The organism is Rhizobium changzhiense (assembly GCF_013087625.1).
Lineage (GTDB): Bacteria > Pseudomonadota > Alphaproteobacteria > Rhizobiales > Rhizobiaceae > Rhizobium > Rhizobium sophorae.
Genome location: NZ_JABFCQ010000001.1, coordinates 1,009,160 through 1,056,137 on the forward strand (window position 1 = coordinate 1,009,160; position 46,978 = coordinate 1,056,137).

General features: G+C 58.1%; 48 protein-coding genes and 1 tRNA gene. 14 read left to right on the top strand and 35 right to left on the bottom strand.

Translation table 11 applies throughout. The features are described from left to right. Window positions 1-160: 160 nt before the first annotated feature. The 7 genes from G9X68_RS05065 to G9X68_RS05095 all read left to right on the top strand — a co-directional run bounded on the left by G9X68_RS05065 (window position 161) and on the right by G9X68_RS05095 (window position 6,474). The gene (locus G9X68_RS05065; protein ID WP_171601516.1) at window positions 161-1,111 is read left to right on the top strand and encodes a sugar ABC transporter substrate-binding protein; all 951 of its coding nucleotides are present in this window, start codon (window positions 161-163) and stop codon (window positions 1,109-1,111) included. A gap of 105 nt (window positions 1,112-1,216) precedes the next feature. After that, window positions 1,217-2,338: an ABC transporter permease gene (locus G9X68_RS05070; protein WP_171601517.1), complete on the top strand. Its 1,122-nt coding sequence runs from the start codon at window positions 1,217-1,219 to the stop codon at window positions 2,336-2,338. Then, on the top strand, window positions 2,338-3,126 hold the full coding sequence (locus G9X68_RS05075; protein WP_171601518.1) for an ATP-binding cassette domain-containing protein: 789 nt from the start codon (window positions 2,338-2,340) through the stop codon (window positions 3,124-3,126). Before G9X68_RS05070 ends, G9X68_RS05075 begins: the two co-directional genes overlap by 1 nt. A gap of 77 nt (window positions 3,127-3,203) precedes the next feature. Continuing rightward, complete coding sequence (locus G9X68_RS05080; protein WP_171601519.1) at window positions 3,204-3,998, top strand: TIM barrel protein; 795 nt, start codon at window positions 3,204-3,206, stop codon at window positions 3,996-3,998. 29 nt (window positions 3,999-4,027) lie between these two features. Next, entirely contained in the window at window positions 4,028-5,047 is a 1,020-nt protein-coding gene (locus G9X68_RS05085; RefSeq protein ID WP_171601520.1) for a Gfo/Idh/MocA family oxidoreductase, read from the top strand. Window positions 5,048-5,103: 56 nt separating this feature from the next. Beyond that, window positions 5,104-5,433 (top strand): MurR/RpiR family transcriptional regulator, encoded by a 330-nt coding sequence (locus G9X68_RS05090; RefSeq protein WP_129418033.1) that lies wholly within the window; start codon window positions 5,104-5,106, stop codon window positions 5,431-5,433. Window positions 5,434-5,607: 174 nt separating this feature from the next. Beyond that, a complete protein-coding gene (locus tag G9X68_RS05095; RefSeq protein WP_171601521.1) occupies window positions 5,608-6,474 on the top strand; it encodes a DUF937 domain-containing protein in 867 nt (288 codons plus the stop codon). Between the two features lie 154 nt (window positions 6,475-6,628). Here G9X68_RS05095 and G9X68_RS05100 read toward each other — a convergent pair whose 3' ends face one another. Next, a complete protein-coding gene (locus tag G9X68_RS05100; protein ID WP_171601522.1) occupies window positions 6,629-6,928 on the bottom strand; it encodes a DUF1127 domain-containing protein in 300 nt (99 codons plus the stop codon). Between the two features lie 215 nt (window positions 6,929-7,143). On the opposite strand from G9X68_RS05100, the gene G9X68_RS05105 reads away from it, so the two are divergent. After that, a complete protein-coding gene (locus G9X68_RS05105) occupies window positions 7,144-8,100 on the top strand; it encodes a LysR substrate-binding domain-containing protein (protein ID WP_206679624.1) in 957 nt (318 codons plus the stop codon). A gap of 4 nt (window positions 8,101-8,104) precedes the next feature. Here G9X68_RS05105 and G9X68_RS05110 read toward each other — a convergent pair whose 3' ends face one another. From G9X68_RS05110 to G9X68_RS05120, 3 genes are all read right to left on the bottom strand, one after another. Further along, window positions 8,105-8,746 (bottom strand): TetR family transcriptional regulator, encoded by a 642-nt coding sequence (locus G9X68_RS05110; protein ID WP_244956110.1) that lies wholly within the window; start codon window positions 8,744-8,746, stop codon window positions 8,105-8,107. Window positions 8,747-9,024: 278 nt separating this feature from the next. After that, the gene (locus G9X68_RS05115) at window positions 9,025-9,441 is read right to left on the bottom strand and encodes an MAPEG family protein (RefSeq protein WP_168311473.1); all 417 of its coding nucleotides are present in this window, start codon (window positions 9,439-9,441) and stop codon (window positions 9,025-9,027) included. A gap of 108 nt (window positions 9,442-9,549) precedes the next feature. After that, window positions 9,550-10,305 (bottom strand): SDR family oxidoreductase, encoded by a 756-nt coding sequence (locus tag G9X68_RS05120; RefSeq protein ID WP_168311474.1) that lies wholly within the window; start codon window positions 10,303-10,305, stop codon window positions 9,550-9,552. Between the two features lie 91 nt (window positions 10,306-10,396). On the opposite strand from G9X68_RS05120, the gene G9X68_RS05125 reads away from it, so the two are divergent. Then, window positions 10,397-11,314, top strand: a complete 918-nt coding sequence (locus G9X68_RS05125) for a LysR family transcriptional regulator (RefSeq protein ID WP_171602161.1) — start codon at window positions 10,397-10,399, stop codon at window positions 11,312-11,314. 8 nt (window positions 11,315-11,322) lie between these two features. Here the strand turns inward: G9X68_RS05125 and G9X68_RS05130 are convergent, their stop codons facing one another. The 3 genes from G9X68_RS05130 to G9X68_RS05140 form a co-directional block, all read right to left on the bottom strand. Continuing rightward, complete coding sequence (locus tag G9X68_RS05130; RefSeq protein ID WP_168311475.1) at window positions 11,323-11,877, bottom strand: hypothetical protein; 555 nt, start codon at window positions 11,875-11,877, stop codon at window positions 11,323-11,325. A 2-nt stretch (window positions 11,878-11,879) separates the two neighbouring features. Continuing rightward, a complete protein-coding gene (gene guaB / locus G9X68_RS05135; protein WP_171601524.1) occupies window positions 11,880-13,364 on the bottom strand; it encodes an IMP dehydrogenase in 1,485 nt (494 codons plus the stop codon). A 178-nt stretch (window positions 13,365-13,542) separates the two neighbouring features. After that, window positions 13,543-14,535, bottom strand: a complete 993-nt coding sequence (locus G9X68_RS05140; RefSeq protein WP_171601525.1) for an MBL fold metallo-hydrolase — start codon at window positions 14,533-14,535, stop codon at window positions 13,543-13,545. Between the two features lie 261 nt (window positions 14,536-14,796). On the opposite strand from G9X68_RS05140, the gene G9X68_RS05145 reads away from it, so the two are divergent. Next, window positions 14,797-16,221, top strand: coding sequence for a DHA2 family efflux MFS transporter permease subunit (locus G9X68_RS05145; protein WP_171601526.1), 1,425 nt, complete (start codon window positions 14,797-14,799; stop codon window positions 16,219-16,221). Window positions 16,222-16,228: 7 nt separating this feature from the next. On the opposite strand, the gene G9X68_RS05150 is transcribed toward G9X68_RS05145, so the two are convergent. The 3 genes from G9X68_RS05150 to G9X68_RS05160 all read right to left on the bottom strand — a co-directional run bounded on the left by G9X68_RS05150 (window position 16,229) and on the right by G9X68_RS05160 (window position 19,073). Then, window positions 16,229-16,612: a VOC family protein gene (locus G9X68_RS05150; RefSeq protein WP_171601527.1), complete on the bottom strand. Its 384-nt coding sequence runs from the start codon at window positions 16,610-16,612 to the stop codon at window positions 16,229-16,231. A 158-nt stretch (window positions 16,613-16,770) separates the two neighbouring features. Continuing rightward, window positions 16,771-17,490, bottom strand: coding sequence for an RlmE family RNA methyltransferase (locus G9X68_RS05155; RefSeq protein ID WP_018497452.1), 720 nt, complete (start codon window positions 17,488-17,490; stop codon window positions 16,771-16,773). 14 nt (window positions 17,491-17,504) lie between these two features. Further along, complete coding sequence (locus tag G9X68_RS05160; RefSeq protein ID WP_171601528.1) at window positions 17,505-19,073, bottom strand: Ppx/GppA phosphatase family protein; 1,569 nt, start codon at window positions 19,071-19,073, stop codon at window positions 17,505-17,507. A gap of 243 nt (window positions 19,074-19,316) precedes the next feature. Between G9X68_RS05160 and G9X68_RS05165 the strand changes: the two genes are divergently transcribed. Next, window positions 19,317-19,390, top strand: a tRNA-Gln gene (locus tag G9X68_RS05165). A gap of 124 nt (window positions 19,391-19,514) precedes the next feature. Here the strand turns inward: G9X68_RS05165 and G9X68_RS05170 are convergent. After that, a complete protein-coding gene (locus G9X68_RS05170; RefSeq protein ID WP_171601529.1) occupies window positions 19,515-19,850 on the bottom strand; it encodes a hypothetical protein in 336 nt (111 codons plus the stop codon). On the opposite strand from G9X68_RS05170, the gene G9X68_RS05175 reads away from it, so the two are divergent. After that, window positions 19,850-21,826 (top strand): acyltransferase family protein, encoded by a 1,977-nt coding sequence (locus G9X68_RS05175; RefSeq protein ID WP_171601530.1) that lies wholly within the window; start codon window positions 19,850-19,852, stop codon window positions 21,824-21,826. The two genes, G9X68_RS05170 and G9X68_RS05175, sit on opposite strands and share 1 nt — an antisense overlap. A gap of 163 nt (window positions 21,827-21,989) precedes the next feature. Here G9X68_RS05175 and fcl read toward each other — a convergent pair whose 3' ends face one another. After that, window positions 21,990-22,943: a GDP-L-fucose synthase gene (gene fcl / locus G9X68_RS05180; RefSeq protein ID WP_168317440.1), complete on the bottom strand. Its 954-nt coding sequence runs from the start codon at window positions 22,941-22,943 to the stop codon at window positions 21,990-21,992. Beyond that, complete coding sequence (gene gmd, locus G9X68_RS05185; protein WP_171601531.1) at window positions 22,944-24,005, bottom strand: GDP-mannose 4,6-dehydratase; 1,062 nt, start codon at window positions 24,003-24,005, stop codon at window positions 22,944-22,946. Window positions 24,006-24,186: 181 nt separating this feature from the next. On the opposite strand from gmd, the gene rfbB reads away from it, so the two are divergent. Next, complete coding sequence (gene rfbB / locus G9X68_RS05190) at window positions 24,187-25,242, top strand: dTDP-glucose 4,6-dehydratase (RefSeq protein WP_171601532.1); 1,056 nt, start codon at window positions 24,187-24,189, stop codon at window positions 25,240-25,242. 37 nt (window positions 25,243-25,279) lie between these two features. On the opposite strand, the gene G9X68_RS05195 is transcribed toward rfbB, so the two are convergent. From G9X68_RS05195 to rfbA, 21 genes are all read right to left on the bottom strand, one after another. Then, complete coding sequence (locus tag G9X68_RS05195; RefSeq protein WP_171601533.1) at window positions 25,280-26,251, bottom strand: hypothetical protein; 972 nt, start codon at window positions 26,249-26,251, stop codon at window positions 25,280-25,282. Continuing rightward, complete coding sequence (locus G9X68_RS05200) at window positions 26,248-27,060, bottom strand: class I SAM-dependent methyltransferase (RefSeq protein WP_171601534.1); 813 nt, start codon at window positions 27,058-27,060, stop codon at window positions 26,248-26,250. The genes G9X68_RS05195 and G9X68_RS05200 overlap by 4 nt, the downstream gene beginning before the upstream one ends. After that, a complete protein-coding gene (locus tag G9X68_RS05205) occupies window positions 27,060-28,193 on the bottom strand; it encodes a CgeB family protein (protein WP_171601535.1) in 1,134 nt (377 codons plus the stop codon). Before G9X68_RS05205 ends, G9X68_RS05200 begins: the two co-directional genes overlap by 1 nt. An 11-nt stretch (window positions 28,194-28,204) precedes the next feature. After that, on the bottom strand, window positions 28,205-29,212 hold the full coding sequence (locus tag G9X68_RS05210) for a class I SAM-dependent methyltransferase (protein ID WP_171601536.1): 1,008 nt from the start codon (window positions 29,210-29,212) through the stop codon (window positions 28,205-28,207). Beyond that, window positions 29,209-30,087: a glycosyltransferase family 2 protein gene (locus tag G9X68_RS05215; protein WP_171601537.1), complete on the bottom strand. Its 879-nt coding sequence runs from the start codon at window positions 30,085-30,087 to the stop codon at window positions 29,209-29,211. The genes G9X68_RS05210 and G9X68_RS05215 overlap by 4 nt, the downstream gene beginning before the upstream one ends. 3 nt (window positions 30,088-30,090) lie before the next feature. Then, on the bottom strand, window positions 30,091-31,005 hold the full coding sequence (locus G9X68_RS05220; RefSeq protein WP_171601538.1) for a TIGR04325 family methyltransferase: 915 nt from the start codon (window positions 31,003-31,005) through the stop codon (window positions 30,091-30,093). Then, on the bottom strand, window positions 31,002-31,868 hold the full coding sequence (locus tag G9X68_RS05225) for a motility associated factor glycosyltransferase family protein (RefSeq protein ID WP_168317432.1): 867 nt from the start codon (window positions 31,866-31,868) through the stop codon (window positions 31,002-31,004). Before G9X68_RS05225 ends, G9X68_RS05220 begins: the two co-directional genes overlap by 4 nt. Then, window positions 31,853-32,485, bottom strand: coding sequence for a PIG-L deacetylase family protein (locus G9X68_RS05230; RefSeq protein ID WP_003545689.1), 633 nt, complete (start codon window positions 32,483-32,485; stop codon window positions 31,853-31,855). Before G9X68_RS05230 ends, G9X68_RS05225 begins: the two co-directional genes overlap by 16 nt. Continuing rightward, the gene (locus G9X68_RS05235) at window positions 32,482-33,183 is read right to left on the bottom strand and encodes a WbqC family protein (protein ID WP_168317431.1); all 702 of its coding nucleotides are present in this window, start codon (window positions 33,181-33,183) and stop codon (window positions 32,482-32,484) included. The genes G9X68_RS05230 and G9X68_RS05235 overlap by 4 nt, the downstream gene beginning before the upstream one ends. After that, on the bottom strand, window positions 33,180-34,145 hold the full coding sequence (locus G9X68_RS05240; RefSeq protein WP_168317430.1) for a PseG/SpsG family protein: 966 nt from the start codon (window positions 34,143-34,145) through the stop codon (window positions 33,180-33,182). The genes G9X68_RS05235 and G9X68_RS05240 overlap by 4 nt, the downstream gene beginning before the upstream one ends. After that, window positions 34,127-34,804 (bottom strand): cytidylyltransferase domain-containing protein, encoded by a 678-nt coding sequence (locus tag G9X68_RS05245; RefSeq protein ID WP_171601539.1) that lies wholly within the window; start codon window positions 34,802-34,804, stop codon window positions 34,127-34,129. Before G9X68_RS05245 ends, G9X68_RS05240 begins: the two co-directional genes overlap by 19 nt. Continuing rightward, a complete protein-coding gene (locus G9X68_RS05250) occupies window positions 34,801-35,817 on the bottom strand; it encodes an N-acetylneuraminate synthase family protein (protein ID WP_168317428.1) in 1,017 nt (338 codons plus the stop codon). Before G9X68_RS05250 ends, G9X68_RS05245 begins: the two co-directional genes overlap by 4 nt. A 98-nt stretch (window positions 35,818-35,915) precedes the next feature. After that, the gene (locus G9X68_RS05255) at window positions 35,916-36,986 is read right to left on the bottom strand and encodes a radical SAM/SPASM domain-containing protein (RefSeq protein ID WP_168317427.1); all 1,071 of its coding nucleotides are present in this window, start codon (window positions 36,984-36,986) and stop codon (window positions 35,916-35,918) included. A gap of 1 nt (window position 36,987) precedes the next feature. Then, on the bottom strand, window positions 36,988-37,833 hold the full coding sequence (locus tag G9X68_RS05260) for an NAD-dependent epimerase/dehydratase family protein (RefSeq protein WP_168317426.1): 846 nt from the start codon (window positions 37,831-37,833) through the stop codon (window positions 36,988-36,990). Continuing rightward, complete coding sequence (locus G9X68_RS05265; RefSeq protein WP_168317425.1) at window positions 37,826-38,539, bottom strand: nucleotidyltransferase family protein; 714 nt, start codon at window positions 38,537-38,539, stop codon at window positions 37,826-37,828. The genes G9X68_RS05260 and G9X68_RS05265 overlap by 8 nt, the downstream gene beginning before the upstream one ends. After that, the gene (locus tag G9X68_RS05270; RefSeq protein WP_171601540.1) at window positions 38,532-39,512 is read right to left on the bottom strand and encodes an NAD-dependent 4,6-dehydratase LegB; all 981 of its coding nucleotides are present in this window, start codon (window positions 39,510-39,512) and stop codon (window positions 38,532-38,534) included. Before G9X68_RS05270 ends, G9X68_RS05265 begins: the two co-directional genes overlap by 8 nt. Continuing rightward, the gene (locus G9X68_RS05275; protein ID WP_171601541.1) at window positions 39,509-40,828 is read right to left on the bottom strand and encodes an ABC transporter ATP-binding protein; all 1,320 of its coding nucleotides are present in this window, start codon (window positions 40,826-40,828) and stop codon (window positions 39,509-39,511) included. Before G9X68_RS05275 ends, G9X68_RS05270 begins: the two co-directional genes overlap by 4 nt. After that, a complete protein-coding gene (locus G9X68_RS05280; RefSeq protein ID WP_171601542.1) occupies window positions 40,828-41,706 on the bottom strand; it encodes an ABC transporter permease in 879 nt (292 codons plus the stop codon). The genes G9X68_RS05275 and G9X68_RS05280 overlap by 1 nt, the downstream gene beginning before the upstream one ends. Beyond that, window positions 41,703-42,809 (bottom strand): DegT/DnrJ/EryC1/StrS family aminotransferase, encoded by a 1,107-nt coding sequence (locus tag G9X68_RS05285; protein ID WP_171601543.1) that lies wholly within the window; start codon window positions 42,807-42,809, stop codon window positions 41,703-41,705. Before G9X68_RS05285 ends, G9X68_RS05280 begins: the two co-directional genes overlap by 4 nt. Window position 42,810: 1 nt before the next feature. Next, window positions 42,811-43,185, bottom strand: coding sequence for a sugar 3,4-ketoisomerase (locus G9X68_RS05290; RefSeq protein WP_171601544.1), 375 nt, complete (start codon window positions 43,183-43,185; stop codon window positions 42,811-42,813). A 23-nt stretch (window positions 43,186-43,208) separates the two neighbouring features. Next, window positions 43,209-44,120: a glucose-1-phosphate thymidylyltransferase RfbA gene (gene rfbA / locus G9X68_RS05295; protein WP_171601545.1), complete on the bottom strand. Its 912-nt coding sequence runs from the start codon at window positions 44,118-44,120 to the stop codon at window positions 43,209-43,211. A 252-nt stretch (window positions 44,121-44,372) separates the two neighbouring features. Between rfbA and G9X68_RS05300 the strand changes: the two genes are divergently transcribed. Continuing rightward, window positions 44,373-45,179, top strand: a complete 807-nt coding sequence (locus tag G9X68_RS05300) for a glycosyltransferase family 2 protein (RefSeq protein ID WP_171601546.1) — start codon at window positions 44,373-44,375, stop codon at window positions 45,177-45,179. A gap of 126 nt (window positions 45,180-45,305) precedes the next feature. Here the strand turns inward: G9X68_RS05300 and G9X68_RS31785 are convergent. Then, window positions 45,306-46,978: beta strand repeat-containing protein (locus G9X68_RS31785; protein ID WP_280526505.1), on the bottom strand; the 1,673-nt coding region annotated here is incomplete at its 5' end.

The following is a 46,978-nucleotide window of genomic DNA, read 5'->3' on the forward strand; positions in this document are numbered from 1 at the left end:
AAACAAACATTCCATTTTATGATTCTGATGAAATGAATGCTTGATTTTAGCGCATCCGTGAATAAGATGCACCCGTTTGCACCCGGTAGCAAGCACCTTTGCACCCGGTAGCAATCGTTTTTCGCCATCCTGAGGAGTGGATGGTCTAGAGGAGGAAGACATGACATCTATTTTGAAGAAGCTCGCATTCGGCGCCCTCGCCCTTGGCGTTGCGACCACGGCGGCTGTCGGAGCCAAGGCCCAGGAGCCGACGATCATCGCCGTCACCCACGGCCAGGCGTCCGATCCGTTCTGGTCGATCGTCAAGAACGGCATGATGCAGGCGGCCAAGGACAGCAACGTCAAAGTCGACTATCGCGCACCGGAGACCTTCGACATGGTGGCGATGGGGCAGTTGATCGAAGCCGCCGTCAACCAGAACCCTGCCGGCATCGTCATCTCGAACCCCGATCCCGATGCGCTCGGTTCGGCGATCGAAAAGGCCGTTGCCGCCGGCATCCCGGTCATCTCGATGAACTCCGGCATTTCCGCTGCCGAAAAACTCGGCATCAAGCTGCATGTCGGCCAGGACGAACTGCCGGCAGGCGTCAAGGTCGGCGCCAAGCTCAAATCTCTCGGCCTGAAGCACGTCCTCTGCGTCAACCAGGAAGTTGGCAACGCGGCGCTCGATCAGCGTTGCGCCGGCACCGAGAAGGGCTTTGAGGGCGGCACGGTCACCGTTCTGCCGACCACGGCCGATCCGGCAGAAATTGAATCGAAAATCCAGGCTGCTCTGACCTCCGATCCGTCCATCGATGTCGTTCTCGGCCTTTCGGCGCCGCTCGTCGGCGAGCGTGCGGTCGCCGTCGTCGAGAAGATGGGCACTGGCGACAAGGTCAAGGTTGCATCCTACGATCTTTCGGCCGGCTTCCTGCAGGCTGTCGCCGACGGCAAGGCGTTGTTCGCGGTGGACCAGCAGCCCTACCTCCAGGGCTATCTCCCCGTGACCTTCCTGGCGCTCAACGCCCGCTACGGCACGATCCCGGCAGGCAACGTCGCCTCCGGCCCGAGCTTCGTCGAGAAGGATGCGGCCGCATCGGTCATCGAGAAATCCTCCCAGGGCATCCGCTGAGGCGGAACCGCGGCAGCTCTCGCCGGGGCGGGGGCTGCCTCCAACGCCGCGCCTCCACGCGTGAAGGCGCGCGCACGGCAACGACCAATCCTTGAGGAATGAACCATGACGCTCGCCAATGAACAGAATGGGGCTGCCAATCGATCCGATGAGCGGCTGAAAAAGGTTTCGGGTTTGACTGCGTTGCTGCGGCGGCCGGAACTCGGCGCCGTCGCCGGTCTGGTGCTCGTCACCATCTTCTTTTTCTTCACCGCCAATCCCGCCATGTTCACACTGGCAGGCGTGATTAACTTCATGGCGCCGGCCGCTCAGCTCGGCATTCTGGCGATCGGCGCGGCATTGTTGATGATCGGCGGCGAATTCGATCTGTCGATCGGCTCGATGGTGGCCTTTGCCGGATTGGTCTTCGGCACCGCCCTCGTCGTTCTGCACCTGCCGCTCAGCGTGGCAATCCTCGTTGCGCTGGCCTTCGCAGCCGTGATCGGCGTGACCAACGCCCAGATCACCATGCGTACCGGCCTTCCCTCCTTCATCGTCACGCTTGCCTTCCTGTTCATCCTGCGCGGCCTGACGCTCGTCGGCCTGAAATGGGCAAGCGGCGGCGCCACGCAGCTGCGTGGCATGAAGGAAGCCGCAGCCGGCAGCCCGCTCGCGCCATTCTTCTCGGGCGACGCCTTCATCGGGTTGTTCTCATGGCTCGCCAGGCACGGCATCATCGAGACCTTCCCGAACGGCACGCCGAAAGTGCCGGGAATTCCGGTCGAGATCCTGTGGTTCTTCGGCATCGCCATTCTTGCTACCTGGGTCCTGCTCAGAACCCGCTTCGGAAACTGGATCTTCGCAGCTGGCGGCGATCCGCGCGCTGCCAGAAAATCGGGCGTCCCGGTTGCCCGCGTCAAGACCACGCTTTTCGTGATCACTGCCCTCTGCGCCACGCTGGTCGCCATCCTGACCGTGCTTGACGCAGGCTCGACGGATGCGCGCCGCGGCTTCCAGAAGGAATTCGAAGCCATCATCGCCGCCGTCATCGGCGGATGCCTGCTGACAGGCGGCTACGGCTCGGCCATCGGCGCATTCTTCGGTTCGATCGTCTTCGGCATGGTGCTGATCGGCCTGACCTACACCTCGATCGACCAGGATTGGTACCTCGTCTTCCTCGGCGGCATGCTGCTGATCGCGGTGATCTTCAACAATGTCATTCGCAAACGCGTCACGGGAGAACGCTGATGAGCATGTCTCAGACGCCCCTCGTCGAGGTGAAGAACCTCGTCAAACACTTCGGCTCCATCATCGCGCTGAACGGCGTGTCGCTCACCGTCAATGCCAACGAAGTGCTCTGCCTTCTCGGCGATAACGGCGCCGGCAAGTCGACGCTGATCAATACGCTCGCCGGCGTCTTCAAGCCGACATCGGGAGAATTCCTGGTCGAAGGGCAGCCGCGCGCCTTTGCCGGTCCGCGCGACGCGCTCGATGCCGGTATCGCCACCGTGTATCAGGATCTCGCGATGATCCCGCTGATGTCGGTGACCCGGAACTTTTTCATGGGACGCGAACCGCTCAAAGGCTTCGGCCCCCTCAAGCGCATGGACATGGAACACGCAAACAACGTGACGCGCGACGAAATGCACAGGATCGGCATCGATGTGCGCGATCCCGAGCAGGCCGTCGGCACGCTTTCCGGCGGAGAGCGCCAATGCGTGGCGATCGCGCGCGCGGTCTATTTCGGCGCCAAGGTGTTGATCCTCGATGAACCGACATCGGCACTCGGCGTGGCGCAAACATCGATGGTACTGAAATACATCAACCAGGTCCGCGGCAAGGGCCTCGGCGTGATCTTCATCACCCACAATGTTCGCCACGCCTATGCTGTCGGCAACCGCTTCACCGCGCTCAACCGCGGCCGCACGCTCGGCACCTATTCGAAGAGCGAGATCGGCATCGAGGACCTTCAAAACCTGATGGCCGGCGGCAAGGAGCTGCAGACCCTGTCGGAAGAACTCGGCGGAACGATCTGACCGACCTTCACCCCGAACTACGATGCGGCGCTCGCGCCGCTCTCACCACCTCAGACCCTTGATATGGAAACCCTGCCATGAGTGCTGCCAAGACTTCCCCCTTCCAGCTTGCCGCCTGCGCCGAAATGCTCTGGCGCGACAAGCCGATCGAATGGCGCGCCGTGCGCCTGAAGGAAATGGGCTTCGGCGTCGGTCTCTGGAACTGGCCGGAGCACGACCTCGCCAAACTGGAGGCAACAGGCGCGACCTTCACGATCATGAACGGCTATCTCACCGGCCGCCTGACCGACGACGAGGGCGCCGCCGAACTTTTAAGGACGGCGCGCCGAACCGCTGAGATCGGCAAGCGGCTCGGTGTGCAGCGGCTGAACCTGCACGGCACCGGCCTCGGAGATGGGGGCCTACCCGTCCAGCCGGTCGAAGTGGTCACCGGCGCGATGTGGCTGAAAGCGCGCGACACGCTCCTCCGGATCGTCGACATGGCCGAAGAGGAAAACGTCACCTTCACGCTCGAAAACCTCAATCTGCCGGTCGATCATCCGGGCGTGCCCTTCGGACGCGCGGAAGACACGCTGGCGCTGGTCTCGAGCGTCGATCACCCCCGGCTTCGCCTCAATCTCGACCTCTACCATGCCCAGATCGGCGAAGGGAACCTGATCGAGCTCTGCCGCAAATGCCTGCCCTGGATCGGCGAAATCCAGGTGGCCGACGTGCCGGGCCGCTGCGAGCCGGGGACCGGCGAAATCAACTGGCGCGGCATCGCCCGCGCGCTGAACGCGATGGGCTATTCCGGCCCAATCGGCATGGAAGCCTGGTCGGCCGGCGATCCCGAAGCCGCGCTTGAAGCCTTCCGCACTGTTTTCACCCTCTGATCCATCTCGATACGCACAGGATTGCTGCCATGCCAGCCAACAAACCCGTCAATCTCGGCCTCATCGGCGCCGGCCGCATCGGTTCCTTTCATGGGGAGACCGTGTCCCACCGCCTCGTCAACGCCAATCTCGTCGCCATCGCCGATCCCGCACCGGGCGCTGCCGCCAAGCTCGGCGAGACGCTCGACGTCGAGACCGCTTATACCGGCGTTGCGGAGCTTCTTTCCCATCCCGGGCTCGATGCCGTGATCATCGCCACACCTGCCCGCTTCCACACCAATATCCTCGTCCAGGCCGCCGAAGCCGGCAAGGCGATCTTCTGCGAAAAGCCGATGGCGCTGACGCTGGAGGATGCCGATCGCGCCATTGCAGCGGCACGCGCGGCCAACGTTCCCCTTCAGGTCGGTTTCAACCGGCGTTGGGATCAGGCCTTTGCCGAAGGCCGTGCCGCGATCGACGAGGGAAAGATCGGCGCGCCGCAGCTGATCCGCTCGCTGACGCGCGATCCCGGCCCGTTCGGCGCCGATCCCGATCGCATTCCGCTCTGGACGATTTTCTACGAAACCCTCATTCACGACTTCGACACGCTGCTTTGGCTCAATCCCGGAGCAAAGCCCGTCGAGGTCCATGCAATGGCCGACGCCCTCATCCGGCCGGACGCCCGGGAGAAAGGCTTCCTCGATACGGCTGTAGTGACCATCCGGTTCGACAATGGCTCGATCGCGGTCGCCGAGGCAAACTTCTCCGCCCTCTACGGCTACGACATTCGCGGCGAAGTATTCGGCTCCGGCGGGATGGTCACGATGGGCGACGTGCGCCGTTCCAGCATGACACTCTTCGACGGCAATGGCGTCTCGAGCGACACATGGCGCCGCGACACAGAGCACTTCGTTCATGGCTACACGGCCCAGCTCGCCTCTTTCGTCCGCTCCGTTCGTAATCGTGAACTAACCAAAGGGCCGACGGGTACGGATGCTCGCAATGCCCTCGCAATCGCGCTTGCCTGCATCGCATCGGTTTCGAAAAAGCAGGCAATCCCGCTGAACTGAAGGCCAACCGCGGTGGGCCCGGAGCCGGCGCACCGCATCTCGAAGGAACCACGGTCATGAATTCTGAGGAAAATCTCAAGCGGCCGAACGATCTGACCGAACTCAAGGCCATGATCGTCAAGACAGGCCTGACGCTGCCCGAACAGCAGGAACGCGCTGCCCGCATGGCGCTCACAAATCCGGAACTGATCGCGTTCGGGACCGTCGCTTCAGTCGCGCTCAAGTGCTCCGTCTCCCCCTCCACCGTCGTTCGCGTTGCCACCGCTCTCGGATTTGCGAGCTTTCGCGACTTCAAGACATTTTTCCGGCAGCATCTGAAAACATCCCGCCTTGCCGAGCAGAGCATAAACACTGCCCGACACGCGCCTCCCATCCCGAACCGATGATGTCCTGAAGCGAGAGGGCCGGCGGCGGTGTTCCACTGATCTGCCGCTGAGGCTCGACCGCATGCTCCAGCAAAAAATTCCTCCCTAAGTTCTTATGGCAAAAAGCCGTTTGCGCATTAGCATTTCAGGTTATAGTGACGTGACACGCGTCACGACTCGGGGAAAGGGACTTCCATGCTGCCACTCTTCGACATGATGATGCAGGCGCAAAACGGCGCGGCGATGGAAGCGATCGCCCGGCAGTTCAACCTTGCGCAGGAACAGGCGACGAAGGCGATGGCGGCGCTGATGCCGGCCTTTTCCGCCGGCCTGAAACGCAGCACCAGCAATCCTTATGATTTCGTCGGGCTGATGCAGGCGGTCTCCTCCGGCAACTATGCGCGATATTTCGAAGATATGAGCCGGGCCTTCACGCCGGAAGGCATTTCCGACGGCAACAACATCCTCGCCCAGCTCTTCGGCTCGAAGGAGGTTTCGCGCGCGGTCGCCGCTCAGGCGGCGCAGATGACCGGGATCGGCCAGGACATTTACAAGCGGATGCTGCCGGTGCTCGCCGATACGCTGATGGGCGGGCTCTTCAAGCAGACGACCGGCCAGATGGCCTCGCCGGTCAACCCCTTCGTCAACACGGCGATGGGCGAGACCATGCAGAAATGGCTTGAGAGTACCGGCTTCGCGCCGAAGCCGGCCCCCGAGCCCAGCATCTTCGACAATCCCTTCACGCAGGCGATGCAGCAGATGTTTTCGGTGCCGAAGCCCGCGCCAACGCAGACGCCGAACCCCTTCCTCGACAATCCCTTCGCCAAGGCCTTCCAGGAGATGATGGGCGGGCTCGGCCAGCAGCCAGCGGCCCAGGCCCAAGCTAATACCAAGACGTCGGAGGCGCCCAAGGAGGAGGCGAAGGTCAATGCCGACAGCTATACCGAGATGCTGAACGCCATGTTCGACAGCGGACTGGAAGTGCAGAAGAGCTACCAGAAGAACCTGGAAGCGATCTTCGAAACCTATCGGCCAAAGCCCTCCGCCGAGACGAACGAATAAGCGCATCAGAGCGCCGTACGTCCTTTCGGAAGCACAAAGGACGCCTAACTCTTTCAATCCTCGCATAAAAAAACCCGGAGATGGCTTGGGAAGCCGATCACCGGGTCAAGCGGCAGGGCTATTGGCTATCACCCTGCGGGGAAACTCGACGCTCCTACTCTTCGTGGGAGCGGAAGAACGACAGGCGCCAGCGATTGCGGGCTGAGCGCGTCAGATGTTCCGACGGGTCCTCGAAGAAGGTCGACGCCAGGAACGCGGAGGTCAGGTCGTCCCGGGTAAGGCCGATATCCCTCAGCTGCGTGTCGTTCAGATCGTGCAGCGCGTTGATTTCCATGCGATTGCGGAGCCCGCGAAAGAGGGAGGTCAACGGTGCGAGGCCTGCTGCCAGACGCTGGGAAAACGTCGGGGTGAGCTTGCCGCAGTCGAGTTCTATTGTTCTGTCTGTCATCCGCATGGGACTCTCCTTTCTTTCGATTTTCTTTTAGGCGCACAACAACCCACCCCTCACGCGATGTCGTGCGAGAAGGAGCAAGGCTGTATTGGGCTCGGACAGGCAGGGCGTCTGTCCTTCACTTTGCTTGATTTGCATCCCGAAGATGCCAAAGACCTATTGATCAGTCCAACGAATGTTTCTAATGATTATCATCAGCTATCTTTATGGGTGACAACATGTCCGCGCCTCTTGATCTCGACCAATTGCAGACTTTCATCGCCATCGTCGATTCCGGCAGCTTCACCAAGGCCGCCGACAGGGTCTACAAGACCCAATCGGCCGTCTCCATGCAGATGCGCCGCCTCGAGGAGCGCATCGGCAAGCAGCTGTTCATCAAGGATGGGCGCGGCAACCGGCTGACGGTCGAGGGCGAAAAGCTGCTCAACTATGCCCGGCGCATCATCCGCCTGAACAATGAGGCGATCGCGGCCTTCGACGACAACAGGCTGGAGGGGACGCTGCGGATCGGCACGCCGGACGATTATGCCGACCGCTATATGCCGGAAATCATCGGCCGCTTCGCCAAGACGCATCCGAATGTCGAGCTCTATATCGTCTGCGAGCCCTCGGTGGATCTTGCCGAACGCATGCATAAGGGCGAGCTCGACATCGCTCTCGTCACCCACAATCCGCGCGAGCGCATGTCCGATGTGGTGAGAACCGAGCCGCTCTGCTGGGTGGGCTCGGCCAACCATCCGATCCGCGACGACGCGCCGGTACCGCTTGCCGTCGGCCGGCGCGACTGCCAGTGGCGCCAGCTCGCCTGCTCGGCGCTCGATGCTGTGGGACGCGAACACCAAATCCTGTTCACCAGCTGGTCCTGCACCGTCGTTGCCGCCGCCGTGCTTGCCGGGATGGCGGTTTCGGTGATGCCGGAATCGGCGCTGCGGACGGGCATGAAAGTGCTGAGCCAGGCGGACGGCTTTCCGACGCTGCCGCCGGTGCAGATCGGCATCATGAAGCGTCCGGGCGTTTCGCTCTCGCTGATGAATGCGATCACGGCGCATATCACCGCCTGCCTCGACAATATCACGCCCGCTGACGTCGACGACAGCCTCGAAGCGGATGTCAAATCCGCCCAGGCGCGCCTTTATCCGCGGCTGAAGGCCGCCAATATGGTACCAAGCTGGTAAGAGCTCAGGCGGCGCGCGGCACGGTGGCGGCGAAAAGCGAGGCGCGGATGACGCGCTTCCATTCGTCGAGCATGCGCCGCGCCAAGGCCTCCTCGCTGACGGCGGCAAGCCGGATGACGGCGCCGATCAGGTGGCTGAATAGGTAAGTGCGCGCGTACATTTCTTCGTCGCAAAGGTCGGGAGCCAGCTGACGCACGGCGTCATGGAAGATGCCGGCGACGCGGCCGCTATGCTCGATATTCAGCCGCAGCAGATCCTGATCGGTTTCCGTTCCCATCCAGACGCCGAGATAGACGGGATCGTTGTGATAGGAATCGTAATACCAGTCGATGGTGGCGCAGACGCGGTCCAGCGCCTGGTCGAGCGACCTGACATCAGCCAACATCGCCGCCGTCTTCGCCTGGATAGCCGAGGCGTGCTGGTCGAACAGGGCTTTGACGATCGCCGCCTTCTCCGGGAAATACTGGTAGACCGAACCGATCGGCACCTTGGCGGCGATTGCGAGTTCCGTCATCCGCATGGCGCTGACGCCCTTTTCAGCGATGATCTTGGCGGCGGCGGCGAGAATGAGGTCCAGCCTCTGGATGCTGCGCTCCTGCTTCGGCTTCCTGCGCAAGCCGATCCGATCCATGCTTTCCGCGCCCATGTCGTTCCCATTCTTATTGTTCACGGCGGAAGGCATGTGCCGAACCACCGCGTCGGGCGGGTATGACATGCAAGCCTTCACCTGCCGTAAATGGAAACATTCAGATTTTAACGGTCGTCAAAAGCCTGTGAAATCAAGGTCTCACAACATATCGCGGCAATTGATGGAGCATCGAAAAGACCTCGACAGGTTGTGCCACGCTCCCGCAGAGAAGAGACAGTCATCGCGTTGTCGAGGATATAGAGCACGCCGTCCGATTGGCTGCGATCGACGCAGGTTCAGCCCATTGCCATCCAAACGGCGAGCCAGATCCACATGGCAGCGAGTACGACATAGCCTGCCGCAAAAAGCGGGCTGCGATAGCGCAATTCGTTGCTGCTGACGTGGACAGCGGCGTGAGCATAACGCAGGGCGACGAAGATCCAGGCAAGCCCGAGTGTGACGATATTGTCGGCGTCCGTGATATAAAGAAGAATGCAGCAGACATGGAAGAGCACAGGCAGTTCGAACTGGTTGGCGAGGCAGTTCTTGACGGCAAGGCTTTCGGCCGGTTCGCCGCGGTTTTCCCGATATTCCGATTTGTTGATCTTTCCGGCGCGGACCATTTTCGCGCGCCGAAGCCCAAGAAGCGCATAAAGACCGTAAACCAGGGCCACATGGGCGAAGAGTGGCCAGAAGATTTGATAGCCGGTCATATGGCTGTTTCCTTTCCGCTTTCGCATTCGTTGCGAGCAGTAGCCGAAAGGAGAAAAGGATACCAGCGTCGGCAGCCCGCCATCAGAATAGCGGGCCGCCCGGTATCATCAGACCTGGGCGCTGCCGCCATCGACGAAGAGTTCGGCACCGGTGACGAAGCTGGAATCATCCGAGGCAAGGAAGAGTGCGGCTGCGGCAACTTCCTCGGCACGGCCGACCCTGCCCATTGGCACCTGGGCCGCAAGATAATCAAGCAGGCCCTGCTGTTGAGCTCGGTCCTTACCTGCCAATTCGACCAGCCCAGTCGTTTCCGTCGGACCGGGACTGAGCGTATTGATCCGAATGCCGCGATCCTTCAAGTCAAGGATCCAGTTGCGCGCAAAGCTGCGCAAAGCAGCTTTCGATGCGGCATACACACTGAAGGCGGGCGTGCCGGTCGAGCCTGCTGTCGATCCCGTCAATATGATCGATGATCCTCGGGCAAGCAGTGGCAGGGCCTTCTGCACCGTAAAGAGAACCCCCCTCACGTTCCGATCGAAAGTATCGTCATACTGCTCTTCGGTAATTTCGCCGAGGGGCAGCATGGACCCTCCACCCGCGTTGACGAAGAGCACGTCAATTCGCCCGGCCTCTGCCTTTACCCGTTCATAGAGTTGATCGAGGTCGGCAAGATTGGCCGAATCAGCCTGAATGCCGACAACCCCTCCGCCGATCTCAGCGATGGCTGCATCGAGAACAGCCTTGCGACGGCCGGTAATGAAAACCCGAGCGCCCTCAGCCACGAAGCGCTTGGCTGTTGCAAGACCAATGCCTGAGGTGGCGCCGGTGATGACCGCAATCTTTGCATCCAGTCTTTGTGTCATTCTCGTCTCCTTTGTTCGACTGGAGCTGAGATATGGACGGCGGCACCGTTTCGAAATAGAAAGAACTGAAAGCTATCGTTTCAGGAATGACATGACTAAATTTCCGGATTTCGAAGGCCTGGCGATGTTTGCAAAAGTCGCCGAAGAACGTTCTTTCGCGCGGGCTGCTCAAACGCTTGGGGTGTCCGTGCCGACCGTTTCGCGTGCCGTCAGCCGGCTTGAGCACAGGCTGGGCGCAAGGCTTTTCAACCGTACTTCGCGGCAGCTCGCGTTGACGGATTTTGGCCTGCGACTGATCGACAGCGCCGCACGGATCTATGCTGAGGCCGAGGCAGCAGAAGACACAGCCCGGGAGCTTGCTACCCGGCCGAGAGGCCTCATCAGGCTAGCCGCGCCGATGGCCTTCGGCACACGCTGGCTGGCGCCCATCCTACCCGATTTTTTCGAGCTCTATCCGGACATTTCCATCGACCTGCATATGAGCGATGCCGTCGTCGATATCGTGGGAGACGGCTTTGATGCGGCGCTCCGAATTGCGGTATTGCCGGATTCATCACTGGTCGCGCGCAGGCTCACACCGGTGGATCGCTTCATTCTCGCTGCATCCGCCTACATCGATCGACATGGCGCGCCGGAACACCCTCGCGACCTGGCTGCTCACCATTGCCTCGGATACGCCTACAGACCGCGCCAAGACGTCTGGCGCTTGCGTAACAGTGAAGGTAAGGAGGAGGTCATAGTGCCAAGTGGTGCGCTCAGGGCCACCAATTCGCAAGCCTTGGTACCGATGGCGCTACGCGGCCTCGGGATCATCGAACTACCGGAATTTCTCGCGCATGACTATCTCATTGACGGCCGGCTGAAGCCAATCCTTTCCGGCTGGACGCTGCCTGCCGGCGCACTGTATTTCGTCACCCCTTCTGCTCGGAGCCGACCTGCGAAGGTCGAGGTCCTTTCCGATTTCATGGTGACAAGACTTTCAAATCCCGCCTGGCGGTGGAGGAGCTGACAGCCGCTTCAGGGTTCACGCGAAGAGAGCCAGCGGGCGATGGCAAGCCGGGCGATGAGGATGAAGCAGATGGCGAGGCTTGCGAATTTCAGCCGTGTCATCCACGGCAGCAGCTGCGTCGCAAGCGTTGAGGGCGCACCGTCGCCGAACGCGACCAGGCTCGAGATGTTCTCGCCGTAATCGGCTATGCCGTAGATGAACGGCAGCAGGTAGATCGCCTTGCCGACGAGCGGATGCACCGATTGGCCGAACCACGAACCGACGGGACCGAGCTTGAGGAAGGCAAGGAACAGTAGCGCCGTCAGCAATGCCGGAAAGATCAGCTCCGGCCCGAAATACATGGCGCGCAGCAGCCTGGTCGCCGTCTCGTTCTCATCGAGCAGCTTCTGCATGTGGAATACCGCCGACTCGTCGTAACCGGCGAAATAGGTATCGAGCACTGCCTGGCCGGTTTCGTGCTTGAAGGGAACGACGAACCCGAATGTCGTCCAGGCGAGCACGGCGAGGCAGAGGGCTGCGAGCAGCGCGACGACCCAAAGAGGAATCCCGCTGCCCGCCTTCATGATCAGAGGCCGGCGCCTGGATAGTTCGGGCTCTCGCGGGTGATCGTCACGTCATGGGCGTGGCTTTCGCGAAGACCGGCACCGGAGATGCGCACGAAAGTGGCCCGCTCCTGGAAATCCTTCAGATCCTTGCCGCCGACATAACCCATGGCCGCCTTGAGACCGCCGGCGAGCTGGTGGATGACGCCCGAAACCGGCCCCTTGTACGGCACCTGACCTTCGATGCCCTCGGGCACGAGCTTCAGCGTGTCTCGCACCTCGGCCTGGAAGTAACGGTCGGCCGAGCCGCGGGCCATGGCGCCGACGGAGCCCATGCCGCGATAGGCCTTGAAGGAACGACCCTGGTAGAGATAGACCTCGCCGGGGCTTTCATCGGTACCGGCAAGCAGCGAGCCGATCATGACGGCGGAAGCGCCGGCGGCGATCGCCTTGGCAAGATCACCGGAGAACTTGATGCCGCCATCGGCTATGACGGGCACGTCCTGATCATTCGCGGCCTGCACCGCCGACATGATGGCGGCGAGCTGGGGAACGCCGACGCCGGCGACGATGCGCGTCGTGCAGATTGAACCCGGACCGATACCGACCTTGACGGCATCCGCGCCAGCATCGATCAGCGCCCTGGTGCCGTCATAGGTGGCGACGTTGCCGGCCATGATGCGCACCGAGTTGGAAAGCTTCTTGACGCGGGTGACGGCATCGAGGACGCGCTGCGAATGACCGTGGGCGGTGTCGACGACCAGAAGGTCGACGCCGGCCTCGATCAGCCGTTCGGCGCGCTCGAAGCCGTCATCGCCGACGCTGATGGCGGCGGCGGCGCGAAGCCTGCCCTGCGCATCCTTGGAAGCATTCGGGTTCAGCTGCGACTTCTCGATATCCTTGACGGTGATGAGGCCGACGCAGCGGCCCTCGGTATCGACCACCAGCAGCTTCTCGATACGATGCGAATGCAGCAGGCGCTTGGCCTCCTGCTGGTCGACGTTTTCCTTGACGGTGACCAGATTGTCCTTGGTCATCAGCTCATGGATCTTCTGTTCCTGATCGGAAGCGAAGCGGACGTCGCGGTTGGTCAGGATGCCGACGAGGCGGCCGGACTTCTCGACGACAGGGATGCCGGAAATGCTGTAGGATTTCATGAGCCCGAGCGCATCGGCAAGCGTCGCACCGGGGCCGATCGTCACCGGATTGACGACCATCCCGCTTTCAAACTTCTTCACTTGCCGGACCTGCTCGGCCTGCTCGATCGGCGTCAGGTTGCGATGAATGACGCCGAGGCCGCCGGCCTGGGCCATGGCGATCGCCAGACGGCTCTCGGTGACGGTATCCATGGCTGAAGAGATGATCGGGATGTTGAGTTCGAAATCCCGGGCGATGCGGGTGGAGATGTTCGTCTGGCCGGGCATGACCTCGGAATGTCCCGGCTGCAGCAGCACGTCGTCGAAGGTAAGCGCGTCTGCGCCGGTTGCCGTTTCAATGATGCGTGCCATGGCCAAATTCCTTCATTTAATAAAAATGCGACCCTGCCCGGAAACGAATCGTCCGCCCCGGCGGTCTGCATGGGTTGCTTGGAAGTTGGCGAGGGCTGGTAACACGTCTATGACAGGAAGGAAATAGCAAAAAGCCCGGCATGGCCGCCGGGCTCGTCATGGCAGCCATGCATCTCGCTCAGATGTCGAATTGATAGGTCTTCGGCACGAAGCGATAACCGCCATCCTGCCTCTCGACGAAGCCGACCGCCGGGAACGGCATGTGGTAGCCGAGGAAGGCGATCTTATCGGTCGCGATCATCTCGAAAACCTTGCGGCGGCTGGCCGCCGCCTGCGCCTTGTCCATGTCGAAGCGCACCTCCCAATCCGGGCGCAGCAGCGACAGGATATAATGGTTGGCCGTGTCGCCAGCAAGCACCAGGCGCTTACCCTCGGATTCGACGTGGAACACCATATGCCCCGGGCTGTGGCCCGCTGCCAGCACCGCCGTCATGCCCGGCGCGACGCTGTCACCGTCTTTGATGAAGGTGGCTTTTTCGACAAGCGGCGTCACGTTGGCGAGTACGGCCTTATGGCCTCCTTCGGCGGGCGTGCCTTCACGGGCCTTGTTCGACCAGAAATCATACTCTGCCTGGCCGACGACATAGCGGGCATTCTTGAAAGCAGCCGCGCCGTCTTCCATCAAGCCGCCGATATGATCGCTGTGCAGATGGGTCAGCGCCACGATGGTGACATCCTCGGCCGAATACCCCGCCGCCTTCAGGCCTTCGGCAAGCTGGCCGGCGCCGCGTGCTCGGGCGGCCGCACCGAAGCCGGTATCGATGAGGATGACATCGGAACCGGTATCGATGAGAGCCGGCGTATAGCCGTTCAGGAACTTGTCAGCCGGCAGGAAATTTGCGGTGAGCAACGCCTTGACCGTTTCGGGATCCTGATTGGTGCCGAAGGTTTCGTAGGGCTTTTCTGAGATGTTGATGCCGTCGCGGACGACGGTGAACTTATAGGAACCGAGCTTAAATTGATCGATTTCGGGCAAAGGCGTTCCATCCATATTTCTGTTTTCTCCAGTCGCAGCCGCTTCGGCCTTATCTCTAAAAATTGCCGGCGCCGCAGCCAAGCCAAGGCCTGCGGCAAGAAGCGTGCGCCGCTTCATTCGCGTCGAAATTGTCATATATCCATTCTCCCATGACGTGCGGTGTGCCGCCGCTCGGCCCCAATGACGTTTCCGGCCGGATTTCTTGCCCCAGCTGGGTAAACATATGTCAATGTTGATAGCCGAGGTTGTCGGGCAAGCCGTCTCACGCAGACGTGAAGCAAACGTGTCATCGACCCGAATTGGGACCCGGATTTGGGGATTGGCAGAACCCGCAGCTGGGACTAAACAGCACCGGCCTTCCCCCGCTCCATTCCGCGCCCATCAAGGCCCCCGCCTATGAATCGCATCGTCCCGCTGATCCTTGCCGTCGCCCTCTTCATGGAACAGATGGATTCGACCGTCATTGCGACGGCGCTGCCGGCGATCGCGGCGGACCTCAATGTCGGGCCGATCACCCTGAAGCTGGCGCTGACTTCCTACATGGTGGCGCTGGCGGTATTCATCCCGGTGAGCGGCTGGATGGCCGACAGGTTCGGCGCCAAAAAAATCTTCCGCCTTGCCATCGCCGTCTTCGTCATCGGCTCGATCTTCTGCGCCATCTCGTCCAACCTTGTCGAATTCGTCTTCGCCCGCTTCCTGCAGGGCATGGGCGGCGCGATGATGACACCGGTCGGCCGCCTCGTGCTGGTGCGCACGACGCAGCGCAGCGATCTGGTCTCGGCCATGGCGCTGCTCACCATCCCCGCACTTGTCGGTCCGCTCACAGGACCGCCGCTCGGCGGCTTCATCACCACCTATTTCAGCTGGCACTGGATCTTCCTGATCAATGTGCCGGTTGGCATCGTCGGCATCTGGCTGGCGACGATCTTCCTGCCGGAGGTGGAGGCGACGGCGCCGCCGAAGCTCGATTTCACCGGTTTCGTGCTGACCTCGCTTTCGGCCGCGGGTGTCGTCTTCGGGCTGTCGGTGGTCAGTCTGCCGGCCCTGCCCCCGATCATCGGCGTCACCGCCACCTTGATCGGCCTCATCTGCGGCGTCCTCTACGTGCGCCATGCCAAGCGGCATCCGGCGCCGATCCTCAATCTCAACCTGTTCAAGAACCCGACGTTCCGGGCCTCCACCTTGGGCGGCATGCTGTTTCGCATTTGCGTCGGCGCCATGCCCTTCCTGACGCCGCTGATGCTGCAGCTCGGCTTCGGGCTGACGCCGTTTCAATCCGGCCTCATCACCTTTGCCGGCGCGATCGGGGCGATCACCACCAAGTTCATGGCGAAGCGCGTCTTCGCCGCCGCCGGCTTCCGCACCACACTTCTCGGCGCCGCCATGGTGACGACGCTCGTGACTGTCGTCACCGGCCTATTCACGCCGTCGACGCCGCACCTCGTCATCATCGGCGTGCTGCTGCTCGGCGGCTTCTCCCGCTCCTTCATGTTCACCGGCGTCAATGCGCTTGCCTTCGCCGATATCGATGATGCCGAAGCCAGCCAGGCGACATCGATGAGTTCGGTGATGCAGCAGGTCAGCCTGGCGCTCGGCGTCGCGGTCGCCGCCGCGATCCTGGAGAGCTCGATCTATTTCCGCGGCGAAGCGCTGCAGGTGGCCGATTTCCACCTCGCCTTCTACATCATCGCCGGACTGACGGTCATTGCGACCATTCCCTTCATCCGGATGGACCGCAATGCCGGCGCACTCGTCTCCGGCCACCGCTCCAAGGCAATATCGGCAGCAACTGTTGAAGCCGAACAGCATGCGGTGAAATAGGCAGCCGCTACTCCGGGTTTTCACAGACGGCGGAGAGCTTGTTGCCGTCGAGATCGCGCACATAGGCGGCGTAGAAATGGGCATGGTAGGAGCGCAGGCCAGGCCCGCCCTCATCCACGGCGCCTGCCGCGATTGCCGCCGCATGGAAGGCATCGACAGCTGCTCGCGTTTCGGCTGCAAGCGCCACCATGGCGCCATTGCCTGAGGTCGCCCGACGGCGATTGAAGGGCGTCACTACCCAGAAGCGGCAGCGCGTATCGCCCTCGGCGGAATAGCCGATTTCCTCTTCGGAAGAGCGCTGGCGGCGATAACCGAGGGGAGACAGCACGGCATCATAAAAATGCCCTGCACGATAGAGGTCGTTGGTTCCGAGCGTGACGTAAAGAAGCATGGGATCAGCGGTTCAAATCCTGACAGCGCCGCGCGTCCTTTTGGACACGCAAAGGACGCGGCAACGCTTTCCATTGCTGCCTATTTTATCCTTAAATCGATCCCGATTTAAGGAATTATGCAGTCGATCGCCATCATCCGTCAGGACCGGCCCGAAGATCAAGCTTCTTCTGCTTCGCCTTCGGCCTTGCGCCCCTTGAACCCCTTGGCCAGCAGGAACATCTCGACCGATTCGGCGCGCGACGAGTTCGGCTTGACATGGACGACCTGGCGGAAGTTCTGCTTCAGCATGGCGAGCAGCTCACGCTCGGTGCCACCCTGGAAGGTTTTGGTGAGGAAATGCCCGCCTTCCTGGAGCACTTCGACGGCGAAATGTGCCGCGACTTCGCAGAGATGCATGGTGCGCAAATGGTCGGTGCGGTGGTGGCCGGTGGTTGGTGCAGCCATGTCCGATATGACAAGATCGGGCGTGCCGCCGACCGCCTCCAACAGCTTTTCCGGCGCCGTCGGATCGAGGAAATCGAGCTGCAGGATCTTGACCCCCGGCAGCTGGGTCATTTCAAGGAAATCGATCGCAGCCACACGAATATCATCATCCGTCGAGCCAGTGACCTTGGCTGCGATCTGCGACCAACTGCCGGGGGCAGCGCCGAGATCGATGATGCGCCTGGCGCCGCGCAGGATGTGGTGTTTCTCATCGATCTCCAGCAGCTTGAAGGCGGCACGAGCGCGATATCCCTCAAGCTGGGCGCGCTGCACATAGGGATCGTTGATGTGGCGCTCCAGCCATTGGCGGGAGGAGGCCTTCATCTTCTTGTTCTTGACGCGCTGGCCGAGCTTGCGGCCGGTGCGGTTTCCCGCGATCGGTGCCTTGGTCATGCCTACCCCTTATCTCACGATCTCACGCGCTGGCCGCGGCGGTTGCGGTTGCGCCGCCACACGCCGTCATCGGCCATCATGTCGGTGAGCAAGCCTTCCCTCAAGCCGCGATCGGCAACGCGCATGCGCGGGCTCGGCCAGCGGCGGCGGATTGCCTCGAGAATGGCGCAGCCGGCGAGCACCAGATCGGCCCGATCGGGCCCGATGCAGGGATTGGCGGCGCGGCTTGCGAAATCCCAGGAGAGAAGCTTTGCCTGCATGGCGGAGACCTCATCGTCGGACAGCCAGATGCCATCGACCTTGCGCCGGTCATAACGCGGCAGGTCGAGATGCACGCCGGCAAGCGTCGTCACCGTGCCTGATGTGCCGATGAGATGAAAGTCGCCGGTCTGGGCGACCTCGATCTCCGGGCAATCGAAGCGTCCAAGCATGCCTTCGACTTCACGCACCATGTCTTCGAAGGCCTCCGGCGTGACGTCGTGCCCGCCATGGCGCTCCGACAGCGTCACGACGCCGACCGGCAGCGAGGTCCAGTGGGTGATGTGATTGGCAAGGCGGCTGAAGCGATTGTCGCCGATGCGGATGACGGCGATCTCCGACGAGCCGCCGCCGATATCGAAGAGCACGACGGAGCGCGTCTCGCGACCGACCAGCGAGGAGCAGCCGGAGACGGCAAGCCGCGCCTCTGTCTCGCGATCGATGATCTCGAGCGCGAGGCCGGTTTCGGCAACGACCCGGCTGAGGAATTCCTCGCCATTGACGGCCTGGCGGCAGGCTTCGGTGGCGATCAGCCGCATGCGGCGGATCTCCCGGTTCCTGAGTTTGGAGGCGCAGATCCTCAGCGCCTCGATCGCCCGCTCCATCGCTTCGTCGGACAGACGGCCGCTGGCCGCAAGGCCTTCGCCGAGGCGCACGATGCGGGAAAAGGCGTCGACGACGCGAAATTGTCCCGGACGGGTCGGCTGGGCAATGAGGAGACGGCAATTGTTGGTGCCGAGATCGAGGGCGGCGTAGAGTTCCTCGGGCCAAGCATGCTCGCCGGTCTGACGATCCCCCTGATGCCCGGGAGGGGCATGGCTTTCCTGGCGGCCCCTGCGGTTGGCGCTTGCGCCATTCAGTGTTTCACGCAGTTCGGCCCTGAGCACCGTTTCTTCTGCGCGGCGTTCCTGCTGCGGGGCACCTGATGGTTTTGCCGATGTCAGCGGCCGGCCCTGCAGACCGCGCTTGCCGCGGTGTTTGCGGCGATTGCGACGGCTCGGCGCTGAATCGCTATCGGAGCGGACAGCATTGCCCGCCGCTGCCGTCTGTTCCATTGCCTGGGGGTGAGGTGAACCATCCTGCACGGCGCCATGGCCACCACGACGGCGACGCTTGCGCTTGCGGGCCGGATTCCCGGCTGCATCTTCTATCGGGCGCGCAGGCTGTCCGGCACCGCCGGAAGGCTCATGCGAAGCGGGATGAGCCGCGTTGCGGGATTGCCCGCCACGTTTGCCCTTGCGGCGCCTGGACTTCTTGCCGTCCTTGCGCCCTGCCGCCGACGCCCCGTCAAATTGCAGCTTTGCGCCGCCTTCGGGGTCTTCCACGTTGTTTTTCCACCGCGCCGCGCAAGTCTTAAGATATGCAGCAGGCGCTCATTCGATTTTTGCGTTGCGGCAAGAATATCAGCGCCCGCCAAAATCACCAAATTCTTTTTTAGCCAGGGGATTTGAGGATGGTTTCACGTCTTCCGCACAGCACCGAATTTTTTCAAATCGGCTATTTGCAATCCGCCCGCTTTTGGTTATAAGCGCCGCACAGCAGCCAAGCCATGCTTCGGCGGCAACTGCTGGGGAATAGTTCAATGGTAGAACGACGGACTCTGACTCCGTTAATCTTGGTTCGAATCCAGGTTCCCCAGCCAATATTTCACGGTCCCCTCCAATGCCTGCTTACTTTTCGCTGCCCTGATCATTTCGATCGACGGGCGCAGGATGTCGGCGAATCCGACATCGTGGCTTGGGCGAGCATCTTGCAGCATCTACGCATTACACGCGCCCATTTCGATTTTTGTTGATTTCGGCGCGCCGTGGTGGGCGGCGATGGTAGGCGCTATTTGGCGTCGGCCTGACGTCTTCTCGCTTCTGGAACGGCCCGTAGACAAAATTGGTCAGCGACTGGGAAAACAAATGCAAACTAATGAGGATTCCGGAATGCTGATTTACAACAGCGCAGAAAATAAAGATTGAAATCGGCCCCGCCCGCAAATCTTTTATCAGGCCATGCTGTTCTCCCTCCAAGATCTCTGTGTTAGGCAGCCCAAAAGCGCCAATCTTGCGCGCGACCAAAGTGACGCTCTCGATATCGAAGGCAGGCGCTAGCATTGAAGGTTTACAGACCAGAGATTGATGGCTTAAGGGCCATATCGGTGATCGCGGTTATCCTTTATCACGCCGAGTTCACGGTTGCCGGCCACACGTTGCTTTCTGGTGGATACATTGGCGTCGATGTATTTTTTGTGATTAGCGGCTTCCTGATTTCCCAAATTTTGCTGACGGAAATCGAAGCAACGGGGCGTATCGATTTCCTTAAATTCTACGCTCGGCGCGCGCGGAGAATTTTGCCGGCGTTGTTCGCAGTGATTTTCGCGACAATGCCCTTCGCCTACTATTTTTTATTGCCATCGGAACTCATAGACTACGCGAACTCCATAGGCTCGTCGCTCCTATTCGGATCGAATATCTATTTTTATTTTACTGCGGCTCAGTACGGGGAGCCCAATACCCTTCTCAAGCCTTTTCTTCACACCTGGTCGTTGAGTGTCGAAGAGCAGTTTTATATTGGGTTTCCGGTCTTATTGCTGATCGTGCGCCGATACTTGAAATCAAGGTTTTTGCCATGCGTGTTGCTCGCGGCATCCGTCAGCTTCGTATTGTGTGCGGTAACGGTAGGGCATGATCAGCAACAGGCTTTCTACTCGCCACTCACCCGGGCCTGGGAACTTCTGGCCGGAACACTTCTCGCCTATCACGAGGTGAGGCGTGGACGAACTCGCCCTCAGCCGTTCCTCGCGGCGGCCGGGCTTTTGCTCGTTCTTGGTTCCCTCATCTTGTTTGGAAAGGACACGGTTCATCCTGGCCTGGTAACTGTAGTCCCAGTCATTGGGACCTGTCTGGTGCTCGCATTCGCCGGTCAGCAGAACGCAGCCGGGCGCCTGTTGGCTTCTCGGCCTGCGGCGCTCACCGGATTAGTATCCTACTCCTTATATTTGTGGCACTATCCGGTCTTCGCCTTCTGGCGGTTGACAAGCTTGAATTTCGACAATGGTGACAAGCTTCTCGCCATCGCAGTGACGGTCCTGGTCGCGGTCGTCAGCTTTGTCGTCATCGAAAAGCCCTTTCGCCACACCAGGAGAAGCCGCGCTCTCTGGATCACCCTGAGCTCATCAGTTGCAACCATCGCGGCTGCTGTCCTGTCAGCAATCTCTATGGCCGGTTTTCCTCACAGGCTGGATGAAGTCTATTCACCTCTCGCACAGGCGAACGAAGCACGGCTCGAAAGCACTTTTCTAAGCCTGAACGACAACATTCAAGCTGCGAAACCCATTATCTTCATCATCGGGGACTCGCACGCCAGAAACTGGTCAATCGCGCTGAAAAATTACATCGATACCGACCGATATCAAATCGTGGCAGTCAGCTACTTGAACTGCATGGTAGAGATCAAGAACGATATTGTTAAGGCCCCCTCTCGCGCCAGCATTTACGATAAATACTGCATTCCCTTTGAAAAATATATCAACGACAAGTCATTGCTCAGCCGAACGAAAGCGATATTCCTCACGAGCCTTCGCCCGTTCGAGTACACCGTCAACCCCTTCAGGTTTGAGCTTCTTTCCTGGATGAAAAGCCACTCGGATGACGCGCGAATTTTCGTTTTCGGAAATTATTTCCAGCTCGAGGAATCGCAATCGTGCCTGGGGCTCATGTTTCAGAGAAAATCCGATGCCTCTATATGCCTGCGGGAAGCGACCTATCCGCCGGCCAACCAGCATTTGGATCAACTGCCATTTTTCCCATCTCATCTTGCTTTCACCTACGTCGATATCGTCAAGCTTCACTGTGATTACGACAAGGAGAAATGCCTCACCAGCAGCAGGGGTGTTCCGTTCATCACAGACTGGAACCATCTGACAGCCGAATTTCTGACGACCCTGATCGGTGACATTCTGGAAAAGAGAACCGCCGACCTACGGGGCGAGGGTCTCCTCGATTTCCTGGTACCGCCACACGCCAGACAATCCGAACGAACTGCAAGTTCTCAGCCGAACGCCGGCCCAACGTCTTCCGCTTCTCCATGAGATTGAGCGGACAGACGCCGGGAACGACGGTGAACCTGGTGTTCAAGTCCGGACTTTCGGCATACCCCATCGTCTCGATCAAGGGCAGCAGCCACGTCGCCTAAAGCTGACGGCTCACACGTCACGCCAATCGCCGCCCTTTGGAGTTCTGGATGCCCGACAGCTATTGTTGCGCCACGGCGGCGTTACCTTCGAACTGCAGAAACCAATCATACACTGCGCGGATACCTTCCTCCAGCGAGATGCGTGGCTTCCAGCCCATGTTCTTCAGCTTGTCGGTGCTCATGAGCTTACGCGGCGTCCCGTCAGGCTTGGAGAGGTCGTGGGCAATTTTTCCTTCGTAACCGACAACACGGCAAACCAACCGCGCGAGCTCGATGATTTCAATGTCCTCTCCCGAACCGACATTGATGTGCTGCGCGTCCGAATAGTTCTTCAACAGGAAAACCAGCGCATCCGCGCAATCGTCAACGTGGAGGAATTCCCGTCGTGGCTTTCCGGTTCCCCAGATGGCAATTTCGGATGCCCCCGTCACCTTTGCGAGGTGCGCTTTGTGAATTAGCGCCGGCAGAACGTGACTGGATTGCAGATCGAAATTATCGCCCGGACCATAGAGGTTGGTGGGCATGGCAGAAATATAATCGCGTCCGTGCTGCTTGCGGTAGGATTCGGCCAGCTTGATCCCGGCAATCTTGGCGACAGCATACCACTCGTTGGTCGGCTCAAGCGGTCCGGTCAGAAGCGCATCTTCAGAAATCGGCTGCGGCGCGAATTTAGGATAAATGCAGCTTGAGCCCAGAAACAGAAGCCTGTCGATGCCGTTACGATGTGCGGCTTCGAAGATATTGGCCTCAATAATCAGGTTATCGTAGAGGAAATCGGCCGGGAAGGCATCGTTCGCAAGAATACCGCCAACCTTTGCAGCAGCGAGGATGATCGCATCCGGTCTGTTCGTCTGGACGAATCTCTCGACCTCGTCCTGCCGTTTGAGATCAAGCTCCTGTCGCGTTGCCGTGATGACAGTGCAATTTTCTGAGTGAAGCCTGCGCACAAGCGCGCTGCCCACCATGCCGCGATGGCCGGCGACCCAGATTTTCCTGTTGGACAAGTCGGACACTCAGCTGCCTTTCCTGCTGTTCAGGGCCTTCCAGTGCTTGATATCTTCACGCACCATTTCGGCGGCGAGTTCGCGAACCGGGGTCTTGTGGTGCCAGCCCAATTTCTGACGTGCCTTGGTCGGGTCGCCAAGCAAAAGGTCGACTTCCGTCGGGCGGAAATACCGCGGGTCGATTTCCACAAGGCAGGCGCCGGACACGGAGTCATAACCCTTTTCGTCGACGCCGGACCCCTTCCATTCCAAAGCAATGCCCACGTCGGCAAAAGCCCACTCCACAAACTGGCGGACACTCGTCGTCTCACCGGTCGCCAAGACGTAGTCATCCGGCTTGTCCTGCTGCAGCATGCGCCACATGCCCTCGACATATTCACGCGCGTGGCCCCAGTCACGCTTGGCGTCGAGATTGCCGAGGAAAAGCTTATCCTGCCGCCCCAGATGGATGGCAGCCACCGCCATCGTGATCTTGCGCGTGACGAAGGTTTCGCCGCGAAGCGGGCTTTCGTGATTGAAAAGAATGCCGTTCGACGCATGCATGCCGTAGGCCTCGCGATAATTCACGACGATCCAGTAGGCATAGAGCTTGGCTGCGGCATAGGGAGAACGCGGGTAAAAGGGCGTCTTCTCGTTCTGCGGCACTTCCTGCACAAGACCGTAGAGTTCCGAGGTCGATGCCTGGTAGAATCGAGTCTTTTCCTCAAGCCCCAGGATACGGATCGCTTCGAGCAACCTCAACGTCCCGATGCCATCGGCATCCGCCGTATATTCAGGCGTTTCGAAGCTGACACCCACATGGCTTTGTGCGGCAAGATTGTAGATTTCATCGGGCTGCGTCTGCTGCACGATCCGCAGCAGGTTGGTCGAGTCGATCATATCGCCATAGTGGAGAATGAAGCGAGGATGTGCCTCATGCGGATCCTGATAGATATGTTCGATGCGGCCGGTATTAAAAGACGAGGACCGCCGCTTGATACCGTGCACCGTATAGCCCTTGCTCAGAAGCAATTCGGCCAAATAGGCACCATCCTGACCAGTCACCCCAGTAATAAGCGCGGTTTTTGTCATTTTCTACGCCGTCTTTCGATGCAATCTTCGGGATGTGTTTATGGAAACGGCCGAACTAGCGCAACCCCCATGTAACCGAGCAAGGCAATCGAAATGGCCATCGCGGATCTCTGCGGTTGACGTGGGACTGGCACAATGAGACTAGAGTTTTCCAAATTATCAGATCTCCAAGGGGGAAAATATGATCCTGGTGACGGGAGGGGCAGGTTTCATCGGTGCGAATTTCGTACTCGATTGGCTTGCGCTTCATGATGAGCCGATCGTCAACCTCGATGTGCTGACCTATGCCGGCAACCTGGAGAACCTCGCCTCCGTCTGGGAGGACCCGCGCCATCTGTTCGTCAAAGGCAGCATCTCGGACTATGATCTTATCGAAGAATTGCTCCGCTCCCATCGTCCTCGCGCAATCCTGAATTTCGCTGCCGAAAGTCACGTCGATCGATCGATCCACGGGCCTGAGGAATTTATCCAGACGAATATTGTCGGTACTTTTCGCCTGTTGGAGGCTATCCGCGGATTTCTTGCCTCACAGGATGAAGCCTTCCAAGAGAGCTTCCGTTTTCTTCACGTGTCGACGGACGAAGTCTACGGTTCGCTTGCCCCGGCGGAGGCTCCCTTCAGCGAGCATCGCAAATACGAACCCAACAGCCCTTATTCCGCAAGCAAGGCAGCGAGCGATCATCTGGTTCGCGCCTATCATCACACCTACGGGTTACCGGTTCTGACGACGAACTGTTCGAACAATTATGGTCCCTATCATTTTCCCGAGAAGCTTATTCCCCTGGTCATTCATAATGCACTCTCGGGAAAGCAGATCCCAATCTACGGCGACGGGATGCAGGTGCGCGACTGGCTGTTCGTCAAGGACCATTGCAGCGCGATCCGGTGCGTTATGGAGAATGGAAAGGTTGGGGAGACCTATAATGTCGGCGGCAGAAACGAGCTGACCAATCTATCGGTGGTCAATACGCTCTGCGAGATCCTCGATGAATTGAGGCCCCTGCCACACGGGGCGAGCTACAAGGCCCAGATCTCCTTTGTGCGTGATCGGCCCGGTCATGATCGCCGTTACGCCATCGATGCGACCAAGATCGAGCGAGAGCTGGACTGGCGCCCGGTCGAAACATTCGAGACCGGCATTCGTAAGACCGTCGAATGGTATCTCGCCAACCAAGCATGGGTGGAAAACGTCACAAGCGGCGGCTACCGCCAATGGATCGACCGCCAGTATCAATAACGGGTCGGAGGCAAGGCCCCTCCTCGCGAGCGTGACGTCAATACCTGATGAAATTGTGCAGGAAACGTTTAACCGGCAGGGGAACATGACGTTGCACCCATCTGCGCGCCATGACCTTGAAAAAGGGGCGAAGGCCGCCGGAAAAGCCTGGAGAAATCGTCCTGATCACCTTCAGGGCTCGCATCAGAGCGCGCTCGTAAGTCTCGTAAACAGCCGCCGGCTCTTCGCAAACGGCGGTGTAGAAAGTCGACAACCGATCGAACATGCCATTGGTCAGCAACTGAAACTGGTGAAAGTGATAAAAAATCAGAGGCGAACCATCGACCTCGATCTTACCTGATGCATCCTGCGTAAAATGCAGCTTTTCGTAATTCCAGGGAGCAACCCCAGCTCCCGGATGCTCGATGATATGGCAATTCGGATAGAGATCCGGCCATTCGTCCAGATATTTCTGGTCACCCATTTTGCCGTCTTCCAGGCGATAGTAGCACCATTCGATGCACTGCTCGCGCCAGCGCGCGAGGCAGCGCATTCCCTCTTCATCGCGTCGGAAACTCACCCATTCCACACAGAAGCGGCCGTTTACTTCCCTGTTCTGCAGTCGCGGGGCAAAGCGGTGTTCGATAATGGCGATGGAACTAGTACCGATCTCATCAAAAATTGGACGGAGCGGTGAATAAAACAGCAGATCGGAGTCGAGATAGGTGATGAAATCGATTTCCGGGTGCTGCTCCAGCACGAAACTCGGCAGACACGGCGACAAGGTCCAACAATATTCAGCGACGCCGCGCGATTTCTTAGCTTCGAGGAGTTCCGGCGTCTCGAGATCGGCAAGTGCAATGCAAGTGATGTAGGACCTCTTGGAGGCGATCAAAATATCCTGCGTCTGCTGGTCCATGCAAAGCACAAAGACATGCGCGTCGGGGCACCACTGGACGAGGCTCTCCATCATGGCCATCCCCTTGATGAGATAACCGCTGTCGAAAAGGGTACAAAAGTAGTTCGTCATGACTGGGATTGTTTCCTGCACAAATAAGTGCGGCTTGCATTGCCCTTGCTACTGTCACGTGGATCGGCGCTCTCGTTGAGCGTGAAGGTCGCCTGGACTTCCAGGCGATGAACGCGAAACATATCCAATAGCTGCGGCTCGGAAAAATGGATCTCTATGGTCTCGACCCCATAGGCTTGCTTGCGGAAATACTTGGTCGGTTCTCCATAGACAACAGGCGTACGGTGAAAAATCACGTATTTCTTGGCAACGCGGGCGCTCTCTGCGATTGCCGCTTCATAGTCGGGAATATGCAGCAGGCAGCATCCCGAGACCACGACATCGAAAGCTTCATCCTGGTAGCTGAGCCGAGTCGCATCCTCCACGTCGAATGACAGTCTCGGGTAGATGCTGCGCGCCATATCGATGAAAGCGTCGGAATAATCACAGCCCCGATAGCGCAAAGGCAAGCCATTCATCTCAAGCACTTCGGAGTAATATCCGCTAGAACAGCCGATTTCGAGCAGCGAGCCATTCGCCGGCAGGTTTTCGATTCTGCGCAACGCGGCGGTAAAAACATCGAATACATCGATGGAAGCACCGCTGCGATATTCCTTCAGCTGGCGCTCGACAAGGGTCCTCTGACGTGCTGGTAGATCACTCGCTTTCCAAGATGCAGCAAGCCGCGAACTTTCACTGTCTCTACGAGCCGCGTCTATCTCGACATAGCGTGATGATACGGATGTCGCAGGCAACAGATGTTCACGCAATCGCTTCAACTGGCTCTTCACTCCCGGAAAGCGATTGAGACTCGCGCGCAGAAACGACATCAGCCCCGTCCCCCCAGATATCGCTCAAGGATCGGCACCAGTTCTTCCATTCTCGACTTGTAGGTGTGGTCCTTCAGCGTCCTTGCCTGACCAGCCTTTGCGATCGCGTCGGCCTCGTCGGGATGGTCTATATAGTGGCGGATAAGTTCAGCCGCTTCCTCAGGGCTGGAATAGGCAACCACCTCCTTGCCGACCTCGAAGATCTCACCGAGATTATCCTTCCTGTCGGTTATGAGCAGCGATCCGACACCGGTCGCCTCGTAGAGCCGCATGTTGTTGGCATTGTTCTCGGCAACGTTGATATGCCGGTTGACGGTGATCCGGCTGCGCGCCAGAGCACGATACATATCCGGACCCCAGACTTCGCCATTATGGCGTTTTCGAATCGGAGAGGAGCGCGGAAGCGTCTTGGCACCGTAGCCGAAAAATTGTATCGGCGTCGTGTTGGCAAGATGTTCGAGCAAGGGGATCGCCTTGCCATGATGGCGGCTTATGCCGCCGACGAAGCTCACCGGCACATCGCGCGTGATATCGCCAAGGATATCGAGCACCCGGGTATCGAAACCAATCCTGAAATATTCGGATTTTATCCCCATCTCGCGAAAACGCGGCACGAAATGAGGGAAGGATGTCAGAATGAGGTCATAGGGCCGCAGAAAGCCGTCGGGCGGCAATGGACAAGCGATCTGCCCGACGATGAGCGGCACCGTCTTTTTCAACTCATTCAGCGCATGAGGCGGAAAAAAGCTCAGATCCTGGCAGTAGAGCACGTCAGGCTTGAATGCGCGGACCCGCGCCATCGCGACCTCCAGCAAGCCGGGGAGAGCCGCCAGGCGCGCACCAATATAAGGCAATCTGAAAAACCGATGCGGCAACTTCATCGCCCAAGGGCTGAATGGTTCGCTGTTCTCTCGCGCCCAAGCCGATTGAAGCGGAACACAATTGCCGACGATATCGATGACGTCGCAACCCAGTTCCTTCAGGTGGCGCGAATAGAAATCGGACGTGCCGAACGCTGCCTCAAGCAGAGCGTCCGTCTGCCTTTGGGAAGAGGCCGACCTCAGATCACGATTGCGACGATAATGCATCGTCAGAAATCGGGAATAGTAGGTATCGAATACGGCAATCCGCATAACGCTAAATCCTAGTTTTTTGTCGCGGAGAGGCGCAGTTCTACCAGGAGACTATCTCCCTGCCCGACGGCGTCCAGAGCTCGGTTTCCAAAGCCCATCATCACACCGGCAAGGCGTTCGCCCCGCGAGACTGCGACGTTGCGGACCTTTTGAATAAAGCTCGGCGGCTTCTGAGAGTCGCCGCTTTCCGACCAGGTATTGGACGCCTTGCCCTCCTGTCGCTGCTCCCGAGACATTCTAAGCTGAAGCACCGACCAAAGATTGGGCGTAATCGTCCTGATACGCTCGACATCATAACCGGATTTTCGAGCAAGTAGAGCAAAGGACGTTCGATTGAAGTGGTTCTGGTGGTATGGAATGTGCCAGTTTATCCAACGCTCTTTCCAGAGCTTGCGATGAAAGGAACCGGTATTCGGGAAAGCCAGTACGACGCGTCCGCCTCTATTGAGACGATCCCTGAGGGCCGCCAGCATTGCAAGCGGATCGGGCACATGTTCGATGACCTGGTTCAGCACGATGAGGTCGAATTTCTGATCGGCGAACGGCACGTCATAGATGTTGCCGATATGAACGCGTAAAGCATATTTCTCCGCGATCGTACGAACATTCGGATCAGCCTCGACACCCCAGCAATCCACGCCGAGCCTGCGCATCTCCAGAAGGGAGAGGCACGAACCGCAGCCGATATCCAGTACCTTCTGTCCCGGCTTGGCCAGATAGTGTCCTTGGTTGTCGGTACCAGCAATCCATCGGCGGAACCCGGCGAGAGGTTTCTCGACGAGAGCGGCCTCTCTTTCCAGCGAATCAAAATCGATCTCCCGACGGGGATAATAATTGCTGTAGAGCGCCGGCAGATCCTCTTCCGTCAGCCGTGGTGTCGTCGACATGTGGCCACAGGAAACGCATCGGTCTATCGAGTAGACGCCTGGGCAACCATATCGATCATCGCTGATGCGCTCGATGAAAGTTAGCATCTTCGATCCGCATGCGATGCACTGCTGATGCTGGCCGCCACTCATATTGTTCCTTCCCTTCGTTTCGCCAATGACCTCCACGTCGAAAATGCGCGGCTGCACGAGAAATACGCCATTCGGATCGGTGCGGTCATGCGTTGCACTGGTGAACCGACAAGCGAATAGAATATGAGGCGCTGAAACACGTTGTGAGGCGAACGCCTGCCAAATAACTGCTTCCGCCAGGAAAGTCTGGATGTGTCATTTCCATATATCGGAGGCGAATAAACGATTGCGTTGCTGCTGACAACCAGGGGCACACCCGCGCGTGCGAAGCGCATGGCGACTTCGTAGTCAGCCATATAGTGCGGTAGAAGGGACGGCCGCATGCCGCCATGTTTCTTGAACAGGGGCGCAGGATAGAGCGTTCCCCGACCACTCAGCGCATCGACGCGGTACTGGCTTTTGGGCGATCTTTTTTCCGTTTCGCTCAATTCCGAAAGCAGATCCCATACGGCAAGCCTGTTAACGTTGACCTTCGCCCCGATACTGACAAGGGGCGGATCGCGGCCCTCTTCGTGGAGGACGCTTCCGACCGCGGCCTCGCCATTTTCCCTGGATGTCTGCACCAAGGTCTCAACATAATCCTCGTCGAACCAGGTATCGTTATTGAGAAACAGGACATAGTCTTCCGCCTGGCAGGCGGGAAGGACTTGTTTCAGCCCTTCCTCGATGGCCCCACCCCACCAGAGATTGCCGTCCCCCTGGATTTCAATCACATCACTCTGCGACTGCAGGTATTCTGCCGTTCCATCGGTCGAACCGTCGTTGACAACGACGATTGTCAACGCAGAGAAGAGCGTCTGTCTCCTTAGGGCTTCCAACACCTTTCGGGTGTGCTCCAGACGATTGAAGACGGGGATAATGACGTTCACGCGCATTCGCTAGATTTCCAGCTTCTCGAGAAACCAGCCAACATACGGCCATTCGTGCTGCTGAGGCGCTGGTGTAACGCCAATGCCCCAACGCTTCAATTCTTGCAAGGGCGGCGGCGTCACGAAGCCGAATGTTCCAGCTGGCTGGAACCGATCGACAACCTCATAATCATGCTTGGCAAAACTGGCCCGCATTTCATGCGCGTTCAAGAACCATACCGGGTAGCTTGCGCTGTAGATCCACGCCGGCACATGCTGCACAAAGGGTGCGGCCGCGACATCGAATTGCGCTGCTGTCCTGTCGATAAGTATGAACTTGACGCCTCTCGACAGGAGATCCTCGAGATATTCATGAGAATGTTCAAGATACTGAAGAACGCCGGAGAGCAGAACGATGTTAGGCCTCACACGATCGATCGCCTCATCCACGCTGTCGGAAAAGCTCAATCCTCCGTCTTCGAATTCGGCTCTGCCCGCGCTCACAAAATGAGGTTGCTCGACAACGCACCAATTCAGTTCCGCAAGATGCGCCAAGGCCGAACGGTGTTGGAAATAAGAACTTCCCAACGCGCCCCCGAAATCGACCACCCTCAAACGAAGATCGGAACGGGACGCGACATAGAGAAGCCAGGCGAGCAGAGGATGCGAGTAGCTTCTTTCCTTGAAAACGACGGTGTCTCTCTCGTAGGAGGCACGTCCCTGAACAACTGCGCGTGTCGCGTCAAGAGCCCTGGCAAGAATAGCCGGCGCATCATATCCGTCTGAAGCAGCCATGGCCGAGCGCCAATCATCGTAAGGCCCGTCAAAAAAGACGTTATGACGCCGAAACTCGCTCCAGATGTGCTGTTCACGGGCCAGCGGCGAATCCCGCGACACCTCCAGCAAACAGTGAAGGCCCGGGAGCGAAAAACCAATGTGCCTCATTTCTCGAACCAGGCTTCGAACGGCCGTCGCTCAAATTCGTCCAGCGCCCCACCGGGTGTGGAATTGAAGATGCGGATATCATTCGCTCTCGCGATATTCGCAATGGCTCGATATTGTCGCCACAGCCGCGCCAGCTGCTGAAACTCGTCGTGACGGCCCCTTGTCAAGGTGCCGTCCGCATTTACGGTGAAATCTTTTCCCTTTTGCACCTTGAGGTCGAACGCATATTGGTAGGTTGATGACAGGAACCGATCGTGGTCGACGCCAAGCAGGATGATCTCTTTGAAGCCGAGATACATCGCTATCATCAAGGCCATCACAGGCACCGACTCTACACGAGGGACCGGTCGAGAGATATCGACGACTTCCTCTGACGTTCTTTCGTCGAAGCTTTCACCGAGCACAAGATACCGAACCGTTCGCCCTGAAAACAAATTGTGTTTTCGAACCAGTTCCGCTTCAGTAGAACTGAGAAACAGTTCTGCGGCGCCCAGGTGCGAATGCATCTCGTCAAACCAGCGGATCACGTCCTCCGATGTCATCGTTAGGTAGGTAATCTGCGGGACACAATGATAACGTGACTGGAACTTACCAAATTCGGAGTGCAAATAGCCGTTGGAAACGGTTATAACGGTTTCGCCTTGAAGTCGCGACAGATCCAAGCCCTTGACGCTCGGGCCGTTTCCTAAAATAAAACAGCGGCCGCCCTCGTGCTGACCAGCAAGCTGTCTATTTTCTGCCAGTGATCTCGCGACATCAGCAGAGAATTTGTGGCGAGTACTTAGCCTGCGCCTCAACTCATGCACACCATAGGGGAGCAGCATGGAGCCAAAGGTCAAAATTTTTCTCAAAGCTGCAGCCACTTTACGACCTCAAAAACCTCCGCGTATTTTACACCGATCCGCTGGCCGGCGTTCTCCGCTTCATTGCGGAAGAAGCTCACCCATTTCCGCCCTGTGCGCTCCATCTCGGATTCATGGGCAAGGATCGCCTTTTCCTTCTGGTCCCAATGGGAGGTGATGTCGACGTAGAAATTCCCCCTGAAATCCACCGTCGAATGGTACCAGTTGCTGCGGTACATCAGGAGGCGCGGCACATGGCGGCAGCTGTGCAGTGACGCCCGCGACAAGGCCAGATGGTCATGGTGGATGTCTCCGACCCAGTGGGTGTAAACCATATCGATCTTCAGATCCTGCACGAGCTTGAGGATCTCGATATTCAGCGGATCGACGAATTCGATCTGGAGCGTTTTGAACTCGCCGCAGAACATTTTCTGGACGCCGAGAATTTCCATCGCAGCATCCGCTTCCGCTCTGGCGACCTGGCTGCTGCGCACGGACTGATCATACTGGTTTGAAAAGCCCGATACGGTCGCGACATAGACATACACCGTGTCGCCGTTTGCAGCATGGCGTGCCAGTGCACCGCCACAGCCCAGTTCCACGTCGTCAAAATGGGCACCGATCGCGAGAATATTCATTTGCAACTCCAGAGCAGGTCACGCGTGCCTGCAATACCACAATTCAGCAGTGTGTCGAGAATGCTGAGATAGGGCATAAATGCGCCAAATGGCTGTGGATAAACCGGATGGACGAAATGCTGCCATTCGATTTCGATTCCGGCTGCCTGGAATACTTCCGGCCGCATATAGTCGCGCGCGCCCAGGCCCGAGAGATAACGTGTTGCTCCCACTTTGCGCAGCAGTTCGACAAGCAGCTCATTCCTATGCCCTTCCGGACTTAAAGTACTCGATCGCACCGTCGGCATCGTGATTTCAAGCATATCCAGGATGCCCTCCAAGAAATGCATATTAAAATCGGCAAGCAGATCGAACCGCTTGCCGTAGAGGGCTTCGATGCGGGGAAAGACTTCGTCCCAACCGGCGGACTTGCGATAGTTTTCGCGAAGCAGGGAAAGGTTTTGGTCTATCCAGCCGGTGCCGGGCGCCAGTTCAACCTCGTTGATCGGTGTGCCGAGCCTTGGTTTTCTAATTCCGACGGTGAGCCACCGATCGCCCTGTGCCGTCTTTATTTTATCACGATGCGTCCAGCTCTTGCTCGTCCCATGGACAAACTGAACGTGATCCAGGACGATATAGAGATTGGCATTCAAAAAACGCTGAAAAAAGCCGAGATATGAAGCGAAATCCGGCTGGTGAATAACCGCTGTGATGGTCATGCAGCCAGTCTTTCCAGCAAATCGGCAACGCGGCCGACCCCGCCAAGATCCACCTTGGTCATGGCAGTCTCGCTCATGGTCCTGATGGGGATCGGCTTTTCCAGGATGCCGAGATCAAACGCCGAGTGATGCCCGGCAAAGAAGGCCGCTCCTAACCCCTCGAGTGCACGCCCGACGGGGATTTCGAAAGGTTCGTTGGCGATCACCACACACGGCAAGCCAGCCGCACAGGCTTCGAATGGGGTAACACCGCCGCCGGTAATCGCCAGATCGTGGCCATGCATCTCTGCCGCCAGCGACGGCACCTGGTTGAGCAGTTTGAACCGATCGGGTGCCGCGGTCGCTACGACCTCTTCAAGCTCCGCCATGTGTTGAAAGCTCGGGCCTGTGACGATGGTGACAGGAAAAGGCTTGTTGCTCAGCCACTTGGCGACGCGGACAGTCACGCCGTAGGTATCGGCGCCGCCGAGCGTGACAAGGATCGACGCGAGGCTTTCCCGAAGCCTGCGAAACGCCGCGATTTCAGGATTGAGTATCATGTACTCCACCCCCAGCCGAACATCCTTGCCCTTGAGACCCTCAGTCTTTTCGAACAGGAGAGCGCAGATATTGATATCGGCAAGTTCCGCGCCATCACCACGATCATCAAAGGTAACAAGCTTGGCGCCCAAACGCTTGATCGCTTCACTGTGGGATCGCTGCGTATTCAGGCGGTCATTGATCCAGACCGAGGACGATGCATCGGGTTCGATAAAGCCATTCTCCCATCCGGTCACGGAGGCGAGATCATAAAGCGCCACGTCAAAGCCGCGCTCCCGGATGATCCTCAACGAATTCGGATGATCGTTCGCTAGAAATAGGACCGGATGACCGCGTGAACGCAGTTCGAAAGCAAGCGTCAACGACCGAAACAGATGTCCCATGCCGCGCGCATGCGAACTTTCTATGCAGAAGACGAACATAGTCTGATCGCTTCTTCTGTCCCGAGCCAATTCCCATCCCCGCGCGCTGCCAGAGCACAAGCGCGTCTCCAGTCTTCTTCAGTATCTACCGTCAGGCGCAGGTCGGGGGATATTTTGGCCGGCGGCACCTCAAGCTGGCCGATCTTGAACAGTTCCGGCCGATCGGTGAAGTATTCATTCACGTGCTCGCGATGGTGCGGCAGCTTTCCCTCGCGATGACTGCGCGCCAAGGCTTCGAACGTAAATATCTCGGCGCCAACGCCAATCGGCAACTGGCCGAACGCATGCGTATAGTCGAACCCCTGCTTATAGTGCAGATTGATCAGCCTCTCGAGCTCCTCGATGTCAGTGAAAGGATTATCTGCGGTCAATCGAACAATGTCGGACATTCCGAGCGATTTTGCGCATTGAAAATAACGATCGAGAACATCGGTTTCATCGCCACGAAAGCAGCTGACGCCGTGCTCAAGGCACCAGGCTTCGATCATATCGTTCCCGCTGGCCGATGAGGTCGCAACGACAATCCTGGCAGGCCGCTTCAACATCTGAAGCCTACCCAGGACATGTCCGAGAAGCGGCTTGCCGGAAATGTCACGAAGCACCTTTCCCGGCAATCGGGTCGATCCCATCCGCGCCTGGATAATGATTCCAAGCGTCACGCCAGATCGCTCCACTGAAGAACGGCGTCCGCATCAAGATCCTTTACGAGGCGTCGTCCCGCAAGAGTTTCGAGATGCTTAGGTTCGACTCCTGTCCCAGGTCGTTTGACCGAGATATCGCCGGCGGAGATGACATGGCCGGCTTTGAGCGGTCGATTGACGACAATGCTCTTGCGGTTGTTCAATCTTGTCGTCGCCTCACTGGCTGCCGGTTCCTTGCGACCACTGCCTTTCATGACTTCGAACGCACGTATCGCATCCACAAGCCATTTCATTTCTGCTGGATCGGCCGAGAGCATGTGGTCGGGACCGTCGGCGGCTTTATCGTAGGTGAAATGCCGCTCTATAACCCGTGCACCCATCGCGGCGGCACAAAGGCTGGCGACCGGCGTCAACGTATGGTCGGAATAGCCAACGTCGAGATCCGGAAACGCCTCCATCATCGTTTGCATGGCACGCAGGTTCACATTTTCCGGATGCGTCGGATAGCTCGTGATGGCGTGCAGCAGAATGAGCTTCTGATTGCCTGCCTCCTTGATTGCGGCAACGGATTCCCGAACTTCGTCGAGCGTCGACATCCCCGTCGACAGGATTATCGGCTTGCCCGTTTTTGCCAGATAGCGGAGGAAGGGAATGTTGACCGCATCGTCCGAGCCCACCTTGTGGGCGCCAACCCCACACTGCTCCAACAGATCCACGTCCGTCTCGTGTGAGGGCGACGAAAACCAGTCCAGCCCATGCTCCTCGGCATAGCGGAAAACCGCTTCGTGAAGCTCGTGACCGATTTCATATTTACGGAAAAGCTCGAATTGCGAGGTAACGCCGGTGTTTTCCATATCGAACATGGCGTTGCGGCTCGACAGGGTCTCTGCGCGATAAGTCTGGAGCTTGACAGCGTCCACGCCGGATGACTTTGCCTCGTCGATCAACCGTCTTGCCTGATCAAAAGTCGTAAAATTCCCGCCGATTTCGGCGATAATATAACACCGGTCGGGTCGGTAGTTCCGGAACATCTGCTACTCCTGCAATTCACTATACAGCCGGCGTTCCAATAGCGGTAGCACAGCGATGTCATCCCGCACACGACCGGCATGCAACTCCGGCTGCTTTCCTATTTTCCGATTTCCTGAGCCCGATCCACGTAATTTCGGACAATCACTTTCCGGCCGCAGATTTCGGTCGGCTCATCATCCGTCAGGCGAGGCAGATAGCATCGGCGGCATACTTCGCTTTTCAAGAAGCCCTGCGGTTCCTTGTGCAAGGCGCGGACTGCATTCATTTTTTCGCCGTGCCAAATCTGGTGTACCGTCTCCGTCGTCGCGTCACCAATGACTTCGCGATTTTCCTCGTCGTTCGAGCACTTCATCACAAGCCCGTCGGCGCCGATAACGAGGCGCTGGTATTGCTGTGGGCAGGTGAAGTTATCCAGATATTGAACGTCAGAATCGTTTCCGAGATAGTCGATCAGCGGGTTGAAGGCGACAAGATCCACGTGGGGTGCAAAGGTTTCATAGTAAAGATCCGGATTTTCCCTGATTGCCGGCCAGATGCCCTGCACCTTAATGACCGGACGGTGGAGCCCGCGCTCGTCTTTGTACTTCTTGATGTCCTTGATCTTGTCGAGTAGCGCCTCGAACTTGATCGGCTTGCGTATCTTTTCGTAGGTCTCACCGGTACCGTCGATCGAAACGGTGATCCAGTCGATGCCGGCATCGACAAGCTGAGCGAAATAGTCTCTGTTGAGCTTGAAGCCGTGCGTGAGGGTCGAGACTTCCTTGATCCCATGATCCTTGGCATAGCGCACACAGTCGGCGAAGCGCTTGTGCAGCGTGGCCTCGCCCCGCAGCGACAGACGGATCGCAGGAACCTTGCCCCCGATCTCATCGATGATGCGGCAGTAGAGATCCCAGTCCATCCGCGTCGTGTTCACACTTTTCTTGAACTCGTCGCTAATCGTATAGCACATCGGGCAGCGCAGATTGCAGATCGATGCCAGCTCGAGATCGACCAGCAGCGGATAGTCCGAAACCTGCTGGTTCAGGGCATATTCGGACCATTTGCGACGGTAATCCGCGTATTCTGCTTCCCACCCTTCGCCCCGGAATTTGTCGAACGCGGCTTCGCGCTCGGCCGTATCCATCGAGTAGTTGCCCTTGTTGATCGGAACGTAACGCTCGTTCAATTTACGACTCCTTCATCATCGCGCGCATCCCGGCCGGCAGATCCCATTCCGGCCGCCATCCGAGAACGGTGCGAGCCCGCGTGATATCGGCCCGCACGTCAGGTATTTCATTCCGCCGAACTGCGCAAGATGACACTACAGGTAGAGCAGTGCCGGCAGCTTCTTGCAAGATGTCGATTATTTCCTGCACCGAATACGACATTCCGGAGCCGATATTGATGCAATGGTAGCCTTCCGCGACGTCCATGGCCTTGGCAAAGGCGCTCAGGACATCTTCAACGAAGATATAGTCACGCCGGGGACTGAGATCCAGGACCTGTATTTCCTGCTTCGTCCGTATCTGGTTCAGAAGCGTCGGTATCAGAAATTCGGGGCGCTGCCCTGAGCCGTATATATTGAACAGGCGCAATACCACCACCGGTATCTGCTCGTGCGCGGCGGCGAACTCACAAAGCTGTTCGGCAAGATGTTTGGAAAGAGCGTAGGGGTTGTTCGGCCTGACCGGATCGCTTTCATGGATCGGCAGCCGCTCGGGCACCCCGTAAACATAAGCGCTTGCGAACACGAGTTTGGCCTTGTGTCGCTTGCACCAGTTCAAAGCATGTTGCGTTCCGAGGACGTTGGCGGCCGTGAAGCTCGGGCCTTGTGTCCAGCTATCCGGAACGAATGTTCTGCCGGCAAGGTGAAACAGCGTGCGCGCGGCGGGAAGCCCCTGCCAAAGCTGCTCTTCGCTTATATCTCCATGTGTTCGGTCAAGCGCAAGCACGTCAAAACCGGCCTCCTTGAGCCGTCTGACAAGACGGCTCCCGAGAAAACCGCCAGCACCGGTGACGATGGCATCAACCATTCAAGAACCTGGACTGCATGGATTCAAACTGCTCGATCGCCAAGGCATAATCGTCAGGCCGTCCGATATCGAGCCAATAGCCTGCAAAATCTCGAACCGTGGCCGGCTTGCCGGCCGCAAGAAGATCAAGCATCAACTGATCGAAGCCATAGGCGCCACCTTGTGGTATGTGCTCCACGGCCCTCGAAGACACCATGTAGACGCCCATGCTGACTTTGTATTCGGCCGTCGGTTTCTCTCGAAAACCGGTCAGCAGCCCGGCCTCGCTGGTGTCTAGAACGCCATAGTCTATGCGATGCTGACGCGTCTTGGACGAGATCGTGAATATATTCCCGTCGCGGACATGAGCATCATGAAAATCGGCATAGTTCAGATCCGTCAGGATGTCGCCGTTCATCACCAGGAAATTCTCCGGCAGATCCTTTATCAGCCGCAACGGCCCCATGGTGCCAAGAGGCTCGTCCTCGAGCGAATAGTCGATGCGTACGCCCCATTTGTCGCCATCCTGGAAAAAAGCCTTGATCAGCTCGGCCTGGTGGTTGACGGCAAGTGTTATATGCTGAAATCCGCCTGATATCAGCTGACGAATGATCACCTCAAGAATAGGATAGTCGCCGATCGGCATCAGTGGCTTGGGAAGCACGACAGTATAGGGCCGCAACCGCGTTCCCATTCCGCCCGCCAGAATGACTGCGCGCCTAGACATTGAAGATATCCGCCTTGTATCTCGCCAGATTCTGCGGCTGACGCAGCCAGTCGACAGTCGCTTTCAGACCATCTTCCAAGCTGTAACGCGGCGAAAATCCTGTCAGAGACTTGATCAGGCTGTTGTCGCAGCACAAACGTTCCACTTCGCTATTTGCCGGACGCAAACGCTGTTCATCGCATTCGATCTCCACGCTGACGCCGACGATGTCGGCGATCAGCCGAACGGTATCGCCGATCGATATCTCGCTGCCCGAGCCAATATTGACCGTCTGGCCGATGGCTTCGTCGCAGGCTGCGAGCGCCAGAAAGCCATCGCATGTATCCTGGACGAAATTGAAATCCCGCGTGGGTGACAGCGCACCAAGTTTCAGCGTCGTCCGTCCGCTCAGAAGCTGCGAAATCACGGTCGGAATAACCGCTCTTGCAGATTGTCTGGGACCGAAAGTGTTGAAGGGCCGGGCAATCGTCACCGGCAGATCGAAGCTCGAATGATAGCTGTAGGCGATCGCATCGGCACCGATTTTGGAAGCCGAATAGGGCGACTGCGCCTGCAGCGGATGGCTTTCACTGATCGGCACAAAACGAGCCGTGCCGTAGACTTCGCTCGTCGAGGTCTGGATGACACGGCCGACGCCGGCATCGAGAGCGCCCTGAAGCACATTCAATGTGCCATGCATATTGGTGTCAACGTAACTTGACGGCGCCTGATAGGAATAGGGAATGGCGATAAGCGCAGCCAGGTGAAATATCGTATCCACGTCTTTGGCAACGGCGCGCATCTGAGCTGGATCGCGGACGTCGCCGAGGACTACCTCAAATTTGCCGCGGTATTCAGACTGGTCAAGCCAGCCCCAGCTGGAAAAAGAATTATACTGGCAGAGGGCGCGAACTTCGATACCCGACCTGACCAGCGTCTCGACAAGATGAGAGCCGATAAACCCATCCGCCCCGGTGACAAGCGCTTTCTTCATTTCAAAACACCCTCAGAATCGCGCAGGAAGAGCTTCTCCACCTCCCAAGGCAATTGGATCGCCGAAATCGACGGCTTCCGTTGCTGGCCCAGCATCTGGATAATTCCGACATTGTCCTCCACGTCAAACCGGATGCCCTCGGCGACCGAATAGATCGAGAACCGGCTCGATATACCGAGCCGCAGGTAGAAGGTGCCCGTGTTGAGGAGATATCCCGGAAATTTGACGCGAGCTCGATAGTAGCCGGCTGGCCGGGTCTCCAAGCGACCAACGTCGAGTTCGGGATCGGATAGGCTGACGAGCGTGGTGTAGCCGTCCTCCATCTTGATCTGCAACCCGACCGATAGGCCGGAAAGAGGCTCCCTCAATTCGTATTCGACCTCGACCGAGAATCCCTTCGAAAGCTCCAGTGTTCCCGAAACTTCATCCTTGTCGTTCAATACCGCGACACGGCAGATGATCGCCTTTCCGTCGACGTCCTCGGGATTGATCGAGTAGCTTGCCGTGCCACCGAATTCAGGACGATCGAGATAGGCCTTTATCACATCTCCGGTATTGCCCATCGCGGCGACCTTTCCATCGGCCATTAGAATCGATTTCGGGCAGATGCTGCTGATCGCTGTCATATTGTGGCTGACGAAGAGAATCGTTCGACCAGCCTTCGTGACCTCCTGCATGCGCCCCATGCACTTGTTCTGGAAGTTGACGTCTCCGACGGCCAGCACTTCGTCAACCAGAAGAATCTCCGGCTCAAGATGCGCTGCGACGGAGAAAGCCAGACGCACATACATCCCAGATGAATATCGCTTCACAGGCGTGTCGATAAATTCGCCGATTTCGGCAAATTCGACGATCTCATCGAATTTAGATCTGACCTCGGCGCGGCTCATGCCAAGGATGGCTCCGTTGAGATATACGTTCTCGCGACCGGTGAGCTCTGGATGAAATCCGGTGCCGACCTCAAGCAAGCTGGCAATTCTGCCCCGTATACCGATGAAACCCGAATTGGGCATGGTGATACGTGACATTACTTTCAGCAGCGTAGATTTTCCGGCGCCGTTCCTGCCGATAATTCCCACGATCTCGCCGTGCCCGACCTCGAAAGAGACATTATCAAGCGCATGAAAGATGTCGCCCTTCAATCGCGACTGCTTTCTCTTGTCGGAGGCATAGTCGGATACAGAAACATTCGGATCCGGAAGGTTGCGCCACTTGGCCCACCAGCTCTGAAGATCGCGATAGAGGGTGCCGTGATTGATCACGCCAAGACGATATAGCTTGCTGACGTGCTCCGCTCGAATAACGATATCGTTCATCAGACGGTATCCATCGCGTTGGCTTCGGCTCGCGAAAAAAGTGCCAGCCCGCATAAGGTGATCGCGACAGTCACCGCCAGATTGGCGAGATAAAGACCGATAGGCAAGGCGGGAGCGTCGAACAACGCCCAGCGGAAGGTTTCAACCGGCGTCGTCATTGGATTGATGTAATAGAACCAATGATATCGTTCCGGGATCTGGCTAAATGGATATACGATCGGCGTGCCATACATCCACAGTTGCGACATGAACCCGACGGCGTAGACGAGATCCCGGAAGCGGACCGTCAGAGCGGTAACGACAAGCCCAGCCCCAATGCCGAGCACTGCAATGTAGAGCAGCACCAGCGGCGTCAGAAATAGGAACCAATAGCTCAGGGCCAGGTCGGGATTGGCAATTTTCATGCCGATTGAAACCGTCAGCAAGAGCAGGAACTGGATCGCGAAGGCCACCAGGCCGCTCATCGCAACGGATAGCGGCACCACAAGTCTGGGAAAGTAGACCTTTCCGAACAGATTGGCATTCTTCGAGAAGACGTCAGAGTTGTTGGTCAAACAGACAGAAAAGTAGCTCCAGATGATCGTGCCCGACATGTAAAACAGGAAGGGCGGAAGGCCATCCGTGGAAAGATTGGCGATTTTCCCGAAGACGACATAATAGGTCATGGCCGTCAGCGACGGCTGGATGATGTACCAGACGGGCCCCAGAATGGTCTGTTTGTAGAATGTGGTGAAATCCCGCTTGAAGAACATCCAGACGAGATCGCGATATTGCCAAACAAGGCCGAGATTCGGCGTATTGCCCTTCGAAGGCTTGATGACGATATCCCAATCGTCATCCTTACGCGCCGAGGCCGATCCTTTCAGGTGCTCTGTCATGCCGCTAACTTCAGCTTTTCCGGGAGCGCCGCAAGAAGACTGCAGACCCGCTCGATCTCATCCTTGCTATGCCCGGCCGAAATCGGCAGGCTCAGCTCGGTGGCGTGCAGCTCATCGGCAATGGGATAATCGCCGGAAAGAATGCCTCGCATCGCCTTCTGCCTATGCGGCGCGATGGGATAATGTATCTCGGTCTTGACGCCGTTATCGAGCAGCCACTGACGCAATTCGTCACGGGCCGGATGACGGATCCCGAAGATATGAAACACGTCATACTCGGCAGGTCGACGAAGCGGCTGCGCAAGCCATTTGGGCAGATTGGCAAAATAAATATCGGCCAGTGCCCGCTTATGCTCCGTCACCTGATCGAGGTGACTGAGTTTCACCCGCAGGAATGCCGCCTGGATCTCATCAAGCCTGGAATTCACACCGATATAGACGTTCTCATATTTCTTCTTCGAGCCGTAGTTGCGCATGTGTCTGAGGCGATCGGCAAACTCGTCATCGTCCGTGACGATCGCGCCCGCATCTCCCAGGGCTCCAAGATTCTTGGTCGGATAGAAGCTGAAGCAGCCGGCGATCCCAAAGGTGCCGGTCAGCTTCCCATCATAACGCGCGCCATGGGACTGCGCGCAATCCTCAATCACCTTGAGACCATGCGCGCTCGCAAACGCGGCGATCTCTGTCATCCGGCAGGCTTTGCCGAAAAGATGCGTCACGCAGATTGCCTGCGTCTTGCGTGTGAGGGCGGCAGCAAGGCGCTCCGGATCTATATTGAAGGTTTCGCGCTCAGGCTCCACCAGAACGGGCGTGTGGCCTGCGCGGAGAATTGCCAGGATCGTGGCTATATAGGTATTGGAGGCCACCATAATCTCACTGCCTTTCGGCAGGTCGAGCGCTTCGATCGACAGGATCAGCGCATCCAGGCCGTTGGCGACGCTGATGCAATGTTTGCTTTGCGCAAATTCGGCAAATTCAGCTTCGAATGAGGAGACCTCATTCCCAAGCACATACCACCCGGAACGAATGACACGGGATGCAACCGCCTCCAACTCTTCCATCAGCGCGCGGTTGGCTTGCGCAAGACTTTCATACTCAATCATCTCAGAGCCGTTCATAGGGGGTGTCGATGTAGTCGTCCTTATCATATCCGTGAGAGGCAAAAACGAGCAGAATAGAACCGGGACCGAAGGTCATTTCATGCCAGTCCCTTGGCTCCACCAGCAGGCACTGGTCCGGTGACGACAAGGTGATCTCTTCCCTGGCTTTTCCATCGTCCATCAAAACCACCACGCTTCCCGAAATCGCCACCAATGCCTGCCGAGTCTTGTGATGACGATGGCCGCCGCGTTTATATCCGTCGGCACCATAGATCCAGAAGCTCCTGACGACCGGAAATGGCAGTATTCCGTCCATGACGGTCAACGCGCCTCGTGCGTCGGACATCGTCTTTAACGTAAGCAGGGTAAAAGCAGACAAGATTGGTTTCCAGTTTTGCCGGGTCAGCCAGTTGGGAAATGCGGAGTTGGTTCCCTCACCAAGCTGATGAGGTATCGACCGTAAGAGCTCTTTTCAAGTGGAGCTGCCAGCCTTAGCAACTGCTCGGCATCTATGTATTCCAAATGAAAGGCAATTTCTTCGGGGCAGGCAATCTTCAGCCCCTGGCGCCGCTCAATGGTGGCAATGAACTGACTGGCTTCAAGGAGTGAATCGTGCGTGCCTGTGTCGAGCCAGGCATGCCCTCTGCCAAGAACAGCGACGTTCAACTTGCCCGCCGATAAATAATGCCGATTGATATCGGTAATTTCGGTCTCCCCGCGAGGGGAGGGTTTTAAGCCGGCCGCAATATCAACCACATCGTTATTGTAGAAATACAGCCCGGTCACCGCGTAAGTGGAGCGGGGCGAGGACGGCTTTTCCTCCAGGCTGAGCACCTTACCTTGACTGTCAAATTCCACCACCCCATACCGCTCGGGGTCATGGACCTTATACGCGAAAATGGTTGCTTCGTCCGACCGTTCCGAGGCCGCGGACAAGTCATGCGTCAGGAGATTGCCGTAAAAGATATTGTCTCCGAGCACCAGCGCGGTTGCCTCTCGCCCGATGAAGTCTCTTCCGATCGAGAATGCTTGAGGAATGCCCTCTGGCGCGGCCTGTACAGCATATTGGAAATTCAATCCCCACTGCGCGCCATCACCCAGCAGTTGTTCAAAACGCGGTGTGTCCTGCGGCGTCGAGATAATCAGGATATCCCGAATTCCCGCCAGCATGAGCGTCGACAGGGGATAATAGATCATCGGTTTGTCAAAAACCGGAAGAAGCTGCTTCGAAATGGCGAGGGTCGCGGGATGCAGCCGAGTGCCGGAGCCACCGGCGAGCAATATGCCCTTGCGCAGCTTTTTCTTCGAAGACAAGAGACCTCCTGCAACTGGTCAATCCACGCGCATTCGCGCGGTTGTCGTGATGACGATCGCTATTTGACAGTGCTCACTACAGATAGATCGATCGGCATGCAATGCACTTAGCGAGAGGACGAACAGCTCAACAGCGAATCATCCGGTCTCGATCGAGGAAAACTTGCAGTACTAGATTGCGGTGCCGCCTTTCCGTCTGCTACGGGTTGGCCAGATTTCGCCCCTTAGAATGTGAGCAAGACACCCGTCAAAATGGCTGCAGACACTGCCGATCCAAGCCCTCCCCGGATAAGCCTCATCACCGTTTGCTGGAATGTCGAGCAGACCATCGCTGACACCTTGCGATCCATCGACACTCAAATCTACCGCAATTTCGAGCACATCATCGTCGACGGCGGCTCAAAAGATTCTACGCTCGCCATCATCGCTTCGGCGCCGGCGGAGAACCGCCGTGTGCTTTCGGGACCGGATGGAGGTATCTATGAGGCGATGAACAAAGGGATTGGTCTAGCGACCGGCGATATTGTCGGATTCCTGAATGCGGACGATATTTTTGAGAGCAGCGACTCCCTCGGAACTGTGGCGGCTGCGCTGGAAGATGAAGCATATGACGGCTGTTACGGCGATCTCGTCTATGTTTCCAACCGGCATACCGATCGCAAGATCCGCTACTGGAAATCGCGTGCGTTCAAATCCGGTTCTTTCGCCCGTGGCTGGTGTCCACCACATCCGACATTCTATGTTCGCCGGAGCATTTATGATCAGTTCGGGCGGTTTGATCTGCGTTATCGGCTTGCAGCCGACGTCGAGCTCATGATGCGATTTTTGGAAGTCGCGCGGATTAGAACAATCTATATCCCGCGAGTCCTGGTCAGAATGCGCTTAGGGGGCGCCACGAACAAGAACGTTCAAAATATATCGCGTCAGAACAAGGAGGTGCTGAGCGCCCTTGCCGACCATGGCATCAAGGTCTCAGCATCGATGTTCTGGGCCTTTAAGATTGTGAACCGGTTAGGCCAGTTCCTGATGCGCAATCGATCGCAGGACCTATCAGCTTAGGTCCACGCCGCCGCCAATGGCCGGCCACATCGCCACCCTCCCCCGAACCCTTCCGCAATCGCTGTCATCCTCTCCGCCGCAGTATGCCCGATCTCCCCCCGGGGTTACCATGAGGTTCGATTGGGTTCACGCAAAAAGGAAATCCCCCGAGTCTAGGCTCGTCAAGGCTACGTTCCTCAAGACTATGGTGTTGTCGAGATCGGCCGTGACGATTGTATCGTTGCCATACTGACTGGATGCAGCGAAAAGCGATTCCCAGTCGGCGAAAATGCTTTGGTCGATTCTGATCGTGTCGTGCGCAGTGCCGGTTGCAGTGAAGTCTATGATCGTGTCGTGGCCCCAGTTCGACAAATAAACGAACAAGTCTGCCGCGTCGCCACCAACGAGGATGTCGTTGCCGGCGCCACCGGCAAGGGTGTCGGTCCCGCTACCGCCGACGATTAGGTTGTCCAGCGAGTTCCCTGTTCCGGCAAAGTTCGTCGTTCCGATATAGGTGAGGTTCTCGACATCACTGCCAAGCGTATAGCTCGCCAGTGTCGTCCGCACGGTGTCGGTTCCCGCGCCGACGTTCTCGGCGACAACGTCACTCGCATTGTCGATCACGTAGATGTCGTTGCCAGCGCCACCGATCAGCGTGTCATTGCCGGCGCCACCATCCAGCACATCATTGCCGGCGGCGCCGGTGATCGTGTTGGCGAGAACGTTGCCGGTGCCGGTGAAGTTTGCCGATCCCGTGTAGGTGAGGTTCTCGACATTGTTGCCAATCGTATAGCTGGCAAGCGCCGTCTGGACCGTATCTGTACCCTCGTTCGTATTCTCGATCACAAGGTCGGTCGCAATATCGACGACATAAATGTCATCACCCGTCCCGCCTGACATCATGTCGGAACCAGCACCACCGAGCAATGTGTCGTTGCCGACGCCACCGCTGAGATTATCCGCAGCTGCCCCACCGGTCAGGACATTGTCGAGATCGTTCCCGGTGCCGGCAAAGGCTGCCGTTCCGATATAGGTGAGGTTCTCGACATTGGCGCCAAGCGTATAGCTTGCCAGGGTCGTGCGAACCATGTCGGTTCCCGCGACGGCGTTCTCGGCGACGTTGTCGCTCGCATTGTCGACGATATAGGTGTCGTCGCCCGCACCGCCGATCAAGCTATCGGCGCCTGCCCCGCCATTCAGCGTGTCATTGCCGGCGCCGCCGGTGATCGTGTTGGCGAGCGCATTGCCGGTGCCGGTGAAGTTGGCAGATCCCGTGTAGCTCAGGTTCTCGACATTGATCAGTGCAGCGATCGAGTAGGTCGCAAGCGACGTGCGGATTTCGTCGGTGCCGGCACTGGCCAACTCGGTGACGATGTCGCTCGCACTGTCGACCACATAGATGTCGTTGCCCGCTCCGCCGACCAGCGTGTCATTGCCGGCGCCACCGTCCAGCAGATCATTGCCGGCGCCGCCGATGATCGTGTTGGCGAGCGCATTGCCGGTGCCGATAAAATCGCCGGTGCCGATGAAAGCCAGGTTTTCGACATTGGCAATATTGGTCAAGGCATAGGAAGAAAGCACCGTCCTGATCAGATCGGTTCCTTCATTCAGCCCTTCGGTGACCACGTCGGCCAGATCATCGACGATATAGGTGTCGCTGCCCGCTCCGCCTATCAGTATGTCAGCGCCAGCCGCACCATTCAGCGTGTCGTTGCCGACACTACCAGTGATCGTGTTGGCAAGGCTATTGCCTGTCCCGACAAAGGCTGCCGTTCCGATATAGGTGAGGTTCTCGACATTGGCTCCCAGTGTGTAGGCGG

What these genes read in the sequence shown, in the direction of transcription:
- G9X68_RS05100 (WP_171601522.1), bottom strand. Translation starts at nt 6,928, where the DNA reads ATGCGGATGACAGACAGAACAATAGAACTCGACTGCGGCAAGCTCACC.
- G9X68_RS05205 (WP_171601535.1), bottom strand. Translation starts at nt 28,193, where the DNA reads ATGCGGATTGCCGTATTCGATACCTACTATTCCCGATTTCTGACGATG.
- G9X68_RS05095 (WP_171601521.1), top strand. Translation starts at nt 5,608, where the DNA reads ATGCTGCCACTCTTCGACATGATGATGCAGGCGCAAAACGGCGCGGCG.
- G9X68_RS05240 (WP_168317430.1), bottom strand. Translation starts at nt 34,145, where the DNA reads ATGTTCGTCTTCTGCATAGAAAGTTCGCATGCGCGCGGCATGGGACAT.
- G9X68_RS05250 (WP_168317428.1), bottom strand. Translation starts at nt 35,817, where the DNA reads ATGTTCCGGAACTACCGACCCGACCGGTGTTATATTATCGCCGAAATC.
- G9X68_RS05070 (WP_171601517.1), top strand. Translation starts at nt 1,217, where the DNA reads ATGACGCTCGCCAATGAACAGAATGGGGCTGCCAATCGATCCGATGAG.
- gmd (WP_171601531.1), bottom strand. Translation starts at nt 24,005, where the DNA reads ATGACAAAAACCGCGCTTATTACTGGGGTGACTGGTCAGGATGGTGCC.
- G9X68_RS05235 (WP_168317431.1), bottom strand. Translation starts at nt 33,183, where the DNA reads ATGACCATCACAGCGGTTATTCACCAGCCGGATTTCGCTTCATATCTC.
- G9X68_RS05075 (WP_171601518.1), top strand. Translation starts at nt 2,338, where the DNA reads ATGAGCATGTCTCAGACGCCCCTCGTCGAGGTGAAGAACCTCGTCAAA.
- G9X68_RS05140 (WP_171601525.1), bottom strand. Translation starts at nt 14,535, where the DNA reads ATGACAATTTCGACGCGAATGAAGCGGCGCACGCTTCTTGCCGCAGGC.
- G9X68_RS05230 (WP_003545689.1), bottom strand. Translation starts at nt 32,485, where the DNA reads ATGAATATTCTCGCGATCGGTGCCCATTTTGACGACGTGGAACTGGGC.
- G9X68_RS05065 (WP_171601516.1), top strand. Translation starts at nt 161, where the DNA reads ATGACATCTATTTTGAAGAAGCTCGCATTCGGCGCCCTCGCCCTTGGC.
- G9X68_RS05085 (WP_171601520.1), top strand. Translation starts at nt 4,028, where the DNA reads ATGCCAGCCAACAAACCCGTCAATCTCGGCCTCATCGGCGCCGGCCGC.
- G9X68_RS05150 (WP_171601527.1), bottom strand. Translation starts at nt 16,612, where the DNA reads ATGCTTCTTTACGTCACGCTCGGAACCAACGACCTCTATCGTGCAGGG.
- G9X68_RS05110 (WP_244956110.1), bottom strand. Translation starts at nt 8,746, where the DNA reads ATGGGCGCGGAAAGCATGGATCGGATCGGCTTGCGCAGGAAGCCGAAG.
- G9X68_RS05145 (WP_171601526.1), top strand. Translation starts at nt 14,797, where the DNA reads ATGAATCGCATCGTCCCGCTGATCCTTGCCGTCGCCCTCTTCATGGAA.
- G9X68_RS05260 (WP_168317426.1), bottom strand. Translation starts at nt 37,833, where the DNA reads ATGGTTGATGCCATCGTCACCGGTGCTGGCGGTTTTCTCGGGAGCCGT.
- rfbB (WP_171601532.1), top strand. Translation starts at nt 24,187, where the DNA reads ATGATCCTGGTGACGGGAGGGGCAGGTTTCATCGGTGCGAATTTCGTA.
- G9X68_RS05170 (WP_171601529.1), bottom strand. Translation starts at nt 19,850, where the DNA reads ATGCTAGCGCCTGCCTTCGATATCGAGAGCGTCACTTTGGTCGCGCGC.
- guaB (WP_171601524.1), bottom strand. Translation starts at nt 13,364, where the DNA reads ATGGCACGCATCATTGAAACGGCAACCGGCGCAGACGCGCTTACCTTC.
- G9X68_RS05080 (WP_171601519.1), top strand. Translation starts at nt 3,204, where the DNA reads ATGAGTGCTGCCAAGACTTCCCCCTTCCAGCTTGCCGCCTGCGCCGAA.
- G9X68_RS05195 (WP_171601533.1), bottom strand. Translation starts at nt 26,251, where the DNA reads ATGACGAACTACTTTTGTACCCTTTTCGACAGCGGTTATCTCATCAAG.
- G9X68_RS05280 (WP_171601542.1), bottom strand. Translation starts at nt 41,706, where the DNA reads ATGACAGAGCACCTGAAAGGATCGGCCTCGGCGCGTAAGGATGACGAT.
- G9X68_RS05220 (WP_171601538.1), bottom strand. Translation starts at nt 31,005, where the DNA reads ATGAGGCACATTGGTTTTTCGCTCCCGGGCCTTCACTGTTTGCTGGAG.
- G9X68_RS05105 (WP_206679624.1), top strand. Translation starts at nt 7,144, where the DNA reads ATGTCCGCGCCTCTTGATCTCGACCAATTGCAGACTTTCATCGCCATC.
- G9X68_RS05090 (WP_129418033.1), top strand. Translation starts at nt 5,104, where the DNA reads ATGAATTCTGAGGAAAATCTCAAGCGGCCGAACGATCTGACCGAACTC.
- G9X68_RS05275 (WP_171601541.1), bottom strand. Translation starts at nt 40,828, where the DNA reads ATGAACGATATCGTTATTCGAGCGGAGCACGTCAGCAAGCTATATCGT.
- G9X68_RS05200 (WP_171601534.1), bottom strand. Translation starts at nt 27,060, where the DNA reads ATGTCGTTTCTGCGCGCGAGTCTCAATCGCTTTCCGGGAGTGAAGAGC.
- G9X68_RS05300 (WP_171601546.1), top strand. Translation starts at nt 44,373, where the DNA reads ATGGCTGCAGACACTGCCGATCCAAGCCCTCCCCGGATAAGCCTCATC.
- G9X68_RS05125 (WP_171602161.1), top strand. Translation starts at nt 10,397, where the DNA reads ATGACTAAATTTCCGGATTTCGAAGGCCTGGCGATGTTTGCAAAAGTC.
- G9X68_RS05270 (WP_171601540.1), bottom strand. Translation starts at nt 39,512, where the DNA reads ATGAAGAAAGCGCTTGTCACCGGGGCGGATGGGTTTATCGGCTCTCAT.
- G9X68_RS05155 (WP_018497452.1), bottom strand. Translation starts at nt 17,490, where the DNA reads ATGACCAAGGCACCGATCGCGGGAAACCGCACCGGCCGCAAGCTCGGC.
- G9X68_RS05215 (WP_171601537.1), bottom strand. Translation starts at nt 30,087, where the DNA reads ATGCGCGTGAACGTCATTATCCCCGTCTTCAATCGTCTGGAGCACACC.
- G9X68_RS05120 (WP_168311474.1), bottom strand. Translation starts at nt 10,305, where the DNA reads ATGACACAAAGACTGGATGCAAAGATTGCGGTCATCACCGGCGCCACC.
- G9X68_RS05265 (WP_168317425.1), bottom strand. Translation starts at nt 38,539, where the DNA reads ATGTCTAGGCGCGCAGTCATTCTGGCGGGCGGAATGGGAACGCGGTTG.
- G9X68_RS05130 (WP_168311475.1), bottom strand. Translation starts at nt 11,877, where the DNA reads ATGAAGGCGGGCAGCGGGATTCCTCTTTGGGTCGTCGCGCTGCTCGCA.
- G9X68_RS05285 (WP_171601543.1), bottom strand. Translation starts at nt 42,809, where the DNA reads ATGATTGAGTATGAAAGTCTTGCGCAAGCCAACCGCGCGCTGATGGAA.
- G9X68_RS05210 (WP_171601536.1), bottom strand. Translation starts at nt 29,212, where the DNA reads ATGAGTGGCGGCCAGCATCAGCAGTGCATCGCATGCGGATCGAAGATG.
- G9X68_RS05115 (WP_168311473.1), bottom strand. Translation starts at nt 9,441, where the DNA reads ATGACCGGCTATCAAATCTTCTGGCCACTCTTCGCCCATGTGGCCCTG.